At 36.3% G+C, this 50,307-nt stretch carries 53 protein-coding genes; 17 read left to right on the plus strand and 36 right to left on the minus strand.

Annotated features, from left to right (window positions below):
* Nucleotides 1-621: 621 nt before the first annotated feature.
* From LUA91_RS19155 to LUA91_RS19165, 3 genes are read right to left on the minus strand one after another with little or no spacing between them, the layout of a single operon-like run.
* On the minus strand, nucleotides 622-981 hold the full coding sequence (locus LUA91_RS19155; protein WP_231427721.1) for a CoA-binding protein: 360 nt from the start codon (nucleotides 979-981) through the stop codon (nucleotides 622-624).
* Nucleotides 982-1,007: 26 nt separating this feature from the next.
* Nucleotides 1,008-1,478, minus strand: coding sequence for a DinB family protein (locus LUA91_RS19160; protein WP_231427722.1), 471 nt, complete (start codon nucleotides 1,476-1,478; stop codon nucleotides 1,008-1,010).
* 32 nt (nucleotides 1,479-1,510) lie between these two features.
* On the minus strand, nucleotides 1,511-3,052 hold the full coding sequence (locus LUA91_RS19165) for an NAD(P)/FAD-dependent oxidoreductase (RefSeq protein ID WP_231427723.1): 1,542 nt from the start codon (nucleotides 3,050-3,052) through the stop codon (nucleotides 1,511-1,513).
* A 202-nt stretch (nucleotides 3,053-3,254) separates the two neighbouring features.
* Here LUA91_RS19165 and LUA91_RS19170 point away from each other — a divergent pair, with 202 nt between their 5' ends.
* From LUA91_RS19170 to LUA91_RS19190, 5 genes are all read left to right on the plus strand, one after another.
* Entirely contained in the window at nucleotides 3,255-3,836 is a 582-nt protein-coding gene (locus LUA91_RS19170; RefSeq protein ID WP_231427724.1) for a LemA family protein, read from the plus strand.
* An 83-nt stretch (nucleotides 3,837-3,919) separates the two neighbouring features.
* Nucleotides 3,920-4,363 (plus strand): TPM domain-containing protein, encoded by a 444-nt coding sequence (locus LUA91_RS19175; RefSeq protein WP_231427725.1) that lies wholly within the window; start codon nucleotides 3,920-3,922, stop codon nucleotides 4,361-4,363.
* Nucleotides 4,364-4,366: 3 nt separating this feature from the next.
* A complete protein-coding gene (locus LUA91_RS19180; protein WP_231427726.1) occupies nucleotides 4,367-5,161 on the plus strand; it encodes a YgcG family protein in 795 nt (264 codons plus the stop codon).
* Between the two features lie 80 nt (nucleotides 5,162-5,241).
* Entirely contained in the window at nucleotides 5,242-5,493 is a 252-nt protein-coding gene (locus tag LUA91_RS19185; RefSeq protein ID WP_231427727.1) for a hypothetical protein, read from the plus strand.
* Between the two features lie 168 nt (nucleotides 5,494-5,661).
* Nucleotides 5,662-6,222: an NUDIX hydrolase gene (locus LUA91_RS19190; RefSeq protein ID WP_231427728.1), complete on the plus strand. Its 561-nt coding sequence runs from the start codon at nucleotides 5,662-5,664 to the stop codon at nucleotides 6,220-6,222.
* A gap of 337 nt (nucleotides 6,223-6,559) precedes the next feature.
* Here the strand turns inward: LUA91_RS19190 and dnaA are convergent, their stop codons facing one another.
* The 3 genes from dnaA to LUA91_RS19205 form a co-directional block, all read right to left on the minus strand.
* The gene (dnaA, locus tag LUA91_RS19195; protein WP_231427729.1) at nucleotides 6,560-7,990 is read right to left on the minus strand and encodes a chromosomal replication initiator protein DnaA; all 1,431 of its coding nucleotides are present in this window, start codon (nucleotides 7,988-7,990) and stop codon (nucleotides 6,560-6,562) included.
* 505 nt (nucleotides 7,991-8,495) lie between these two features.
* Entirely contained in the window at nucleotides 8,496-10,043 is a 1,548-nt protein-coding gene (locus LUA91_RS19200) for a methylmalonyl-CoA mutase (RefSeq protein ID WP_231427730.1), read from the minus strand.
* 137 nt (nucleotides 10,044-10,180) lie between these two features.
* Nucleotides 10,181-10,711 carry a hypothetical protein gene (locus LUA91_RS19205; protein ID WP_231427731.1) on the minus strand — a complete coding sequence of 177 codons (531 nt, stop codon included), beginning with the start codon at nucleotides 10,709-10,711 and terminating at the stop codon, nucleotides 10,181-10,183.
* A 190-nt stretch (nucleotides 10,712-10,901) separates the two neighbouring features.
* Between LUA91_RS19205 and LUA91_RS19210 the strand changes: the two genes are divergently transcribed.
* Nucleotides 10,902-11,255 (plus strand): iron-sulfur cluster assembly accessory protein, encoded by a 354-nt coding sequence (locus tag LUA91_RS19210; RefSeq protein WP_231427732.1) that lies wholly within the window; start codon nucleotides 10,902-10,904, stop codon nucleotides 11,253-11,255.
* Nucleotides 11,256-11,357: 102 nt separating this feature from the next.
* Complete coding sequence (locus LUA91_RS19215) at nucleotides 11,358-12,587, plus strand: ABC transporter permease (RefSeq protein WP_231427733.1); 1,230 nt, start codon at nucleotides 11,358-11,360, stop codon at nucleotides 12,585-12,587.
* Nucleotides 12,588-12,658: 71 nt separating this feature from the next.
* Here LUA91_RS19215 and LUA91_RS19220 read toward each other — a convergent pair whose 3' ends face one another.
* Genes LUA91_RS19220 through LUA91_RS19240 form a run of 5 tightly spaced genes read right to left on the minus strand, consistent with a single transcriptional unit; the run spans nucleotide 12,659 to nucleotide 17,296 of the window.
* Complete coding sequence (locus LUA91_RS19220; RefSeq protein WP_231427734.1) at nucleotides 12,659-13,396, minus strand: tyrosine-protein phosphatase; 738 nt, start codon at nucleotides 13,394-13,396, stop codon at nucleotides 12,659-12,661.
* Between the two features lie 16 nt (nucleotides 13,397-13,412).
* Nucleotides 13,413-13,970, minus strand: coding sequence for a hypothetical protein (locus tag LUA91_RS19225; protein WP_231427735.1), 558 nt, complete (start codon nucleotides 13,968-13,970; stop codon nucleotides 13,413-13,415).
* Nucleotides 13,971-14,993 (minus strand): UDP-glucose 4-epimerase GalE, encoded by a 1,023-nt coding sequence (gene galE, locus LUA91_RS19230; protein ID WP_231427736.1) that lies wholly within the window; start codon nucleotides 14,991-14,993, stop codon nucleotides 13,971-13,973. It lies immediately after the preceding gene.
* 1 nt (nucleotide 14,994) lies between these two features.
* Nucleotides 14,995-15,984: a UDP-glucuronic acid decarboxylase family protein gene (locus LUA91_RS19235; RefSeq protein WP_231427737.1), complete on the minus strand. Its 990-nt coding sequence runs from the start codon at nucleotides 15,982-15,984 to the stop codon at nucleotides 14,995-14,997.
* A 1-nt stretch (nucleotide 15,985) separates the two neighbouring features.
* Nucleotides 15,986-17,296: a UDP-glucose/GDP-mannose dehydrogenase family protein gene (locus tag LUA91_RS19240; protein ID WP_231427738.1), complete on the minus strand. Its 1,311-nt coding sequence runs from the start codon at nucleotides 17,294-17,296 to the stop codon at nucleotides 15,986-15,988.
* Nucleotides 17,297-17,475: 179 nt separating this feature from the next.
* On the opposite strand from LUA91_RS19240, the gene LUA91_RS19245 reads away from it, so the two are divergent.
* Nucleotides 17,476-18,585: a 3-deoxy-D-manno-octulosonic acid transferase gene (locus tag LUA91_RS19245; protein WP_370633679.1), complete on the plus strand. Its 1,110-nt coding sequence runs from the start codon at nucleotides 17,476-17,478 to the stop codon at nucleotides 18,583-18,585.
* Here LUA91_RS19245 and LUA91_RS19250 read toward each other — a convergent pair.
* From LUA91_RS19250 to LUA91_RS19285, 8 genes are all read right to left on the minus strand, one after another.
* Entirely contained in the window at nucleotides 18,563-19,069 is a 507-nt protein-coding gene (locus LUA91_RS19250) for a gluconokinase (protein WP_231427740.1), read from the minus strand. The two genes, LUA91_RS19245 and LUA91_RS19250, sit on opposite strands and share 23 nt — an antisense overlap.
* A gap of 9 nt (nucleotides 19,070-19,078) precedes the next feature.
* On the minus strand, nucleotides 19,079-20,089 hold the full coding sequence (hemH, locus tag LUA91_RS19255; protein ID WP_231427741.1) for a ferrochelatase: 1,011 nt from the start codon (nucleotides 20,087-20,089) through the stop codon (nucleotides 19,079-19,081).
* Nucleotides 20,090-20,180: 91 nt separating this feature from the next.
* Nucleotides 20,181-20,852, minus strand: coding sequence for a fatty acid desaturase (locus tag LUA91_RS19260; protein ID WP_255717834.1), 672 nt, complete (start codon nucleotides 20,850-20,852; stop codon nucleotides 20,181-20,183).
* 70 nt (nucleotides 20,853-20,922) lie between these two features.
* Nucleotides 20,923-21,771, minus strand: a complete 849-nt coding sequence (locus LUA91_RS19265; RefSeq protein ID WP_231427743.1) for a 4-hydroxy-3-methylbut-2-enyl diphosphate reductase — start codon at nucleotides 21,769-21,771, stop codon at nucleotides 20,923-20,925.
* Between the two features lie 12 nt (nucleotides 21,772-21,783).
* Nucleotides 21,784-22,458 (minus strand): carotenoid biosynthesis protein, encoded by a 675-nt coding sequence (locus tag LUA91_RS19270; RefSeq protein WP_231427744.1) that lies wholly within the window; start codon nucleotides 22,456-22,458, stop codon nucleotides 21,784-21,786.
* Nucleotides 22,428-23,525 (minus strand): glycosyltransferase family 2 protein, encoded by a 1,098-nt coding sequence (locus tag LUA91_RS19275; protein ID WP_231427745.1) that lies wholly within the window; start codon nucleotides 23,523-23,525, stop codon nucleotides 22,428-22,430. Before LUA91_RS19275 ends, LUA91_RS19270 begins: the two co-directional genes overlap by 31 nt.
* Nucleotides 23,522-24,145 (minus strand): lysophospholipid acyltransferase family protein, encoded by a 624-nt coding sequence (locus LUA91_RS19280; protein WP_231427746.1) that lies wholly within the window; start codon nucleotides 24,143-24,145, stop codon nucleotides 23,522-23,524. The genes LUA91_RS19275 and LUA91_RS19280 overlap by 4 nt, the downstream gene beginning before the upstream one ends.
* A gap of 98 nt (nucleotides 24,146-24,243) precedes the next feature.
* Nucleotides 24,244-24,750 (minus strand): phosphoribosyltransferase family protein, encoded by a 507-nt coding sequence (locus LUA91_RS19285; protein WP_231427747.1) that lies wholly within the window; start codon nucleotides 24,748-24,750, stop codon nucleotides 24,244-24,246.
* 128 nt (nucleotides 24,751-24,878) lie between these two features.
* Between LUA91_RS19285 and LUA91_RS19290 the strand changes: the two genes are divergently transcribed.
* A complete protein-coding gene (locus LUA91_RS19290) occupies nucleotides 24,879-25,583 on the plus strand; it encodes a head GIN domain-containing protein (RefSeq protein ID WP_231427748.1) in 705 nt (234 codons plus the stop codon).
* Between the two features lie 138 nt (nucleotides 25,584-25,721).
* On the opposite strand, the gene LUA91_RS19295 is transcribed toward LUA91_RS19290, so the two are convergent.
* From LUA91_RS19295 to LUA91_RS19305, 3 genes are all read right to left on the minus strand, one after another.
* Nucleotides 25,722-26,129, minus strand: coding sequence for a hypothetical protein (locus LUA91_RS19295; RefSeq protein WP_231427749.1), 408 nt, complete (start codon nucleotides 26,127-26,129; stop codon nucleotides 25,722-25,724).
* Nucleotides 26,130-26,222: 93 nt separating this feature from the next.
* Complete coding sequence (gene rlmD, locus LUA91_RS19300) at nucleotides 26,223-27,632, minus strand: 23S rRNA (uracil(1939)-C(5))-methyltransferase RlmD (protein ID WP_231427750.1); 1,410 nt, start codon at nucleotides 27,630-27,632, stop codon at nucleotides 26,223-26,225.
* A 177-nt stretch (nucleotides 27,633-27,809) separates the two neighbouring features.
* Nucleotides 27,810-27,920, minus strand: coding sequence for a phenylalanyl-tRNA synthetase subunit alpha (locus LUA91_RS19305; protein WP_231427751.1), 111 nt, complete (start codon nucleotides 27,918-27,920; stop codon nucleotides 27,810-27,812).
* 490 nt (nucleotides 27,921-28,410) lie between these two features.
* Between LUA91_RS19305 and LUA91_RS19310 the strand changes: the two genes are divergently transcribed.
* Together LUA91_RS19310 and crtD are read left to right on the plus strand one after the other, a co-directional pair.
* Nucleotides 28,411-30,114 carry a M28 family peptidase gene (locus tag LUA91_RS19310; RefSeq protein ID WP_231427752.1) on the plus strand — a complete coding sequence of 568 codons (1,704 nt, stop codon included), beginning with the start codon at nucleotides 28,411-28,413 and terminating at the stop codon, nucleotides 30,112-30,114.
* A 1-nt stretch (nucleotide 30,115) separates the two neighbouring features.
* Nucleotides 30,116-31,597 (plus strand): 1-hydroxycarotenoid 3,4-desaturase CrtD, encoded by a 1,482-nt coding sequence (crtD, locus tag LUA91_RS19315; protein WP_231427753.1) that lies wholly within the window; start codon nucleotides 30,116-30,118, stop codon nucleotides 31,595-31,597.
* 20 nt (nucleotides 31,598-31,617) lie between these two features.
* Here crtD and LUA91_RS19320 read toward each other — a convergent pair whose 3' ends face one another.
* The 4 genes from LUA91_RS19320 to LUA91_RS19335 form a co-directional block, all read right to left on the minus strand.
* On the minus strand, nucleotides 31,618-32,163 hold the full coding sequence (locus LUA91_RS19320) for a shikimate kinase (RefSeq protein WP_231427754.1): 546 nt from the start codon (nucleotides 32,161-32,163) through the stop codon (nucleotides 31,618-31,620).
* A gap of 67 nt (nucleotides 32,164-32,230) precedes the next feature.
* Nucleotides 32,231-33,286, minus strand: coding sequence for an ABC transporter permease (locus tag LUA91_RS19325; RefSeq protein WP_231427755.1), 1,056 nt, complete (start codon nucleotides 33,284-33,286; stop codon nucleotides 32,231-32,233).
* A complete protein-coding gene (locus LUA91_RS19330; protein ID WP_231427756.1) occupies nucleotides 33,286-34,437 on the minus strand; it encodes a BT_3928 family protein in 1,152 nt (383 codons plus the stop codon). Before LUA91_RS19330 ends, LUA91_RS19325 begins: the two co-directional genes overlap by 1 nt.
* A 3-nt stretch (nucleotides 34,438-34,440) precedes the next feature.
* Nucleotides 34,441-34,986 carry a DUF1599 domain-containing protein gene (locus LUA91_RS19335; RefSeq protein ID WP_231427757.1) on the minus strand — a complete coding sequence of 182 codons (546 nt, stop codon included), beginning with the start codon at nucleotides 34,984-34,986 and terminating at the stop codon, nucleotides 34,441-34,443.
* Between the two features lie 98 nt (nucleotides 34,987-35,084).
* Between LUA91_RS19335 and folP the strand changes: the two genes are divergently transcribed.
* The 3 genes from folP to cdaA all read left to right on the plus strand — a co-directional run bounded on the left by folP (nucleotide 35,085) and on the right by cdaA (nucleotide 37,322).
* Nucleotides 35,085-35,942: a dihydropteroate synthase gene (folP, locus tag LUA91_RS19340; RefSeq protein WP_231427758.1), complete on the plus strand. Its 858-nt coding sequence runs from the start codon at nucleotides 35,085-35,087 to the stop codon at nucleotides 35,940-35,942.
* Nucleotides 35,943-36,060: 118 nt separating this feature from the next.
* Complete coding sequence (locus LUA91_RS19345) at nucleotides 36,061-36,447, plus strand: four helix bundle protein (RefSeq protein ID WP_231427759.1); 387 nt, start codon at nucleotides 36,061-36,063, stop codon at nucleotides 36,445-36,447.
* A gap of 83 nt (nucleotides 36,448-36,530) precedes the next feature.
* Nucleotides 36,531-37,322, plus strand: coding sequence for a diadenylate cyclase CdaA (gene cdaA, locus LUA91_RS19350; RefSeq protein WP_010602775.1), 792 nt, complete (start codon nucleotides 36,531-36,533; stop codon nucleotides 37,320-37,322).
* Nucleotides 37,323-37,399: 77 nt separating this feature from the next.
* On the opposite strand, the gene LUA91_RS19355 is transcribed toward cdaA, so the two are convergent.
* The 8 genes from LUA91_RS19355 to recJ all read right to left on the minus strand — a co-directional run bounded on the left by LUA91_RS19355 (nucleotide 37,400) and on the right by recJ (nucleotide 43,709).
* Nucleotides 37,400-37,810: a BrxA/BrxB family bacilliredoxin gene (locus LUA91_RS19355; protein WP_010602776.1), complete on the minus strand. Its 411-nt coding sequence runs from the start codon at nucleotides 37,808-37,810 to the stop codon at nucleotides 37,400-37,402.
* A 96-nt stretch (nucleotides 37,811-37,906) separates the two neighbouring features.
* Entirely contained in the window at nucleotides 37,907-38,374 is a 468-nt protein-coding gene (locus tag LUA91_RS19360; protein WP_231427760.1) for a CCC motif membrane protein, read from the minus strand.
* 2 nt (nucleotides 38,375-38,376) lie between these two features.
* The gene (locus LUA91_RS19365) at nucleotides 38,377-38,700 is read right to left on the minus strand and encodes a DUF2752 domain-containing protein (protein ID WP_231427761.1); all 324 of its coding nucleotides are present in this window, start codon (nucleotides 38,698-38,700) and stop codon (nucleotides 38,377-38,379) included.
* Nucleotides 38,681-39,115 (minus strand): YkvA family protein, encoded by a 435-nt coding sequence (locus tag LUA91_RS19370; protein WP_231427762.1) that lies wholly within the window; start codon nucleotides 39,113-39,115, stop codon nucleotides 38,681-38,683. Before LUA91_RS19370 ends, LUA91_RS19365 begins: the two co-directional genes overlap by 20 nt.
* A 75-nt stretch (nucleotides 39,116-39,190) precedes the next feature.
* Nucleotides 39,191-39,604, minus strand: a complete 414-nt coding sequence (locus tag LUA91_RS19375) for a hypothetical protein (protein ID WP_231427763.1) — start codon at nucleotides 39,602-39,604, stop codon at nucleotides 39,191-39,193.
* A gap of 9 nt (nucleotides 39,605-39,613) precedes the next feature.
* Nucleotides 39,614-41,137: a GH3 auxin-responsive promoter family protein gene (locus LUA91_RS19380; protein WP_231427764.1), complete on the minus strand. Its 1,524-nt coding sequence runs from the start codon at nucleotides 41,135-41,137 to the stop codon at nucleotides 39,614-39,616.
* 25 nt (nucleotides 41,138-41,162) lie between these two features.
* Entirely contained in the window at nucleotides 41,163-41,903 is a 741-nt protein-coding gene (gene lptB / locus LUA91_RS19385) for an LPS export ABC transporter ATP-binding protein (RefSeq protein ID WP_231427765.1), read from the minus strand.
* Nucleotides 41,904-41,999: 96 nt separating this feature from the next.
* Nucleotides 42,000-43,709, minus strand: a complete 1,710-nt coding sequence (gene recJ / locus LUA91_RS19390; protein WP_231427766.1) for a single-stranded-DNA-specific exonuclease RecJ — start codon at nucleotides 43,707-43,709, stop codon at nucleotides 42,000-42,002.
* A 52-nt stretch (nucleotides 43,710-43,761) separates the two neighbouring features.
* Here recJ and LUA91_RS19395 point away from each other — a divergent pair, with 52 nt between their 5' ends.
* On the plus strand, nucleotides 43,762-44,526 hold the full coding sequence (locus LUA91_RS19395) for an MBL fold metallo-hydrolase (protein ID WP_231427767.1): 765 nt from the start codon (nucleotides 43,762-43,764) through the stop codon (nucleotides 44,524-44,526).
* A 437-nt stretch (nucleotides 44,527-44,963) separates the two neighbouring features.
* Here the strand turns inward: LUA91_RS19395 and LUA91_RS19400 are convergent, their stop codons facing one another.
* Entirely contained in the window at nucleotides 44,964-45,548 is a 585-nt protein-coding gene (locus LUA91_RS19400) for a YceI family protein (protein ID WP_231427768.1), read from the minus strand.
* A gap of 416 nt (nucleotides 45,549-45,964) precedes the next feature.
* On the opposite strand from LUA91_RS19400, the gene LUA91_RS19405 reads away from it, so the two are divergent.
* Both LUA91_RS19405 and LUA91_RS19410 read left to right on the plus strand, forming a co-directional pair.
* Nucleotides 45,965-46,327: a glyoxalase gene (locus tag LUA91_RS19405; RefSeq protein ID WP_231427769.1), complete on the plus strand. Its 363-nt coding sequence runs from the start codon at nucleotides 45,965-45,967 to the stop codon at nucleotides 46,325-46,327.
* A 56-nt stretch (nucleotides 46,328-46,383) separates the two neighbouring features.
* A complete protein-coding gene (locus LUA91_RS19410; RefSeq protein ID WP_231427770.1) occupies nucleotides 46,384-46,839 on the plus strand; it encodes a DUF3887 domain-containing protein in 456 nt (151 codons plus the stop codon).
* Nucleotides 46,840-47,002: 163 nt separating this feature from the next.
* Here LUA91_RS19410 and gcvP read toward each other — a convergent pair whose 3' ends face one another.
* On the minus strand, nucleotides 47,003-49,879 hold the full coding sequence (gcvP, locus tag LUA91_RS19415) for an aminomethyl-transferring glycine dehydrogenase (RefSeq protein WP_231427771.1): 2,877 nt from the start codon (nucleotides 49,877-49,879) through the stop codon (nucleotides 47,003-47,005).
* Nucleotides 49,880-50,307: the final 428 nt, after the last annotated feature.

Here is a 50,307-nt window from a genome sequence, read left to right on the forward strand (position 1 = left end):
TCTTTTTCTCAACCGCAAATTTATTTTGAAATAAATTTTTGGCCTTTTATCCTTCCCACATCCCCCAGATCCATCTTTTCATTCACAACCGTTTCCTCCGAAGCGGGATGCAAAAGTAGAAAAAAAAAGGCGGCATCCAAACAGTTTACCGCTTTTCTCCCCGTGTTTTCCCTAAGGCGCTGTTTATCAAAGGAAAAAAATCGTTGGCCTCAAGAACATTTTGGACGCGTGAACTGTTATAAGGGGTCTCGCCAAGGTTTACGGGACAGCGGAAAATGTGTCTGCTGGTTTGTGCCGGGTTTAATATTCTATAGGTTGTATAGGTAGAGGAATGGCCATTCAGCGGGAAATTGAGCTAAAGGTCGCAACAATAAGGTTGTTATGGGTTTTTTGAACCATATAGATATAGGACATATAGACTGGCGGGAAAACCTTTTGGCCACAGGTATATACAGGGACACTTGATTACTTTATTTCAGTGATTGCTAAAATAAAGAGATTGGAAAAATCCATAACGGGTTAACGTGTGGATCTGGCTACTTGCGGTAAGCAGGGAACAGAGGGAGAAGCCATGCTTACCATATAATTATATAATGGTAGAGACAGTGCTTTCCAAATAAATTAGTATTGTCCTGTACTTAACAATACCAAAGTACATGCTCTTACTGGTTCGATATTATGCTGATCTAAGAGCTTTTCAAGCTCATAATTTTCGGTACCTGGGTTGAAGATAACTCTTTTGGGTTTTGTATCTATAATATAATCATGATATTGTGGTTGTAAGGCTGGGCCAATATATAAAGTAATGGTATCAATATCGTGGTGTATTTCACCTGGCTTTTCGATTTCTACGTCTGCAACTGCCCCTTTTTTGATTCCTATGTTAACAATATCATGATTGAAGCGCTTTAACATATGTGCGGCTTTGTATGAATATCTAGATGGATCGGGTGAGGCTCCAATAATTAAGGTCTTTTTCATTTTGATTGTTTTTAGTACTCAATATATTACTCGAACTTCGAAAGTAGTGCAATTTGGCCACAATGATATGCATGATGCTGCACCAAGCCGTTTAATAACTCTTCATTAGAAATTCCAGCTTCCAGTGCTGGATTTAGTTTATCTATCAACTCATTATCGAATTGATTATTCTTTAACTCGCCGCAGCACCTGATTAATTCTTCATTCGCCACCTTGAAATCAAAAATAATCTTCTCCCAGGCTTGGGCCGTTTTGCTTTCTGGAATTGGCCAATCTCCCAATGCGGGTTCGGATGCTACATTCCCCATCAACCTTGAAGTTACTTCTTCAGTCCAGGAGATTAAATGAAGTGCAATTTCTGCTATAGAATGTGCATTGGGTATAAAATATTCAAATGCAATTTCTGCTTTAACGTTATTTAATGTTTGCATCGCATGGTTTCCATGCCAAGCATCGCCATTAAAGGCTTTCTGGATTTCATTTGTGACATTGAGCATAAATAAGTAACAGCCCGAAGTTTATAAAGTTTTTATGATGCATTAATGATCGCATTGGCACAATTGATTCCATCGATTGCTGCTGAAACTATTCCACCTGCATATCCAGCCCCTTCAGCACAAGGATACAATCCCTTTATTTGTGGATGCTGAAATGTTTCCTTATCGCGTGGGATACGAACTGGCGAGGATGTTCTACTTTCTACACCAACTAATATTGCCTCATTTGTATAATAGCCTTTAATTTTTTTTCCAAATAATGGTAATGCCGCCTTTAAACTATTCGATACAAATTCTGGTAGAATGTTATCTAACATAACACTTTTTGTACCTGGAAGATAGGAATTCTTAGGCAAATCGATAGAGAGCTTATTGTTTACAAAATCAATCATCCGCTGTGCGGGAGCAACTAAATTACCGCCACCTGCCTCAAAAGCTAATTTTTCTATTTCCGATTGAAAATTTAGCATCCTCAATGGGTCGTAGCCCAGAACATCATCTAATGTAACCTGCACAACTGTTCCTGAATTTGCGAAAGGGTTATTTCTTTTAGAGGGCGACCAACCATTCACTACTATTTCATTTTCACCTGTAGCACAAGGAGCAATGATTCCACCTGGACACATGCAAAACGAGAATACCCCACGAGCACCCACCTGTTCTACCAAACTATAATACGCTGGTGGTAAAAATTCTGATCTTGTACCGCAATGATATTGTGCAGAATCAATTATTTCTTGTGGATGTTCTATTCTAACACCTAAAGCGAAAGGTTTAGCTTCGATTAAAATGTTTTTTTTGTGAAGAAGTTCATATACATCTCTGGCAGAATGACCCGTTGCCAAAATTATATGATCCGCTAAAATTTTATCCTCGAAATTAATTTCGATACCCTTCACTTTGCCAAACTCGGTGATAATATCTGTCATCTGGCTATCAAACATTACCTCGCCACCGGCATTTAAAATCGTATCTTTAATCGAGGTGATGATGTGCGGTAACTTATTTGTACCAATATGAGGACGAGCATCTATAAGAATATCCTTTTCGGCCCCATGATCAACAAAAACCTGTAGCACCTTATTAATGTCGCCACGTTTATTGGATCGGGTATATAATTTCCCATCCGAATAGGTTCCTGCCCCACCTTCGCCATAACAATAATTGGACTCAGTATTAACCAAACCCTGTTTATTTATGGCTGCTAAATCGCGGCGGCGTTGTTTTACATCTTTACCACGTTCGATGATAATCGGCTTTAAACCATTTTCAATGCATTGCAAAGCAGCAAATAATCCGGCAGGGCCAGCACCGATAATTAAAACGGGTTTTGCCTCACTTACATTTGGATAGTTAACGGCTTGAATTTCAACATTAGGCTCTTCATCAATAAAAGCCCTCACCTGAAGACGGAAAATAACCTTTCGAGAACGGGCATCGATAGAGCGCTTTAAAATTTCAAAGCCATTAATACTTGATTCTGGAAGTTTTAAGCCTTCTGCTATTTTGGTGTTAATAACATCTGCTTGATCAACTTGATGAGGGAGCAGCGTAATTTCGAGATCTTTTTGCATATATTTTGTCAGGTTTTTATCCTGAATGAATACAAAGATACAATGAATTGAGATAAATAAACAATATCACATTTGCCAAGCAAATTATAGTTACGCACAATCTGTCAGTAATTTTATAGAAATGTAACAAAGGCATACAATTTGATATCTAATTTGTAAATTGGATAAAATTCAGTTACAACAATAGACAAAAACCATAAAAATGAAAAGATTAGTATTTGGAATTTTAGCTGCTGTGATTGCAGTTAGCACTTTAAGTTCATGCGGATACAACAGCATGGTTAAACTTGATGAGAATGTAAAATCGAAATGGGGAACAGTTCAAACCCAATATCAAAGACGTGCAGATTTAATACCAAACTTGGTGGCAACAGTAAAGGGTGCTGCTAAATTTGAACAAGGTACATTAACAGCTGTAACTGAAGCCCGTGCTAAAGCAACGCAAATGACGGTAAACGCAGATGACTTAACACCAGAAAATATTCAAAAATATCAGGCTGCTCAAGGACAATTAAGTCAGGCGTTGGGTAAATTACTATCCATCACAGAAAATTATCCTGAATTAAGAGCAACACAACAATTTAGCGATTTATCGGCGCAATTGGAGAGTACAGAAAATAGAATAACTGTTGCCCGTAAGGATTTTAATGATGCGGTGCAACAATATAATAGTAAAATTAGGTCGTTCCCTACTAATATGACTGCTGGAATGTTTGGCTTTAAAGCGAAAGGATATTTCGAGGCTGATGCAACTGCTAAAGATGCGCCAAAAGTAGAATTCTAATTAGTTGATTATAACATTTAAGGGTAATGCTTGTTTAATTAATTGAACAAACATTACCCTTTTTACTTCTTAATAATAAAGACATGTCGTTATTTTCAGATTTAGAACAAGATAAAATTGCAAAGGCAATTGCGGATGCCGAAAAAGCCACATCAGGAGAAATTAGAATTGCAATAGACAAAAATTGTGCAATTGATCCCTTTGAACGTGCTACTGAATATTTCGCAGAATTGAATATGGATAAAACATCACAGAGAAACGGTGTTTTGATCTATTTAGCCCACGTTGATCACAAATTTGCCATCATCGGTGATGTAGGAATAAACCGTGTAGTACCTGAAAATTTTTGGGAAACCACCAAAATTGCGATGACTGCCCATTTTGCCAAGGGCGATTTAGCTGATGGAATTATTGCTGGAGTTGCTTTAGCAGGAGAGAAATTGGCATTATATTTCCCTCCAAATAAGGGCGATATAAATGAACTCCCTAATGATATTGTGTATATGGATAATAAACAAAATAAATAAGCGATGAGAAAATTATTCCTGTTATCCTTATTTACCTTCTTATTTGCTTTTGGATTTGCTCAAGATTTCCCTGAAAAACCATCAACCATTGTTAATGATTATTCTGGCGTTTTATCTATTGAACAAAGAGCAATGCTCGAAAAAAAGCTGACTGCTTTTGATGATTCTTCCTCCACTCAAATTGCAATTGCAATATTGAAATCGGTTGGTGATTATGATATAAATGAGTATGCTGTAGAATTGGGTAGAAAATGGGGCGTTGGCCAGAGTGGCAAAAACAATGGAATTATGATTGTTGTTGCCGTTGGCGACAGAAAAATTTCTATTCAAACCGGTTACGGTGTTGAAGGCGCTTTACCTGATGTTTACGCAAAACGCATCATAGATGAAGATATTAAGCCAAATTTTAGAAATGGCGATTACTATACCGGCCTAGACCAAGCGACTACGGAAATTATAAAATATACCAAAGGTGAGTACAAGAACGATAAACCCCGAACTTCTGCATCTGGTAAAAAAGGCGGCATCGGCAGTGTTGCTGTAATTATAATCATTGTGATTATCATCATCATTATCATGCGAAAAGGCGGCGGAGGTGGTGGCAGCGAAATTATTGGCGGACGTGGTGCTTCAAATGCATTGTTTTGGGCCATGCTTTTTGGCAGCGGAAGCGGAAGTCGTGGTGGAAGCAGTTGGGGAAGCGGTGGTTTCGGAGGAGGTTCTTCTGGAGGTGGCGGTGGATTTGGCGGCTTTGGCGGCGGAAGTTTCGGAGGCGGTGGCTCTAGCGGCAGCTGGTAGTTTAGATTTACGACTTTAGATTGAAGATTTACGAAATCTGCCCTGATAAATAAAATGCTAACCTTAACCTCAAATTAAAAATGTACAGAAAAGATTTAATCACAGCGGAGATTCAGAAACTTGCCGAGGTTTTAGCCCGAATAATGGGCTTAAAACTGGAAGGCAAATTAAAAGATGCTCAAGTGATGTTTGATGAAACGATGGAGAAAAGTTTTATTCTGCCAGTTGATATTTTGGAAAGCAGCAACTTATCAGATTTTGAAAATTGGCTGGAATCAGCAAATCTTCCTCCAGAGAAATTAGATTCGTTGAGCGAATTCTTATATTATTAATTAGGAGTTACCGAAGAAAGAAATAAGCTGGTTGCCCCGAAGTTGAATTTAATTTATCAATATCTTTCAGATAAGCATAAGATTGTACATTTGGTTAATTTACATCGGCAGAAAAACATACAGCAATATATTTAATTTAAGATTTTTGATTTACAACTGACGATATTTATGACCAAAATAGAAAAGTGGCAAAAACTTGCCTCTAAATATTTAGTGAGAGAGAAATGGGCGGTTTTAAGGGTAGATGAAGTTAAACTGCCAAACGGAAGCATAAAAGACGATTACTTTGTTTTGGAATATCCAGATTGGGCATCAGCCGTTGCACTAACGGAAGAAGGTAAAATTATCATGGTGAGGCAATATCGTCATGCTGCAGATATTATTTCATTAGAGGTGCCAGGAGGTGTAATTGATGGAGATGAAGGCCCTGAAACTGGTATTAAGAGAGAATTGTTAGAAGAAACTGGTTATACGTTTAAAACCTGTAAACTTATTGCAGAACTTTACCCCAATCCGGCGACATCAACCAATAAAACTTTTACTTATTTATTAACTGGGGGAGTAAAAACCCACGAGCAGCACTTAGATGAGCACGAAATTCTTAATGTTGAAGAATACACGGTCGATGAAGTAAAACAATTACTCAAAGAAAATAAGATTGCTCAATGCATCCACGTAGCAGCTTTACACTATGGCTTGCTGGCACTAGAGCATGTAAATGAGAACTAATCTCAACTATTACAAGAAAACAATAACTCGCTTAAACAAAAAAGTCCTGATTTGAATCTTCGAGGGCACTGAAAAACTACCAGTTGAAAAAGGGCTTATGAATTTTTTATTCCATAAGCCCTTTTCTTTGTGATATTCGCAGTCGCTTGAGTTTTATTTTGCAATTAGACGATTCTAAGAGTCCTTATCTGCCGTTTTTTCTCGATATTTAATAAGACATTTTAGACAAGGACTTTTTCAGTGCCCTCGAAGATTCAAATCAGGACTTTTTTATTTTTATGAATCAATAAGAAGATAGATTTTTTCTCAAAATCATACCCCCTATTTTAAAATTTAATTAGCTCATTTTTAATTTCTTTTGAATATCATGAACGTAAGCCTTGAATTTTTTATCTGTATCAATTAAATCTTCAACGGTTTGGCAAGCGTAAATCACAGTACTGTGATCGCGACCGCCAAAGAAAGCACCAATTGTTTTCAAAGATGATTTAGTATGGCTTTTTGAAAGGTACATTGAAATTTGACGGGCCTGCACAATTTCACGTTTACGTGTTTGCGATTTAACCATATCAACCGGAACCTCAAAATATTCGCAAACCAGTTTTTGGATATACTCCATCGAAATTTCTTTCGAAGTATTTTTTATAAAGTTCTTTAACATTTGTTTAGCTAACGCTAAATCGATCTCTTTCTTGTTCAATGTAGCTTGAGCCAATAAAGAAACCATCGCCCCTTCTAATTCACGAACATTATTGTCGATATTATGGGCAACATATTCTACCACTTCACCAGGTAATTCAATACCATCAGCGTACATTTTCTTTCTTAAAATCGCAATACGCGTTTCCAAGTCAGGAATCTGTAAATCTGCTGATAAGCCCCATTTGAAACGACTCAACAACCGCTCTTCCAAACCTGCTAAATCTTTTGGTGCTTTATCAGATGTTAAGATAACCTGTTTGCCTGATTGATGTAGATGGTTGAAAATATGGAAGAAAATATCTTGTGTTTTTTCTTTACCTGCAAAGTTATGTACATCATCCATAATGATTACGTCCATTGCCTGGTAAAAATTAACGAAATCGTTAATGGTATTGTTCTTTAATGAATCTACAAACTGTTGGCAGAATTTTTCGCAGCTTACATAAATAACCAGCTTATCTGGCATGCTCCGTTTAATTTCGTTACCAATTGCTTGTGCCAAGTGCGTTTTACCTAAACCAACGCCGCCATAAATCATTAACGGATTAAAAGAAGTACCTCCTGGTTTGGCAGCAACAGCATAACCTGCAGAGCGAGCTAAACGATTACAATCTCCCTCGATATAATTTTCGAAAGTATAATTGGCATTTAATTGTGGATCAACATTTAATTTTTTTAATCCAGGGATAATAAAAGGGTTTTTGATATCCTTGTTGATCGAAACAGGAATTGGCATAGATTGTACTTTTGCCTCTGCCCCATTTCCGTTTGATGGCATATTGGTGGTATACGGGCTACCACTGTTTGATGATTTATCAACAACGATATTATATTCCAACCTGCCATCCTCTCCAAGTTGCTTTTTCACAGTCTTGCGTAGCAAGCCTACGTAATGTTCTTCAAGCCATTCGTAAAAGAACAAACTTGGCACTTGTATGGTTAAAACCTTACCTTCCAATTTAAGGGCTGTTATAGGCTCGAACCAGGTTTTGAAACTTTGGTTCGGGATGTTATCCTTAATAATTTGAAGACAGTTCTTCCATACTTCGGTACAAGTTTTTTCCATTGCGATTTCTTTAATTTATTGGTTTACAGTGCCGATTCGAAATAATAGGATGGTCCGTTTCGGGACTACGAATATTGAGAAAATTATCAACATTTTAAACAAAAATTTCAAATAAATCGTAACGTACTGATAAGGAATAGGGTAGCCTAGTTAACCTCAATTTTTTGTGTTGATAACTATTTATTAACACCAGTTTTCCACATTCTACCTATCTAACGCTCATATTGAGGCATAATTTCGAATCCTATTTAGAAAAGCAAAATCTAAGCCATTACAGAAGCAAGCCGGGCTGTATGCTATAGTTTTTATTTGTAAACTACCAAAAAGCTGATTATCAAAGCCATTATTTTAATACAAATAAAAAGCTGCCGCTTCCATCCCGTTTAATTGGCAAAAACTGTGGTAATATTTTCCGTTTTCGTTCATAACGCATACAGAAGATTTACTATTGAAATGTCGAAGCTTCATTTAAAACCTGATCTACTTTAAAAAATAGTTTCAATCACTAATATTCTCCAAAAACTTTACGCAATACATCGGCTATTTCGCCAAGTGTGGCGTATTTTTCAACAGCATCAATAATGAAAGGCATTAGGTTTTCGCTCCCGGTTGCAGCTTTTTCCAATGCATTTAAGGCATTTAGCACTTCTTCATTATTTCGTTCTGCTTTTAAATGATTTAATTTTTCTGTCTGCAGTACACGTATGGAGTCGTCGATATTAAAAACCTCTGTTAACCCTTCCTCTGCTTGTGTAAATTTATTTACCCCAACTGAAATGCGCTCAACAGTTTCAATTTCCTTTTGATATTGATAGGATGCGCTTGCAATTTCATTCTGCATATAATCGCTTTCAATGGCATTTACCGATCCGCCCATCGCATCAATTTTATCGATGTACGCCCAGGCCGCAGCCTCTACCTCATCAGTTAAATTCTCTACAAAGAAAGAACCTGCCAAAGGATCGACCGTATCGGTTACTCCACTTTCAAAGGCAATAATTTGTTGTGTACGTAAAGCAATTTTGGCAGCAGCTTCCGTTGGCAGTGAAAGCGCCTCATCGTAACCATTGGTATGTAGTGATTGCGTTCCGCCAAGTACTGCAGCCATAGCCTGGTTAGTTACCCTTATCACATTATTTAATGGTTGCTGGGCGGTTAATGTTGAGCCACCTGTTTGCGTATGAAAACGCAACATTTGTGCTTTTTCATCTGTAGCTCCTAAATCTTTGGTAATTTTTGCCCACATTCTTCGAGCTGCCCTAAATTTTGCAATTTCTTCAAAGAAATTATTGTGACAGTTAAAAAAGAATGATAATCGTTTTGCGAAAATATTAATATCCAAGCCTTTCTGGAGTGCCGCTTTTAAATAGGTTTTCCCATTAGCTAAAGTAAAGGCCAATTCTTGCACGGCAGAAGATCCTGCTTCTCGAATGTGATAACCAGATATGGAAATCGTATTCCATTTTGGCACTTCCTGACTGCAGAATTCGAAAATATCGGTTATTAACCGCATAGATGGCTTTGGCGGATAGATATAGGTTCCCCTTGCGGCATATTCTTTTAAAATATCATTCTGTATGGTTCCTGAAATTTGCTTTAAATCTGCCCCTTGCTTTTTAGCCAAGGCAATATACATGGCCAATAGAATAGATGCTGTGGCATTGATGGTCATTGAAGTAGTAATGTTTTTCAGCTCAATTCCATCAAACAGGATCTCTATATCTTTTAGCGAATCAATCGCTACCCCAACTTTTCCTACTTCTCCATCAGCCATTTCATGATCAGAATCGTAACCGATTTGCGTAGGCAGATCAAAAGCTACAGATAAGCCAGTTGTTCCCTGGGCCAATAAATAATGATAACGCTTATTTGATTCTTCGGCAGTTGAAAAACCTGCATACTGACGCATGGTCCATAATTTTCCGCGATACATATCTTTCTGAATCCCTCGTGTAAAAGGAAATTCACCCGCTTTTTCTTCCATTGGCTGGGTAGAGGTATAAATCTCTTTTATCTCAATGCCAGAAGTGGTAGTATGTTTTTTATCGCTCATAATGGTTGTTCTGGTTGATTAGTTTTTTCGTTATTTGGTTATCGCGGCTTTTTTAAATTATTAAATATATAAGATTAACAACACCTAAACACCTCCATCAAACCAACCAAAAAACCAAATATCTAAACAACTAGCCATTAAAACATTTTTTGAATATCTTTTTTGATTAATTCTATTGTCAAATCGTATGGATTTTCATCGATGCTGGCCATGTGCTGCAATATTGCTTTACTCAATTCAATTCCATTTGCATCAGCAGGCAGACCTTGTACAGCATTGTTTATCATGGCAATGGTATCATCTTTAAGTTTTCGAACAACAGTCCAAGTCACACTATCCACATATAGTTGTTGGGTAATATTGTGTTGATATTCCGAACGTACTTCATTTAAAATGCCGGCCTGCAAAGTTCCAATGCCAATTCCTTGCTGATGCAAGCGAACCAGCAAATTTGCAGGATTGATTCTATCGGTAAAAATGATTAATCGCTCATGCGCCTGCAAACGTAAAGGCAATAAATGCGCTCTACTTTCTTTGTTCAGTTCAATATTTTTTAGGTTAAAAAACCGTTGTATATCGTTCTTCAATATATAGTAAAGCGCCATTAAGGCTAAAAAGATACCTGCAAATAAGATTACTATATCAGTTAAAACTTGTTGAATATTCATGCTATTGTTTAAATACGGTAATATTAACCATCCGTTAAAAGCAAAAATGTGCATTATTATTTATATTTCCTCTAAGAATACATATTCTCAATGGTAAAGGAGAGAACGATAAATTGCTTTTTTATGATGTTAATTATTATTTATATAAAAGCAATTTATCTAAGTTTGTAACAGATAAAATTTAAATAACATGAGCACAACAGTTGATACATCATTTGCACCAGTTACTTTTTCAGAAGGTGCAGCAAAAGAGTTATATAAATTAAAAGATCAGCAGGAAATTAGCGAAGATTATGGTTTACGCGTTGGCGTTGAGGGTGGTGGCTGTGCTGGAATGAATTATATTTTAGGTTTTGATCAAAAGAAAGATGGCGATCAGGAATTTTTTATCGATGGCATTAAAGTTTTCATGAACAAAGCACACCAAATGTATTTGATGGGTATGATGATTGATTGGCAAGATGGCTTAAACTCACGTGGTTTTACATTTGTTAATCCAAATGCAACGAGTACCTGTGGTTGCGGAACAAGCTTCTCGGCATAAATAAAATAATATTGTAACATATAGTGCAGTCCCTTTGTCTAAACATCGGGACTTTTTTTATTTTTACAGGCTTTGTCCGCCAAACGCTTAGCGCAATACTAAATGAACTACAGAGAAAACATCAGACTGGCATTAGAATCTATTAAGGGCAATCGTTTACGTACCATGCTTACTGCCCTAATTATTGCAATAGGTTTAATGGCCTTGGTTGGTATTTTAACTACACTTGATGCTGTAAAGAAAAGTATGACAGATGCTTTTAGTAGCATGGGCGCTAACTCATTCACCATTAGAAACCGTGGTACAGGAATTAGGATTGGAAATGGAAAAAGACCAAAACCATTTAAATCTATCCGCTATGAGGATGCAACTAAATTTAAAGAAGGCTTAGTTGCACCAGCTACTGTTGCGGTAAGTGTTTTTGCAAGTGGTGGTTCTACGGTTAAATATGGTACGCTAAAAACCAACCCCAACATTAATGTACAAGGTATTGATGAAAATGGTTTGGCTTCACAGGGCTTAAGTTTATCTGAAGGCCGAAATTTTGGACTATCGGAAGTTGCCATGGGAAGCAATGTATGCATTGTTGGTGGTGAGGTGGTAGAAAGACTCTTTAAAGATTCTGATCCGATGGATAAATTGATAAACGTTGGGAATAATCGATTTAAAATTATAGGGGTTTTGGCAAAAAAAGGTTCGAGTATGGGTTTTAGTGGCGATAGGGCTGTTTACGTTCCCTTGCTTAAAGCCAAACAGATTAATGCCAACGCCAATCCTTCTTATACCATTACAGTGATGGTTGGCGATAATAACGACCAGGAAAATGTAATTGGAGAATCAACTGCTTTATTTAGAAATATTCGCAAGGTAAAAATTGGTGAAGGGAATAATTTTGAAATCACTAAAAGTGATGCGATTGCTCAAACCTTATTTGAAAACCTTGCTTTCGTAGCCATTGGAGGAGTTGCCATCGGTATTATTACATTATTGGGCGCATCAATCGGATTAATGAATATCATGTTGGTAAGTGTTACTGAACGAACAAGAGAAATAGGAATTAGAAAAGCTATTGGTGCTAATCCGCAGGTTATTCGTCGTCAATTTTTAATTGAAGCTGTGGTAATTTGTTTAATGGGAGGTGTGCTGGGAATATTTCTGGGGATAGTTTTAGGAAACGTGATATCGCTTGCCATGGGTGGAGCTTTCATTATTCCATGGTTTTTTATTATCGGAGGTTTCGCACTTTGTGTTTTGGTCGGAATTGTTTCAGGCTATTATCCTGCAAAAAAAGCATCGAAATTAGATCCAGTGGAGGCATTGAGGTATGAATAGTAGGTTAACTGCTAATCGTTATAATTGATGATTAGCAAATCTATTGTTGTAGCCTGATAAATGTTTAACTCTTAGATTAATACATTATTTAATTGATGCTGACTTAAAAGACGTTGCATCAATGGCGTTGTTAGGCTATCTTCGAGCGCTGCTGCGTGTTTAAGGTGGTGCATATCGCTGCCGATAAAATCAACCAAATGATTCTCCACCATTTCTTCGGCTACCTTTTTAGCGCCCGAGCCATAATATCCTGTTAATGCGATCGAATTCATTTGCAACATGCAACCTGTTTCTTTTATCTGCTGATAACTTTCGAACGACCCATAATAGTAAGGGTATCTTTCGGGATGGGCAAGAACAGGTTTGTAGCCTCCATCTTGCATCATTTTAATGATATCAAAAAGGTTTTGTGGTGCGTTGATGTAAGACAATTCAAAAAGCAAGTAATTACTTCCGAAAGTGAGTACTTCTTTTTGCTTGATTTTCTTTTCTAAAGTTTCATCAAGGTAATATTCTGCGGCTGCATCAACCTCCAGATCCAACTGAATTTCCTGCAAACCTTTTCTTAAAATATCTAAACCTCTATGAATAGTATCTGGTGTGTTCCGAAAATAATCGGCCATGATATGCGGAGTTGCAATGAGTTTTTTAAAACCTAAGGCCTTGAACTTTTTAGCAATTAAAAGCGAATCATTTATGGTTTGAGCGCCATCATCTATCCCTGGAATAATATGTGAATGCATATCGGTTCCAATATTTGAAAAATTAAATTCGGGTACTATTTTCTTCTTTTTAAATAATCCGAACATAATTGGGACTCGTGGCTTAATTAATTTCCCTTGGCAAACTGGATGCCTCGGCTGATGCCGCTAATTTAGAAGAATAGATTTTATCGAGCAAATTATTTAGGTTTTCACTTAAATCAAACTGCAAATCTTCGTGTAGTTTTCTGTATTTATTGATGGTTACCGCAACAGTTTTAATGTAGAATGAAGAAAACAAAATCATATAATCGCGATAGCCTAAAATAGATCTGCGGTAATCGAATGGAACATTATTTAAAATGAATATTTTCAGCTCCACCTCTCCTATCGGATCTTTGGTTACCTTATAAAAATGATTAACCGATGTGATCATTTTCCTAACTTTTACTAAAGCTTCTTTGGCGTTAAGCTTTTTAAGTTCAGGAATTTGTTCGCTCACATCGGCTTTAATTTTTTCCTTACGGTCTTCCAGATCAATTTCGCTTTCCAAAAGTTTGTAGTGAAGGTGTTCTGTGAGCACTTTATCTTTAGCTATTAAGCGCAACAAAAGTCTGTCTTTTTCTTTAACAGGCAAATCTGTAATGGCGCTCTTTAGATTTTTGTGCTCTGATAATTTCATTTAAAAAGGATTAGCCTTGATGTATTTTTCCCACTCCCAAGCCGAACGCATCATCTCATTAATATCCAGATTCGCTTTCCAGCCCAATTCGTTGTTTGATTTTTGAACATCGCCATAAATCTGAACAATATCGCCTGCTCTTCGTGGACCAATCTTATAATCAAGTTTTTCTCCAGTTACGTTTTCGAAAGCTGAAATAATTTCCAAAACTGAAGAACCTTTTCCAGTTCCGATATTAAAAACTTCATAGTTGGATTCTGCTTTACTTTCTTCCAAACGTTTAATAGCGGCAACGTGAGCTTTTGCTAAATCAACTACATGAATATAATCGCGAATGGCAGAACCATCTGGTGTTTCATAATCATCGCCATGAACCGTAATCGGACCACGTTTTCCAATGGCTGATTGTGTAATAAAAGGAACAAGATTTGCCGGAACACCATTTGGTAATTCTCCAATTAACGCCGTTTCGTGTGCACCAACCGGATTGAAGTAACGCAATGCAATAACATTTAAATCTGGTGTAACCGAAGCAGTTTCGGCTAAAATTTCTTCAGCAATCTGTTTGGTATTTCCGTATGGAGATTCTGCTTTTTTAACATCTGCAGCTTCTGTAACTGGCAAACTATCTGGCTGACCATAAACTGTACATGATGATGAAAACACAAAATCAATCTTTTTATTAAATGATACAAGTAGATTGATCAGTCCGTAGAAATTGTTTTTATAATATTTTAAAGGTTTTTCTACTGATTCGCCAACAGCTTTGTATGCTGCAAAATGGATAATACCGGTGATGTCCGTATTGTTTTCGGCAAAATTTTGAACCGCCTTATCATCCTGAAGATCAATTTCTACAAACTCAAACCACTTACCGGTAATGGCATGCAATTGGGTTATGATTTTGATATTGGAGTTAGAAAGATTATCTACAATAATCACTTCATACCCTGCATTGTGTAATTCAACTACGGTGTGCGAACCAATGTATCCTGTTCCGCCGGTAACTAATATTTTTGACATCTTAACGGTTAAATGTGGTGAAATCTTTATGATCTATTTTTGCCAAAGCCTCTGGGGGCAGTGATTTAAAATACTCGTATGTAATTTTTAGTCCTTCTGCACGGCCAACTTTTGGCTCCCAACCTAAAATTTCTCTCGCTTTTGTAATATCAGGTCTTCTTTGTTTCGGATCATCTTGTGGAAGTTCTTTATAAACAATTCTTTGCGAAGTGCCAGTGAGTTTAATAATCTCTTCACAAAATTGTTTAATGGTGATCTCATCAGGATTTCCAATATTTACTGGCTGTGCATAATCGCTCATCAATAAACGATAAATTCCTTCAATTAAATCATCTACATAACAGAAAGATCGTGTTTGGCTGCCATCACCGAAAACTGTTAAGTCTTCTCCGCGTAAAGCCTGGCCTATAAAAGCAGGTAAAACACGGCCATCATTCAATCGCATTCTTGGTCCGTAAGTATTAAATATTCTCACTATTCTGGTTTCTACACCATGAAAAGTATGGTAGGCCATGGTAATGGCCTCTTGAAAACGTTTGGCTTCATCATAAACACCACGAGGACCAACCGGATTTACATTCCCCCAGTATTCTTCTGGTTGTGGGTTAACATTTGGATCTCCGTAAACTTCTGAAGTAGAAGCAATCAGCATTCTCGCATTTTTATTTCTGGCCAAACCTAATAAATTATGCGTTCCTAAAGAACCTACTTTTAATGTTTGAATAGGAATTTTAAGGTAATCGATTGGGCTTGCAGGCGAGGCAAAATGAAGAATATAATCCAGATTGCCTGGAATATGCACAAATTTAGAAACGTCATGATTGTAGAATTCAAAATTCTCCAACTTAAAGAGATGCTCAATATTGGCCATATCTCCAGTGATCAGATTATCCATTCCGATAACATGAAAACCTTCTTTTACGAAACGATCACATAAATGCGAACCTAAAAACCCAGCCGCACCTGTAATTAAAATTCTCTTTTTTCCCATCTTAATCTATCAGTTTTCTTCCTATGCTATTGTAATAATAGCCAAGATCGATCATTTTTTGTAAATCATACAAATTACGACCATCAAAAACCACTTTATTTTTTAATGCTAATTCCATCTTATCAAAATCCGGGTTTCTAAAAACCGACCATTCTGTAGCTATTAGCAGTGCATCAGCATTTTCCAAAGCTTGGTATTGGTTTTTGGCATAGCTAACTTTATCGCCAATAATATTTTTAACATTGTCCATCGCTTCGGGATCGAAAACAGTAACTGTAGCACCGTTCTCAACCAAGGCATCAATTATATATAATGCTGGTGCTTCACGAATATCGTCAGTTTCTGGTTTAAAGGCCAGGCCCCAAAGTGCAAAATGTTTGCCCTTAATATCGTTTTTGTAATATTTTAAAACCTTATCAACTAAAATGGTTTTCTGGCGCTCATTTACTTCCATCACAGATTTTAAAATCTGGAAATCATAGGCGTAATCATCAGATGACCGAACTAAAGCCTGAACATCTTTAGGAAAACACGAACCACCATAACCTACACCAGGAAACAAAAAGCGCTTGCCGATACGGTCATCAGAACCAATGCCCTTTCTCACCGCATCAACATCGGCACCAACCAACTCACAAAGATTGGCGATTTCGTTCATGAACGTGATTTTGGTTGCCAGAAAGGAATTTGCAGCATATTTCGTCAGTTCAGAAGAACGCTCATCCATAAATAGAATTGGGTTTCCCTGGCGAACATAGGGTCCGTAAAGTTCGGACATTAATTTTTTGGCTTTCTCGCTTTTTGTACCCAAAACCACACGATCGGGCTTCATGAAATCATCAACGGCAACACCCTCTCTTAAAAACTCTGGGTTTGATACAACATCAACTTCAATGTTGGTATTTGCGGTAAAAACAGCTTTAACTTTATCTGCCGTTCCAACTGGCACTGTAGATTTGTTCACAATCACTTTGTATTCAGTGATAAGTTTGGAAATATCTTTTGCAGCACCTAAAATGTATGATAAATCGGCAGCTCCATCTCCACCTGGAGGCGTTGGTAAAGCCATAAAAATGATTTGCGCATCTTTAATCGCATCAGCCAAATTGGTGGTAAACGTTAATCTGCCCTGCTCTATATTTCTGTGAAACAATATATCTAATCCTGGTTCATAAATTGGCACCTCACCATTCTGCATTTTTTGCACTTTACGCTCATCAATGTCAACGCATATTACATCGTTTCCTGTTTCTGCTAAACATGTTCCGGTAACCAAACCTACATATCCGGTACCAATAACGGCTATCTTCATATATTTTTAACTTTTTAAATATATTCGTTTTATCTTGGGCACGAAGATAGGAATTTACAACAATGCTTTTGCTTTACATATTAGGAATTAGGGTTTACAATTTAATTATTTTGATTTTTTCGCTGTTTAATAGCAAAGCGAAATTATTTGTTAATGGCCGGAAAAACCTTTTTAACCGCATGGAGCAGACCATCGATTCACAGCAAAAACACGTCTGGTTTCACTTTGCATCGCTGGGCGAATTTGAACAAGGCAGACCAGTCCTGGAGAAATTAAAAGCGCTTCATCCTTCAAAAAAAATCGTGGTTACTTTCTTTTCTCCTTCGGGATATGAAATCAGAAAAAATTATGCTTTGGCAGATGTTTTCTATCTTCCTATTGATACGTTGAGCAATGCAAAGCGATTTATCGACCTCATCAACCCCGAAATGGCCATTTTTACAAAATATGAATTCTGGCATTTCTACTTCAAGGAATTGAAAAGTCGCGATATTCCATTATATATAATTTCAGGTATTTTTAGACCGAGCCAGGCTTTTTTTAAATGGTATGGTAGTTTTTACAGGAATATTCTAAAATCAGTTACGTACTTTTTTGTACAAAATGAGGAAAGCAAAGCTTTACTGAATTCGATTAATTTGACAAATGCTACAATTAGCGGCGACACCAGATTTGATCGTGTTTACGAAAATGCACAAAAGCCAAAACAGTTATTGGACATTGAGCAATTTTTAGGCGATTCGCCAACTTTGGTTTGTGGAAGTACCTGGCCTGAAGATGAGAAATTACTTTCTAATTTACCAGAGCAATATCCTAATTGGAAATTTATAATTGTCCCACATGAGATTCATGAAAGCCATATAGAAAGTATCGAAAAACAGTTCTCAACTGGCAGTTTACGATTTTCTATGTTGGATTCACAAACGCAATCTGCCACATACCAAACGCTTATCATTGATAATATTGGTATGCTGTCTTCTTTGTATCAATATGGCAAGGTTGCTTACATTGGTGGAGGATTTGGTGCCGGAATACACAATACTTTAGAAGCTGCAGCTTTTGGTTTACCTGTAATTTTTGGTGTGAAATATGATAAATTCCAGGAAGCAAAAGACTTGATTGCCATTGGTGCTGCGAAATGCATTTCTAATACTATCGAATTACTTGCTGCTTTTGAAGATTTCTCTACAAACGAAAATGCATCAATCAGAGCTAAAAAATATGTGGAGGAGAAAAAGGGAGCAACAGATCAGATTCTTTCTATGATTACAAAACCAACCCAGCCTTAACCACATCTTCTACTATTGCAGAAATTTCCTGATCTATAGAAACTTCAAAAATGTCTTGTTCGTCTTCTTGAGGTTCTTCCAGCGTATTGAATTGACTTTCTAACAAACTAGATGGCATGTATTGATGCGATCTTTTCGAAATTCTATTGAATATCAAATCGTAGCTTCCCTTCAGGTAAATAAATTTCATCGAGGGGTTATCTTTCCTAAGTAGATCACGATATTTTCTTTTCAAGGCAGAACAAGCAATAATGCAAGTTGTTCCATGCGCTGCGTGATCGTGCCCTACTTTGGCAATTAAATTTAGCCAATCAAAACGATCTTCATCAGTAAGTGGAATACCAGCAGCCATTTTATCTACGTTTCGCTGTGAATGTAGGTTATCACCATCAATAAATTCAGCATTTAATTTTGGCGCAAGTGCTTTTCCAATAACGGTTTTACCACTTCCAGAAACGCCCATTAAAATGATAAAACTTCCCATATCTACATGCTAATTTACCATTCCAGCTAATGCTTCGATAAACACCGGACTATCGTTTAAACTCTCTACCAATTGAACATGTTCGCCACCCAATGTTTTAAACTCTTCATGATATTCTACTGTAATTTCGTAAAGTGTTTCTAAACAATCGGCTACAAAAGCAGGACTAAAAACCAGCAAACGTTTTTTTCCTTCGGCTGCTAATTTTTTTAAAACATCTGTAGTGTAAGGCTGTACCCACGGTTCTTTACCTAAACGCGATTGAAAACAAACGGTGTAATTATCTTTTGGAAGATTTAACTCGTTAGCAATTAATCTAGCTGTATCGTGTCCCTGAGCAGAATAACAATATTTATTTGTGTCGTTTAGTGTTTGACAACAATCAGTAGTTTTTAAGCAATAACTTCCTGTATGATCACATTTTAATAACTGGCGTTCAGGCAATCCATGGAAACTGAACAATACATGGTCATAGCTTTCTACATCATGTTTGCGGGCATTTTCAGCAAATACTTTGATCATTAATTCATTATCGTGAAACGAATTAACAAAAGATATTGGTGGTACCGTTTGCCACTTGCTTACCAATTCCATCACCAATTGCATTACCGAACCAGAACTTGCTGATGCATATTGAGGAAACATTGGAATTACCTGAATGCTTTCTACCAAACCCGCTTTTAAGTTTGCCAGAGCCGATGCAACTGATGGGCTTTGATAACGCATGGCCAATTCAACATGGTAATCATCGCCTAGTCTTTCTTGCAGCATTTTAGCTTGCAAACGACTATAGTATAACAATGGAGAACCATTCTCATTCCATATTTCTTTATATAATTTAGCGGTTTTCGGGCTTCGGAAAGGAACGATAATTCCCTTTACTAATAAGGTTCGGTTAAACTTAGGTATATCAATTACCCTTTCATCCATTAAAAATTGATCTAAATATTTTTTAACGTCTGGAGTTTGCGGACTATCGGGTGTTCCTAAATTAACCAGTAAAATTCCCTTCTTGCTCATGTACTATTAAGAATATGTTTTGTGGCGCAAATATCGCCTTTTTAGTATCAAGTATTAAGTATTTACTATCAAGATTTGGTAAAAAGCGATTTTATTTCGTTTTATACAATTGCCACCAAGGCATACCAGGTTTTTGGTGATGCTCTAAATGATATCCAAAAAAATAACAGGTAATAAAAGCTACAAAATGGTTTTTATTTAAGGTTGATGCATGATATTCGTTATCGTGTTCGCCTTTGTGTGGCAAGTACGTTCCAAAATAAAACAATTGAAAAGTACTGAGCAGAGATGGCAAAACCCAAAAAAACAGGAGATTTTGTTCATTAACCCAAATATTAAGTACGTTATAAGCAATAGCCATAATTACCAACTGTATGATGGTAACATAATTCATCATAAAACGTAAATACCATTTCCAAAAGCCATGCGGTGCAAAATCAGGATCTGCATCAGTATGCACATGGCTATGATGCTTGTGGTGCTTACTATATAATCGGTTATAAAAAAAACCGGCATAGAGGAAAACAGATAGATAGCCGAAAAAATTATTAATGGTTCTGTTAGATGAAATGGTACCATGCATGGCATCATGAGCCGTGATGAACAAACCTGTGTAAAGATGCATTTGTACAAACACCATGAGGTAAACTAATGGATTACTCCACTCAAAATTCCATCTCAATAAAAAAAAAAGGGAGATGAACCAGCAAGTGATTACAGCTAATGCAACTAAAACTCCAGAATATGGGTTGACATTTTTCAATTTACTATTAATCTGTTATGAGGTATTCGATTAAACAGCCTGAAACGAAAATTGATTTAGAAAGTTGCGATTAATATCGTTCTAGTTCTGCTTTTACTTTTTCCATTAACCACATCGGTGTTGATGTTGCACCACAGATGCCAACTTTATCATTTGGAGCGAACCAATTTTGATCCAGTTCTTCAACATTGGAAATAAAATAACTGTTATCGTTATATTTTTTGCAAACATCGTAAAGCACTTTCCCGTTTGAAGATTTTTTACCCGATACGAATACAATTTTATCGTAATGGTTTACAAAATTTTCCAATTCTTCGTAACGATTAGAAACTTGTCTGCAAATGGTATCGTTCGCTTTAACATCATAACCTCGGCTCAATAACTCATCTTTAATATGATAAAATTTATCGGTGCTTTTTGTGGTTTGACTATATAAAGTGAATTTAGAAGGCAATTCAATATGATCAAGCTCAGCTAAATCCTGAAAAACAATTGCCTTTCCATCGGTTTGCCCTTGTAAGCCAATTACTTCGGCATGGCCATGTTTCCCGAAAATTAAAACCTGTTCTTCATCATCATGAGAATTTTTAATCCGGTTTTGAAGTTTTAATACCACCGGACAAGATGCATCAATAAGGGTTAGGTTATTTTCTAAAGCCAATTGATAAGTAGATGGTGCTTCGCCATGCGCTCTGATTAACACTTTTTCGTTTTTCAGATCTTTCAAAAAATCATGATCGATGATTTTTAAACCGCGGTTGGTTAATCTCTCAACTTCCTCATCATTGTGAACAATATCGCCAAGACAATATAAATATCCTTCGCTATCTAAAATATCTTCTGCCATTTCGATAGCATAAACTACGCCGAAGCAAAAGCCTGAAGATTTATCGATGTTGACTTGTAAGTTAAAACCCATTGCAGTGCAAAATTAAGCAAAAATATTTGTTCCGGTTGTCATGTACAAGACAACAAAAAAGATAAGTTGTGAAGTAAACATCGTAATGCCAATATACTTCTGTTGTTTTAAGCCCAATGCATAATAAAACTTTAGCAATATAACCGAAACAATAAACCATGCTACAAAATTTTGGCCAGGTATTTCATGCCAATCCCATTGCCAGTAATCAAATTTCATGGCCACTGGCTCTAAAAAATAATCGAAAATAATTAACACAACTGCTCCAATTAACGATGCCAAAATGCTGTTTCTGATTTTAAAGCTCTTCATCATTTGGCCAACACTAAATATAAGGATTACCCAATTTACGCCCATTAAAAGTGGAACAGCCGCAATTTTATAACCTAAAGTATCGCCATAATAATAGCTGCCAAATATTTTCCCGGTATGAACGCCTAAAACCTCTACCAGATAGCCACAAAGAAAAACCCCAGAAACAAATAGCAATAAGCGCTTAATGTTTGCATTGTAAGAGAAAATAATCACAGCAAACATTAACAATAAATGAAAAGGAACCATCTTCATAAAATATGGCTGTGCTACCGGAATTAAAAAACCAACCAGACCTACCAAATGAAAAATGATGATTACAGCAACTGCAATTTTCTTAATTTTTAAATCGCTTTGATCGATCTGCCCTTCCATGTACCTTTTTTAAATATGTGTTTTTGTATTGATATAAATGCAATAATCAAGAAGAATAACATCTGTAAGGGATGTAAAACCAAATTAATCAAAACATTCTGCCCTGATAAATACGAGATCATCATTCGGCTTAAAACTATTAATGTAATTGGTAATACAAGTAAACCGACATTAAAGTTTAAGATTAAAATTACTGGCCCAATAATTACCAAAAGCAGGTAAAATAGCAATATTAAAATGTTATTACCAAAGCCTGCCAACAAGTTTTTACTAAAACCGTTTAAACTTTCTTCTAAGTTGTTGTACATCCTGCAATGAATCAGGTTATTGCCCAACAATGCCTCGGCAGCATATTCTTTCTGTTTCACTAATTTAATAATTTCTACATCTTCTACCACCTGATTTTTTACCTGTTCATGCCATTGGTTATCCCTATACTTTCTGGCGTTAAAAAACATGCACTGTCCGCTGGCTGCAGAAAAAGCAGGATTGGCAGAAAACTTAACCAATCGCAAGGGCAATAAATTTAACAGGATAAAATGCATTAAAGGAACGGTTAATTTCTCTCCGATGGTTTTCATCACCTGATTAGTAAAAACACTTAGCAAGGCCAGGTTCCCTTTTTCCATACGTGAGATTAAACTGTTAATTAATCCTCTCTCAATAGATTCGTCGGCATCTATAAAAAGTAAATATTTTCCGGTGGCTAATGCTGCCAACTGATAGCAGGCATAATTTTTTCCCAACCAGCCTAGGGCTAGATCTTTCCCGCTAACAATTTTAAAATTTGAGTTCTTTTCGCAAAAAGTTTCAACCAATTGATAAGTATTATCACTGCTATCATCATCAAGAACGATAACTTCATAATTTGAATAATCCTGAGCCTTTATTGATTCGAGTAAATAAATAATATTATCGGCTTCATTACGAGCTGGAATAAGGATAGAAACCTCATCATGATAATGCTTTAATACACGAGGCAATTTGGGGTTGGAAAGAAAATTAAACACAGTTACCGAAAACCTGATCACCATGAAAATCAGTACGGCATAAATAAAAATTGTCATTCAGTAATTTGTGTTTGTTTAACAAGCGATTGATCGTAATGTTTATTGTATTCGCTTTTTAACAGCTGCAAACTTACATATTCCTCATTTTCCCAATTTTGAAGATAGGTGTAGGCTGAAGGTTTTCTTTCTGAGAAATAATCGATGAAAATAGCTGCGAAAATAATGTTTAGTTTTTTCTGGCTGGAATTGATTACTTGCATTACTCCCTTTTCGAACTTAATATTCTTTTCATGATTGGAGTGCAATTTTCCCTGGGGAAAAATTAATACTAAATTTTGAGGATCATCTAACAATTTACCAGCATAAGCTAAAGTCTCTAATACATCTTTACCTTTATTTTCAGGCGCAAATGCACCCAAATATTTTAAAAAGCCAACTTTGCGGTAATTTTCGGCATTAACCAAAACATGAAACTGCTTTTTGAAAACTTTTTTGTTGAGATAAAAGATTAAAAAACCATCCCACCAGCTAAAATGATTGCATAAAACTAAAATGGAAGCATCTGAATTGATGACCGCATCATCATGATTGAATTTTGAGAAATCTTTTTTGATGATGAATTGAATGTACCAAGAGAAAAAGTTATAAATGAAAGAATTTTTCTTGGGATAATACATGGCTGAAAGTTGCAAAAAAATGGGGTTAATTGCAAATTAATCGTACTAAACCGAAATTGTCAAGATTTATCCTGCCTCATTCCATCCTACAACTTAAGCTAGCTCAAATAAACCCGATCTTCTTCTCCCTCCACATCCATCACAACATCTACATGTTCTTTTAGTATGGTTGCCAATTCAAGTCCAACAAAATCAGTAGCGATTGGAAAAATTTTATGACTTCTATCTACCAGAACGACTGTACGAATCTTTTTATGTGGTGTATTCAGGAAAACACCTAAACCATAAGCTAAAGTTTTACCGCTGTTTAATACATCATCAACAATGATAACCACTTTATTTTTCCAATGGCTTTCGTCTAAATCTGTTTTGGCAACAAGCTTACTGCTTTCCTTTTGAAGATCGATGCGTAACAGGGTCAATTTAAAATCAGATATTTTTTTCAGCACCTTCTCCAAACGTACTGCCAATTTATATCCACGATCCCAAATTCCAGCCAATACAATTTCTTTTTCATTTAAATTATCTTCCAGAATTTGATAAGCAATACGATCTATTTTCTGCTGAATTTGTTTCTTGTTAAGAATAAGAAGTTGCGATGCCATTGTATATAAAGGTTGAATACAAAAAGAACGATTTTAAGGGTGAAATTCAAACTATTTGAAAAATAATTTCGATTGCTTGCAACGTTTCGGATTACAATGCGTCTAATCAATAACCAAAAACGAAAACCATGAAATTATTCATCAAATCATCCGCCATGTTATTCATCATTGTGAGTAGCTATATGGCGAACGCCCAAGAATCTAAAAATTATCCCGTAAAAAACTTTAATAGTGTTGGTATAAGCAGTGGAATCGATTTGTATTTAACCCAAGGCGGTAGCGAAGCTGTAACTATAAAATCTGACAGTGAAACACTAAAAGATATTGTTGTAGAACAGAACGGAACCAACATTAACATTAAATTTAAAGATGGCATCAATTGGAGCGGCATGTTTAAAAACCGCATTATTAAAGCCTATGTAAATTATAAAACCCTGAATGCAATAGCGGCTTCTGGCGGTTCGGATGTATTTACACAAAATCAATTAAAAACCGACAAATTTGCTATTCGTTCTTCAGGAGGATCAGATTTAAAGTTGAATGTTATATGCAATGATATTACTATCCAATCGAGCGGTGGAAGTGACATTGATTTAAAAGGCAAAGCAGAAAACATGACAATCCAATCGAGCGGTGGAAGTGATATTGATGCTTATGAGTTTGTTACTGAATATGCGAAAGTGCAGGCTTCAGGCGGATCTGATGTGAGCATTTATGTAAATAAAGGCTTGGAAGCTGCGGCAAGTGGTGGTGGTGATGTGAGTTATAAAGGAAATGCCTCACTTAAAAAAACATCAAGTTCAAAAAGTGGCGATGTGCACCACGTAAATTAGAAAGAATTTAGTTTAGTTAATGATAAATCAGCTGCTTTGTGGATGCAAAGCAGCTTTTTTTTTGAAAATGATTACACTGATTTTATGATTATACTTATTATCAACTTTAAAGAAATCAATGGCAAAATCTTAAACCATCTACCTTTTTTTATAGGGATAATAAATGAAGTTAGCTCCTTCTGGAACAACGACAAATACGCACATAAAATCTTCAGGCTTTTTATAAACCTTTAAAAATGGCTCTTTCTTCTCTTTATTGATGATTCCCTTTTCTACAAACTCTTCCAGCGTAGAAGCTTGGATAGTCCAATCGGTATTTAATTCTTCTTTGTTCAAAATTAATTCACCGATATTAACTTCATGTTGATGAGCAATAAAAATAGGATGGGTTGAAATTCCCTCCACCATTATTTCAACAGCTACCTCTTTAATGGCATCGGCATAAAATTCTAAATCCTTTTCTAAACTTACCAAAGGGCTTTCCTGTTTCTTTTGCGGTTGTCCGCTATCTTCGGGCGTTGCGCCTAATAATTCTTCTCTATCCATATTATTGAATTATTGAATTTTGAATGATTGAATGAATGTTTACAGGCGCTTGCCACATTCTATCATTCACTCAATTAAAATTCAATCATTGTATTATTTCAATCTTAACAAAACAACATTCTCTACATGTTGCGTATGCGGAAACATGTCAACAGGTTTAATGCGGGCAACGTCATACTTGGCACTTAAAATTTCCAAATCCCTGGCCTGCGTAGCGGCATTGCAACTTACATAAACAATTTTTTCTGCTTCCATTTCCAATAAACGTTGTACAACATCGGCGTGCATGCCCGCCCTTGGAGGATCAGTTATTACAACATCTGGTTTGCCATGTGCTAATATAAATTCAGCAGTTAGAATATCTTTCATATCGCCAGCATAAAAAATGGTATTGTCAATTCCGTTTAACTGCGAATTAAACTTTGCATCTTCAATAGCCGTTGGTACATATTCTACACCCACCACCTGCTTAACATTTTTGGCTACGAAATTTGCAATTGTTCCGGCACCGGTATATAAATCGTAAACCAGTTCATCACCTTTAAATTCAGCAAAATCGCGTGTGATTTTATATAATTCGAATGCTTGATCGGAGTTGGTTTGATAAAAAGATTTCACACCAATTTTAAAACGAATGCCATCCATTTCTTCGAAAATATGATCGCGACCAGCAAACAACACTACATCCTGATCAAAAATGGTATCATTTTTCTTTTGGTTTACAATATACAATAGCGAAGTAATTTGAGGGAATTCAATTTTTATGAAATTCATTAAGCCATCAATTTGTTCTGGCTCCGGATATGCAAATACCACAGCTACCATTACTTCGCCAGTACTTGAGGTACGAATAATCAAATTACGCAAAACACCTTCGTGATTACGTAAATCGTAAAACGACAAAGCATTTTCCAAGGCATATTTACGAACCGAGTTTCTAATAGCGTTTGAAGGTTCATCTTGCAGATAGCAATGCTCAATATCCAAAATTTTATCAAAGCGCAAAGGAACGTGAAAACCTAGGGCATTCATATCAAAATCTTCATCGCGTTCTACATCAGTTTTTTCCAACCAACGTTTATTTGAAAAAGTAAATTCCAATTTGTTGCGGTAATATCTATTTTTTACCGACCCTAAAATTGGTTCGGCATTCGAAGTATCAACTTTACCAAGACGTTGCAATGCTGCCTCAACATTTTTCTGTTTAAACTTCAATTGAGCATCATAACCCATGTGCTGCCATTTGCAACCACCACAAGTACCAAAATGTTCGCAAAAAGGATCAGTACGCAAAGCTGATTTTTCATGCAACTGATCAATAATCGCTTCAGCAAAATTCTTTTTCTTTTTTGTTAGGCGAACATCAACAACATCGCCAGGAACTGCTTTATCAACAAATATGACCAATTCATCAGCCTTGCCAACTCCCTTTCCTTCTTCAGCAATATCAATTATATGTACGTTTGGAACTATGGTTACCGTACCTGGTTTTCTTCTACTCATTATTTTGCAAAGATAAGCGGAAAAGCTGAAAGACTAAAGCGGAAAGCTAATATCAGAATGAATAGCAATTAAGGAAGAAATAATGAGTGCAGAAAGGTAAGGCAGAAAAGCGAAAATATTGATCACAAAGAATTAATCGAACAAAAATTGTTCGGGCAGAAGAATCGGTATCAAAAATTATTTTCCAAAAAATTTAAATGCTGTTCCCCAAAAACCATCCAGCCAATTAAATTTTAAGTCAAATTTCTCATCTACTTGTACAGAAAACTCTAATATTTCTTTGCTCATGATAAATAAACCTATCTTATTTCACAATAATACAAAATTCATACCGAAAACCGAAACGGTACAAATTAAATTTATGTTAATTTTACATCAATAGGTTAAATCATTAAATCCAATAATATACTGATCGCATCATATTGATTTTTAATGTTTTATTTAATTTATAGAATAAAATTTATAAGCGTTAGTATTCATTGGTTACATTAGCATACTCTGTGGGTGGTATTTCAATTATTTAGGTCTTGTAACATGTTGTGTTGCGGTTAACCAAATTCCAATTTTGCCTTTTACTGTTTTTTCATTAATAACAAACTTGGATTTTCGGCACCTATTCAGAATTGTATTTGTCGGTTTTGGTGCTTTTCTTACTTATTATGTTTTGGGTAGTTGGTTCTTGTTCGCTTTTCGTTGATGAAGATTTGAAACATAAAATGGTAAGCAATACACTTAGTTGGGTCTGAATATTCTTAGTATCTTTCGCTTTTAATTCATAATGAAAATAAAGATTCTTTTTCCAATGCTTCTTGCGGGATTATCTAGTTACGCACAAAACACCACTGATCAATATTTCAAATTGACCAGAAACGGTTTTAATGAAAAAAACGCTTATGAAACTACCGCATTTGTAGAAAAATTTTTCCGCGTACCTGGAAATACAGGTTTTAACGCAAGTATTCATCATGTAGAGAATATTTTGAAGAAAGCTGGTTTTGTTGAGCAAAAACTAAACGAACTGGAAGCTCCACTTACCTATCGGATAGAAAAGCGCCCAATGAAAAACAATACCTGGGAGCCTATTGATGCTAATATTGATATTGTTGGAGAAACTCAACCGCTAATTTCCTTTAAAACGAATCGTAATATGATCCCCATTAATTGTGGGTCGACACCTACAGATGGCGTTACTGCTGAAGTAGTTTTTTTACCTCAAACCACACCAGCTGAATTAGAAAAGTTAGACCTGAAAGGAAAAATACTTTTTTCAGAAAACCATCCATCCAGATTATTAGCGATAGCATCAAAAGCTGGCGCAATTGGTGTTTTGGGTTATGCTATGCCAAAATACACGCAACCAGAAGTTCATCAAACCTCTATTCAGTTTGGCAGCATGAAAGCCAACAGTGAAGTTTGGACTTTACTGTTATCGTATGGGGCTAAGGAAAAACTTAAATCGGCTTGTTTAAAAGGTGCTACAAAGTTGAAAATAAATATTCAAACCAAAATTTATCCGTCAGAAGAATTAACAATTGTTGCCAATGTTAAAGGAAATGTGAAAGCTGATGAACGCTTTGTTTTCAGTGCACATGTGCAGGAACCTGGGGCAAACGATAATGCAAGCGGTGTTGGAACTTTAGCCGAAATGGCAAGATTAACTGCTGAACTTTATCGATCAAAAAAGATTACACCTCAACGAACGCTGACTTTTTTATTGGGAGATGAAATCGTATCGACTCGGAGATATATTACAGAAGATACCGCACGAGCAAAAGGCATTATGTGGGGTATGAGTTTGGATATGGTCGGCGAAGATACCAAAAAAACTGGCGGATCATTCTTAATCGAAAAAATGCCAGACCCATCTGCAATCTGGACAAGAGGAACAGATAAGCATACAGAATGGGGTGCTGGAGATGTGAAAGAAAAGGATCTTTTTCCCCATTATTTCAACGATTTTATTTTCGATATCTGCAAAGCACAAGGCAAATTCGCCAATTGGACGGTAAATTATAATCCTTTTGAAGGCGGAAGTGACCATACGCCATTTCTTCAAAATAAAATCCCAGGCTTATTAATGTGGCATTTTACCGATGTGTTTTATCACACCGATAATGATCGGATAGATAAAGTTTCTGCTATAGAAATGAAAAACGTGGGCATTAGTGGTTTAACAGCTGCGTACACATTAATTTCTGCTGATGAAAATACGGCAACTAAAACAGTATCACAAGTAAAATTAGACGGATTAACTCGTTTAAAAACTGAATTTGAATTAAGTAAAAAAGCAATTTCAGCGGGCAAATCAGCAGCTGAAGAAAAACACATTTTGGAAGTTTGGAGTAAATGGTATATCGATGCATTGGCAACCATTAACAAAATGCCAGTTAAAGCAGAAACTACCCGAGTGGGCTCGGCAATAAAGTTTGCTACGAATGAGATTGAGAAACAAACAAAATTGTATTTGGAGGAGTTGAAATAACATGCCTAAGCCAAAAGCAATTGTTATCGGAGCTGGAATTGCAGGAATTGCTTCTGCAATAAGATTGGCGATAAAAGGTTTTGAAGTGGAAATTTTTGAATCCAATGCTTATGCAGGTGGCAAACTTGCTGAAATAAACCTTCAGGGTTTTAGGTTCGATGCCGGACCGAGTTTGTTTACCATGCCGCAATATGTTGATGAGCTTTTCAAACTGGCTAATAAAAATCCAAAAGATTATTTTGAATATGAGCCACTTGATGAAGTTTGCAGATACTTTTATGAAGATGGGCTGCAACTAACTGCCAATGCCGATATTAATAAGTTTGCTCTTGAGATTGAAAGGAAAACAGAATCTAGTGCAAAAGAAGTTCATCAATTCCTCAAAAAAAGTGAAACCATTTATGAGGTAACCAACAAGGTTTTTTTAGAAAGGTCGCTCCATAAAATAAAAAGTTATTTACATTGGGATACACTTAAATCTGTATTCCGCTTTGGTCAAATCGATGCTTTTAGAACGCAGGCCAAAGCCAACCAAAGCTTTTTTAAAGATAAAAGGATTGTTCAGCTTTTTAACCGATATGCCACTTACAATGGTTCAAATCCATATCAGGCACCAGCAACATTAAACGTAATTCCTCATTTTGAATATCATTTTGGCGCTTTTTTGCCGAAAAAAGGAATGTACAATATCATCACTTCCCTACAAAAATTGGCAGAAGATTTAGGTGTTAAATTTCACTTCAATGCTAAAGTAGAAGAAATTATTTACAAGGCAGATGGTAGAAAGAACAAAGTTGAAGGCATTAAATTTAAAAGTTTAGTTCAAGAGGCAGAGGTTGTTATATGTAATTTGGATGTTTGGTTCACCTACAAAAATTTACTTCCAAAGTTCGATGCTCCACAAAAATTACTTACACAGGAACGAAGTAGCTCTGCACTGATTTTTTATTTGGGAATAAAAGGCACTTATCCGGAATTAGGCCTTCACAACATCTTATTTGCTGAAGATTACCAAGCTGAATTTGATGCAATTTGGAAGGATGCTACAATTTATCATGATCCAACAATCTACATCAACATAACTTCAAAACACATTCTAAATGATGCCCCTGATGGTTGTGAGAATTGGTTTGTAATGATTAATGTTCCTGCAAATAATGGACAAGATTGGGATGAATTGATCCAGGAAGCAAAGAAAAATATTATTAAAAAAATAAATAGAATTTTAAAGAAGGAGATTACTGAACGCATCATTTGTGAGGAAATTTTAGACCCTCGGAGCATAGAATCAAGAACAGGTTCTTATCAAGGTTCACTATATGGAAACAGCTCAAATAATCAGTTTGCTGCATTCTTAAGGCATCCAAACTTCTCCTCAAAAATTAATGGCCTTTATTTTTGTGGTGGAAGCGTACATCCAGGAGGCGGAATCCCTTTGGCATTGTTATCGGCTAAAATAATAGGTCAGGATTTAGTGAATTAACTAATTAAGAATTGAGCCAATTAGCTATTTTTTCTGCTTAATACTTCTTCTAACTTTTCAGCGTCTAAATCAAAGGCATCAACTATTATTTTGGCTTTGGTATAAAATGGTGCTCTCTCCTGAAGTTTAACATTAATAAAATCTAAAAGTTGCTCATCGTTCAAATCCTTTATTAACGGTCGTTTTTGACGGTTATGCAATCTAGAAACCAATGCGGCAGGTTCCATTTGAAGGTAAACTGTTACTCCATTGGCATTCATCCAATCCATATTATCAAAAAAACATGGTAAGCCGCCACCTGTTGCCACTACGCAGGTTGGTGGATAATTGTAGGATTTAAGCATTTCACTTTCATAACTTCTAAAGCCATCTTCACCATAAGCATCGAAAAATTCTGCAATGGTTTTGCCCGATTTGTTTACAATTTCAGTGTCTAAATCAACAACAGGGCATTCTAACCGATGCGCCAATTGTTTGGCCTTCGTACTTTTACCGCAGCCCATGTATCCGATAAGGAAGATTAATCTTTCCGCTCCTAATGGGGAACCTGAATTTTCACTGCTCATATATACTGTATAATTCTTATTCTATTTTCTACTGCCTACATTTTGCTTCTCGTTAAAAAAGTGGAGCTTAAGCCAACTTCACTCGTGGGTCAACGTAAGCATAAAGGATATCAACCAAAATATTAATCACTACAAAAACGAAAGCTATAAATAAAATGGAACCCATTACTACCGGGAAGTCTGACATTTCCAGTGCTGAAACAGTCGTTCTGCCTAAACCATTGTACCCAAAAATGTACTCAACAAAAAAAGATCCCGCCAGTAAGGAAGCAAACCAACCAGAAATTGCTGTAATTACCGGATTCATCGCGTTTTTTAAAGCATGTTTATAAATGATTGTATTCCTACTCAATCCTTTTGCCCTGGCGGTACGAATATAATCTTGCGCCAATACATCAAGCATTGCACTTCTGGTAAGTTGTACAATGATGGCGAGTGGCCTTAAACCTAGTGTAATCATTGGTAACCATAAGTTTCTTAATGTTAAAATTTCTCCACTAAAAGGATCGTAAGAATATAAACTCCCACTCATCTTCAAGCCTGTATAATCGCTTAAAACAAAACCGAAAAGCCAGGCGATGATAATTCCCGCGAAAAAAGATGGTGCCGAAATGCCCAAAATTGCAAAAGCATTGGCTGCTTTATCAATCCAGGAATCTTTATAAACAGCAGACAATACTCCCAGAAAAACACCAATAATAGTCGCAAAAATCATTGCGGTTAAAGCCAAGATAAAAGTATTTGGAACCGTTTCTGAAAGTATAGCCGTTACATCGCGTTTGGTTTGATATGAGCTACGAAGATAAGGCCATTTTAACACAAGTGCCTGTTTATCAAAACTAATCACTTTTACATAATGATATTTAGCTTGCGTTGTGCTGTCATTATTTAAAACACTAATTGGAGAAAGATCGTTAACGTACAATACAAATTGCATCGGTTTCGATCGATCCAAACCGAACTCTTTACGTACAGCTTCTAAAGACTGAACGTCGGCTCTTTGTCCCATTGTCATACGGGCAGGATCGCCAGGCAAAATATTGAATAGCACAAAAACAACGAGTACTACGCCAGCCATCACCAGCATTCCGTACATCAGTTTTTTTATCGCGTATCCAAGCATTATTTATCGAAATATTTTCTACTTAATTGATCAAATGTGGGCACATTATGATAATGCCATTTGTTAACCACCACACCATTTTTTAAAAGAATAACCCCTGGGTTAGCCCTTACCATACTTTTTAACGGAACGGCATCTGCAAAGAAAACTTCAGAAAAAAGATTATTTTTTTTGATAAATGACTCCGCATCCTGTGCCGAATTTGCTGTTAATAATACTGTACGGATATTAAATTGTTTGGTAGCATTTATGGCCAATGCATTTAGCTTACCAATTGCAGGTTGGTTGGTATTATTTAAATCGTAGGCTACGAATACCAAACTGTAATATGGATTTTCAATCAGCTCTTTAGTATAATCTGTACCAGAAGCATCAGTAATTTTTAAATCTTTTATTTTCGGTTCATAACCTTTTTTAACCAAACGCTGTATGGGATCTCCAACAATCTCCCAATTATTATCTTTCCAAATTTCGGTTTTTAGATAAGCCTTATCGCTCATATCTTTTTCCTCTTTGGTTTTTTTATTCACCAAGTGATACATAATCTCATACTCATCAGGCTTTTCTCCTGGCGGAATAACCATTTGTGAAGGTATATGTACACCAACTTTGTAAGGAAGGAAATCGATAATGGGAAGAACATTGTAGGTAAATATTCCAAAACCCAAAGAAATTAAGGTTACGGCAATCGCAATATTTCTTTGTGTAACCTCTTTTTTGAAGAGTGGCTGAATATGCTCTTTGTAATAGAAAATGATAAGAATTAGAACCAGCAAGATCAAATCTTTACTGAACGATTGCCAGGGTGTTAGCGGGATGGCATCGCCGAAACAGCCGCAACTTGTTACTACCTTAAATACTGCTGAAACAAAGGTTAAAAGCGTAAAGAAAATAATCAAAAGCAATAATCCCCAGGCTACCTTTTTACTCCAAAAACCAAGAAGTAAAAGGGCACCAAGTACAATTTCGAGTGTGCATAGCAAAATTGCAATTCCAGTTGCCGCTCCACTTAAAAAATTCATATGGAAAACTTCAAAATATTCTTGCAGTTTATAGCCAAACCCGAGTGGATCATTGGCCTTTATCAAACCTGAAAATATAAAAAGTATGCCGACAAAAAATCTAGAGAAACCTAAGATTATATTTTTCATTATTTATTTTACTCCTAACTTAATTAACGCAAAAACAGAATAATTTAACATATCCTGATAATTTGCCTTCACACCTTCTGATGCTAACGTTTGTCCCTCGTTATCTTCAATCTGCTTCACGCGGAATATTTTCATTAAAATCAAATCGGTTAAAGAACTGATGCGCATATCTCTCCAAGCCTCGCCATAATCGTGGTTTTTAGCAAACATTAAATCTTTGGTTTCCTTAACCTTTTCTTCGAAAGAAGTTTCTACTTGATCGTAAGGCAATTCGTTTGAATCGGCTTCCGTCAATTCCAATTGCATCATCGCAATTACGCAATAGTTTACAATCCCAATGTATTCAGAAGTAATATTCTCCCCTACCAGGCTTACCTTTTTTTCTTCCAAAGTGCGTATGCGTTGGGCTTTGATAAAAATTTGATCAGTAATGGAACTTGGTCTTAATATGCGCCAGGCAGTTCCATAGTCTCTTGTTTTTTTAAGAAATAGTGATCTGCATACGGCGATCACTTCATCAAATTCTATAGCGGTATTTGTTTGTGCCAATTGAAGGAATTATTTAGTTTTAATGTATTTTTGTCCTTAAAGAACAAAAGCTAAAGATACATTTTTAAAGCGAAACCCAAATCCCGGAAGGGTTTATTATGGCAGAAAAAAACTTTTTCGAACCGAAAAAAACCATCAATGTTAAAGGTAAATTAATTGATTTAAGCACTCCTAAAGTAATGGGAATCTTGAATATTACGCCCGATTCGTTTTACAGCGACAGCAGAACTAAATCAATTTATGAAGCACTTTCAAAAGCAGAAAAATTTTTAGAGCAGGGAGCAACCTTTATTGATATTGGTGGATATTCATCGCGACCGGGCGCTGCAGATATTACCGTAGCGGAAGAATTATACAGGATGGTTCCGGTGGTTGAGGCAATTGCGACTACGCTTCCTGAAGCCATTATTTCAATTGATACATTCAGAGCGCAAGTAGCTGAGGAAACCATTTACGCAGGCGCTCATATTATTAACGATATTTCGGCTGGCGATATGGATGAGGAAATGTTTGACATGGTAGCAAAACTGCAAGTACCTTACATCATTATGCACATGCAGGGAACGCCACAAAATATGCAGCAAAATCCAGTGTATCAGAATGTAACTTTAGAAGTGGTGGATACTCTTGCCAGTAAAGTTGCTAAACTCCGTTCATTAAAAATCCACGATGTAATTATCGATCCAGGTTTTGGCTTCGGAAAAACGCTAGAGCACAACTATCAACTGTTAAACGACTTGGAAGCCTTCAAAATCTTTCAGCTTCCTATTTTAGTAGGATTTTCCAGAAAAGGAATGATTTATAAAGTTTTGGGCAATACCGCTAATGAAGCCTTAAACGGAACGACCGTTTTAAATACCATTGCATTACAAAAAGGTGCTGGAATTTTGCGTGTGCATGATGTTAAAGAAGCCGTTGAATGCGTGAAATTAGTGGAAAGGCTAAGTTTTGGTTAAATTGTTTAATTGTTTTAATTGTTTAACTGATAAATAATCAGATTAAATAATATTAACTCGATTAATCGTTTAACGGTTTAATCGAAAGTACAAATTTTCCTATTGTTAGATTGCATTGATGATTGAATTTAAAGCAATTATTATGCATATATATTCATTTGAAAAATTAGAAACTTGGCAGAAAGCAAGATTATTTAGAAAAGAAATTTATCTATTAGTAAAGAAATTTACAAGAGAAGAAATATTTGGCTTAACAAGTCAAATTAAAAGATCTGCGAGCAGTATAGGTGATTGCCTAGCTGAAGGCTCTGGTAGGATTACTGCTAAAGATAAGGCGCATTTTGTATCAATGTCATACTCGAGTGCACTAGAAACTATAAATCATATTATAGGCGCTCATGATTTGGGGTATATAAATGACGAAGAATATAAATTTTTCAGATTAAATCTTGATGAATTAACTAATAAACTCAATGCATTAAGAAAATCAATTTTAAAGAACTAAAAATGGATTGTACAATTAACAGTTCTACAATTAACCAATTACTACATTTAAACAATTAACCAAAAAAAACTATCTTGTGGCTGATGAAAGGTTTTGATTTTGATTTCCTTAAGGTATCGCCAACTGATGTAGTTGATATTGTACTCGTTGCAATACTGATTTACTACGTTTACACCCTCATTCGCAATACTTTAGCTGTAAACTTATTGGTTGGAATGTTTATTATCACAGTATTTTACTGGATAGTAAAAGCACTTCACATGGAATTACTAACCACCATCATAGAGAAATTTATGAGTGTTGGTATCATTGCTTTGATTGTAATTTTTCACCCCGAAATTAGGCGTTTCCTTTTACTCATTGGTAAAAATGCATTTTTGCAAAAAAATAAGGCCTGGTGGGGTTATTTATTTGGTAGAAAAGAAATTGAGCGCAACAACCTAACCCGAATAAAACCCATTATTGATGCCTGCAAAACTATGAAGAAAACCCGTACAGGTGCTTTAATCGTTTTTGTAAAATTTTATGATGAACAGTTTTTTGCCAACAGTTGCGAAGTTGTTGATGCAAAAATATCAAAACGTTTATTAGAAAGTATATTCCAGAAGAATAGCCCATTGCATGATGGTGCTGTAGTAATTTCCGAAAACAAAATCAAAAGTGCCAGTTGTATTCTTCCTCTAACAGATAATGATCAATTGCCATCTCAATTTGGATTGAGGCATAGAGCAGGCATTGGAGTGTCGGAAACCACCGATGCTGTGGCTGTAATTATTTCAGAAGAAACTGGAGAAATATCTTACGCCAAACAAGGGCGTGTAAGAATGAACGTATCGTTCGGAGAATTGGAGAAATTGCTCAACAAAGATTTTTAATTTTTTTAGATGTTTGGCTATTGGTTGGTTAGTATCCTTAAAAAACCAAAAAACTAACCAACCAAAATCCAAAAAAACTAGCAATACTGCTCAAAAGCACCAATAAGGTTATCGGCAATCATTGCTGCTGGTCTGCCTTCAATCTGGTGACGCTCAATCATATGCACTAATTTACCATCTTTAAATAAAGCCATTGCTGGAGAAGATGGAGGAAAAGGCATCATGTAGTTTCTAGCTTGATCTACAGCTTCTCTTTCCATACCAGCAAAAACAGTTACCAATTTATCTGGATGTTTTTCGTGGGCAGCTGCTGCTCGTGCTGCCGGGCGAGCATTTGCTGCTGCACAACCACAAACAGAATTTACCACAACCAATACAGTTCCCTCGCCTTTAATGGCTTGATCAACTTCTTCGGCGTTTTTTAATTCTTGAAAACCTACGTTGGTTAATTCCTTACGCATTGGTTCTACTAAATATTCTGGATACATTATCGTTAGTTTTTATTTACAATCTGAATGGTACAAAAATAAGAAAATCGGATGGTATGCACCATCCGATTTATATTTTTAAGGTAAAATTAGTGCTTAGTTAAATCCTTTAAAAAATCGATCATAAGCTTCTGGGTGTGTAATTGCTCCAGCAATTATTAAAACGAAGAAAATAATAAAAAGTAAGCTTAATATTGTGGCAATCATTCCACATATTTTACCCGCTTTGGCATTTTTATACGATGATTCGGTATACATTGTTGGATTTAGTTGATATTTTTTTATATCACTGCCGCCAAGTGCCCAGGCAATAATTCCAAAAATTAAACCAAAAATGCCATAAAAACAACATGCAGGAAGGGCTAATATCCCCAACACTAAAGCTACTGTGGCATTTGGCAAATTTTGCTGACCACCCATACCACCAAACTGACCAAATGGAGGTGGCTGTTGAAAAGGTGGCGGAGTTGTTGGTCCGAAACCAGAACGAGGACCAACTGGCTGTTCTGGTTTATTTAAATCTATAGGATTATTTCGTGGTGGATTTTGTTGTTCGTCTGACATAGTTAAGCGGTAAGTTGGTGGTTGTATATTTTGTAAATGTAGCTGATTAACACAATTACTGCAATACCTAAAAATGCAAATTTTATTGCAGAAGCACCAAATTTAAAATCGAATTTTAAATGAAGCCCAGTAAAAATAATGAGCAAAATTAAAGGAATAGTTGCTGGATAATATTTGAAAGAAACGATTAAATCACCTTTCATAAGCGAAATTATGGATCTTTGTAAACCACAACCGGGGCAATCAAAACCGAAGTAAGTTTTAAAAGGGCAGGCCAAAAGATTGCGGCCTAGCCAATCGAAAAAACTAGGTTGTTGCAGGATCATCTATATTACCAATAAATTTTATTTGAGCATCCTTCCACACCTTATATTTTTCCAAATCCTTCAATACTTGTTTATAAACTAAATTAAGCACAAAAATATCATCCATAAAACCCAACAATGGAACAAAATCCGGAACAATATCCAGAGGGGAAAGAAAATATATAATTCCTCCTAAAATGGCAATGATAGATCGTTTTGGGATTTCCGTATAGTCGCCGTTTACATAATCTTTTGCCACACCAAAAAGCAAAACCATTTTAGCCCAAACACCATCCAACTCCCCTTTATTATTTATGGCCTTACCTAAAGCATCTTTGATCGTGCTGTTTGCTTTAGATTTATCATTTAAAATCAGGGTGGCTCTATTTTCCGATTTCTTAAAAAAATCCAATACTTTCCTTCTACTAAATCTCATAAATAATGCTTTACAAATTAACGTCCAAAAAGATTAAACATATATGCCAAATTCTATTATTTAATCAAAGTACAATTATTTTTTATCGAACAATATGAGCAACTTTTTATCAAACGAGATCGGAATCATTCTATCATTTACGGTATCCTGTTCAAATAATTGCCTTTTAATAGGATCAAACACAAACCTGGCAATAATGGGCATGCGATCGGAATAGCTTTCATGGAGGTTAAAATCATATGTTTTTGAATAGCTTTGCGATGGATCCGTTTTTGGATTAGGACTCGATTCAAGCATAATACCATACGAAGTGCCTTCATTTGCGACTACTCTTTCGTACAATCCTTTTGTAAGCTGTTTACATCGCGGCGAAGTTTCGACAATTTTGTAGGCGATTTTTGCTTTGTTACTTTCCTTAATTTGGGCAGATATTTCAAAACTTAAACAAGTTAAGATAACCAATGACAGAACAGTTGTTTTAAACCACATACATTTTTGTTAAGCGGCCGAAGCACTCATCATTTCCAAAATATCATCAATGTATTTTCTTTCATTAGCCAAACGGGGCACTTTATGCTGGCCTCCTAATTTATCCTTAGCTTTTAGCCAATTATAGAAAGTATTTACCGGGGCATTATGAACGGTTGGACGACATAAGGCCATATCTTTAAATCTTTTCGCATCATAATCAGAGTTTACCTCACGCAAGGTATTGTCCATTACATCAATAAACTTCTCAAAATCGTTAGGTTGTTTATCAAACTCAATAATCCATTCATGCCCACCCGCTTTCTCGCCCTCAAAATAAATCGGACCAGCGGTATAATCTTTAATTTCTGCCCCGGTTTCCAGACAAGCTCTCGTTAAGGCCTGTTCGGCATTATCAATAATTACCTCTTCGCCAAATGCATTGATAAAATGTTTTGTACGGCCAGTAATTTTAATTCGATAAGGTGAAAGAGAAGTAAATTGAACGGTATCGCCAATCATGTATCGCCACAAACCACCATTAGTTGAAATCACAATGGCGTAATTTTTATGCAGTTCAACTTCGCCCAATAAAAGTGCTTTAGGGTTTTCTTCGCCAATGTTTTCCATCGGAATAAACTCATAGAAAATGCCATAATCCAACATCAACAACATCTCATCCGAATCATCTTGATCCTGAATTCCGAAAAATCCTTCAGATGCATTATAAGTTTCCAAATAATACATATCATTCGATGGAATGAGCTGCTTGAATTGCTCTCGATAGGGAGCGAAATTTACTGCTCCATGAATGTAAACTTCGAGGTTAGGCCAAACTTCCAGCAAATTGCTTTTGCCTGTAAGCTCTAAAACTTTTTTGGCCAGAACGATTGTCCAGGTAGGAACGCCAGAAATACTGGTTACATTTTCATGGATCGTGGCTTCCGCCATACGGTCCATTTTAATTTCATAATTGTCCATTAAAGCAATAGACATATCAGGCGTACGGTAAAACTCGGCCCAAATGGGTAAGTTTTTAATCAGCACAGCTGATAAATCACCATAAAAACAATCTTCGTTTAATTGATTTACCTGGTGGCTTCCGCCTAAAACCAAACCTTTCCCGGTGAACATTTGGTTATCTGGCCGGTTGTTGCAATAAATGGAAAGCATATCTTTACCTCCTTTGAAATGGCATTCTTCTAAACTTTCTTGAGAAACTGGGATAAATTTACTTCGATCGCTGGTAGTTCCGGAAGATTTTGCAAACCACTTAATATCCGATGGCCAAAGTATATTTTGTTCGCCGGCCAACATCCTTTCAATATATGGTTTTAATGTATCGTAGTTTTGAATTGGAACACGTTCTTGATACTGTTGGGGAGTTAAAAGGGATTTATAATCATACAATTTACCCCACTCTGTATTTTCTGCACTATCAATTAAAGTATGAAACCATTCCTGTTGAACATCGTATGGATATTTCATAAAAAGCTCGATCTGATGGATCCGCTTTTTCATTAACCAGGTAAAAATTGAATTTACAATTGCCATAATTATTTTTTACAACAAATCATATTTAAACATCAAATTTCTTACGCTTCAATACGAAGTTAGCTCCTAAATATACTTTTCTTACCATCTCATTTTCTGCCAAAACCTCTGGTACACCTTGTTCAAGAATCTTCCCTTCAAAAAGCAAATAGGCTCTATCAGTAATGGAAAGTGTTTCCTGTACATTGTGATCGGTTATTAGTATACCAATATTTTTATGTTTTAGTTTTGCTACAATACTCTGAATCTCTTCAACAGCAATCGGATCGACACCCGCAAAAGGCTCATCTAAAAGGATGAAATTTGGATTTGCCGCCAAAGCACGGGCAATTTCTGTTCTTCTTCTTTCCCCTCCTGATAAAAGGTCGCCCCGATTTTTACGAACCTTGTGCAAACTAAATTCGTTAATCAGTTCCTCCAATTTATCTTTCTGCTCTTCTTTGGTCATGTTGCTCATTTCCAAAATAGCAAGGATATTATCTTCTACAGTAAGCTTCCTAAAAACAGATGCCTCTTGCGCCAAATATCCAATACCTTTTTGCGCCCTGCGATACATGGCATCTTCTGTAATGTCTTCATCTTCTAAAAAAATGCGACCTTCATTTGGTTTGATCAAACCTACAATCATGTAAAAAGATGTGGTTTTGCCAGCACCATTAGGACCAAGCAAACCCACTATTTCTCCCTGACTTACATTAAAAGAAACATCATTTACAACAGTACGTTGCTTATATTTTTTAACCAGATTTTCGGCTCTTAATATCATTCTATATATTTTATAGATTAAGGAATAATGAACAAGGATAAAAGATTAGATTTCCATTTTTTCGGTTTTCCACTTTACGCTTTTTTCTTTGTTCTTTTATCCTTGCTCCTTTATCTTTATTCCTTTTATATTCAGTTGCAAACGCTTCTTATCTCTCCAAACATTTTCTTCAATTGTATAACAAACAGAAAATGGAACTTTTGGTTGTAAAAGATTTTGAAATTCGGCTAAACCAAATGCAATGCATTCAAAAATAGGCGAATTTTGTTGCTTTATATTAATTTTAAGATGATTTGCGCCAACAGCCATTGCAGCCCGATCTAAATAAACACCATGTGTTACAAAAATTGGTGCCATATTCTCTGGTCCGAAAGGCCCCATTTGTGCTAAAACCCGATGAAATTTACCGTCGATTTGAGCAAGATCTATCTCTGCATCAATTTTAATCATCGGGGTTAAAAGTTCTTCGGTAATAGAATCAGAAACAATCTGCTCAAATTTATCGGCAAAAGCAAGCACATTCTGCTCCTGCATAGTTAATCCAGCTGCAAATTTATGCCCCCCGTATTGATCCAAAAGATCTGCACAACCGCTTAAAGCTTCATACAAATCGAACCCAACAACGGAGCGGCAAGAACCCGCCACATGACCGTTGCTTTTGGTTAAAACGATTGTTGGGCGATAATATTTTTCGGTTAAACGAGAAGCAACAATTCCAATTACACCCTTATGCCAATTCTCATTAAAAACCACCGTTGTTTTTCTATTGATCAATACTTCACTATCGCCAATTAATGCCAATGCTTCACGGGTGATATCCTGATCGTAGGTTTTACGTTCCGTGTTTTTTAGGTTTATTAACTCGCTTTGCTCTGAAGAATTTCCATCCGCCTGGCAAAGCAACATTGCTACGGCATGTTTGGCATGATCAATTCTTCCGGCAGCATTAATCCGAGGGCCTAATGTAAACACCACATCGGTAATGGTGTAATTTTCGGTCTTGCCTGACACCTCCATTAGCGCCCGTAAACCTTCACATGGATTAGTGTTTAATTTTCTTAAGCCATAGTAAGCCAAAATCCTGTTTTCGCCAACAACAGGAACAATATCTGCAGCAATACTTACCATTACCAAATCGAGATACTGTAAATAGGTTTCTTTAGGTAAATGATGCTTCTGCGCATAAGCCTGCGCCAGTTTGAAACCAATCCCACAACCTGCCAATTCTTTAAACGGATATTCGCAATCTGATCGTTTTGGATCTAAAACGGCAACCGCTTTAGGCAATTCATCGCCTGGTAAATGGTGATCGCAAATAATAAAATCAATACCCAAGCTATTGGCGTATTCGATTTTATCGATGGATTTAATTCCGCAGTCTAGGGCAATAATTAAGGAAAAACCGTTATTGCAGGCATAATCAATACCAGCAGTAGAAATTCCATAACCTTCTAAATAGCGATCTGGAATGTAGTATTCTATATTTTCGGTGAGTTGAGAGAAAAAGCTAAAAGCAAGCGCTACAGAAGTTGTACCATCAACATCATAATCTCCATAAATCAGAATTTTTTCGTGAGTAGTTAGGGCTTTTTCGATTCTTTCTATAGCCAAATCCATATCCTTCATTAAAAACGGATTATGCAAGTGGTCCAATTCTGGTCTGAAAAAATACTTGGCCTGATCAAAATCACAAACGTTGCGTTGTACCAAAATTTGTGAAAGTGATTGATCTATATTGAGTTGTTCTGCTAATTTCTTTACCGTGTCATCATTACAATTTGATGTCAGCACCCATCTTTTTTCCATTATATTTGTTTCCGAACAGTAAATATACTTTTTTAATTTAAATCTCTACATTTTGCAAGTTCATACCTTATTCGAAGGCACCTATTCAGTAGATGCCTCAAAAAAATTTATTCCTTTTGATTCGACCATTCATAGTTTTAAAGATCGCCCCGCATCTTTATTTATCAATGTTCAGCCATTTCTGGTAGAGCTTAAAAATGATCTGGTTCTTTTTGATACTGGCTTAGGTTTCAGTGATGATCATGGTGAGCTGATTTTACATAAAAACATCCGCAATGCTGGTTTCGATCCAACTGATGTAACCAAGGTTTTGATGTCGCATTTACATTACGACCATTCTGGCGGAATGATCCACAAACTTGGAGACAAGGCAGAATTGAGTTTTCCCGATGCAGAGTATGTGATTAATCGAGGGGAATGGGAAACAGCTTTCAGCAGCACTTCATCTTCTTACCACACCGATATTTTTGAAGTAGTGCAACGCAACGCCCAACTAACATTTGTAGAAGGTGATGGCAGTTTGGATGATACCATTGCTTTCGAATTTACAGGCGCACACTGCCCCAATCACCAGGTTTTTCTTTTAACCGAAGGTAACCAGAAAGTATTTTTTGGAGGTGATGTTTTACCAGAACCTGGCGAACTGATTAAAAACTTTATTGCGAAATATGATTTCGACGGCCGCAGGGCGATGGAATTGCGTAAAGAATTTGGGAAAAGAGCCGCCGCCGAAAACTGGGAATGTTTGTTTTACCACAGTAAAGAACAAGCCACAGGCTTTGTTGATGAAGTGGATGGTGGGTTTAAGATTAGGTAGTGAAAGTTTAAAGTGAAAAGTTTAAAGTGAAAGGCTAAAAGCCGAAAGCAAAAGATTAAAGCAAAACCCAAAGGGTTTTAGCCGATTTGGCAACTTGCAACCTTTGTTTCTTGAAGTTCTGGTAGTTTCTAAACCCGACAGCATCGAAAATACTTTTTGCAAACCTCGCAGGTTTTTAAACGGCGAAACCCTCAATGAGGCAATTAAAACAATAACTACTCGAATTAAACCTGCGAGGTTTAAACAAAAAGATTGTAGCGAATGGCGGGAACAGACCTTAAAAACTGTACTGTAATTGCTTTCCAAAATCTTAAAATTATATCACGTAAGTAAGATTGCATCGTGCCTCGCAATGACGTTTTACAAAAAAAGTCCCGATTTGCATCGAGACCTTTTACCTTTATAACCTAGCCTTTCAGTGGAGGTTTGGGAGGGATTTATTTTTTTGCTACTAATTTCACGCCGATTTCAAAGTTATCATCAATTGCTTTGTCGCCAATGCTATCGAAGAAAGATTTTGAACCATAACGGATATCATACTTTGTTCTATCTACTAAAATTTTACCAGCTAAAGCTGAAACTGTACCATCTGCATTAACAGTTAAAGTTGCCGGAAAGCTTAATGGTTTAGTGATACCTTTTATAGTTAAATCTCCCATAACAGTAACATTAGCACCCGAACCTGTAACTTTAGTAATTACGAATTGAGCAGCAGGAAATTTTGCTACACCGAAAAAATCATCAGCCTTTAAGTGACCTTCTAATTTAGCGCTTCCATCAGCATCTTTAATTGAGTTCATATCAATAATAAAACCGCCATCTACTAATTTTTTACCATCAAAAATTAATGTTCCTGATTTTAAAGAAATTGTTCCGTTGTGAGAACCTGTTACTTTTTTACCAATCCAGGTGATGGTTGATTTTGCTGCATCTACAGTGTAAGTAACTGGTTTAATAGTTGTAAAAGCTGATAATGACACAACTGCAACTAATAAAAAGATTGAAGAGATTTTTAATTTCATTTTCTGGTTTTTAAATTATGAGACAAATATATGTTTTAGATTGATCGATTTTTATTGATGTATGGTAAGTTTTTCAAAAATAATCGGTCTAATTTAAATCTGTCTATTGACTAGAAAATTTCGATGAGGTTTAATTTAAATCTAACATTTATGTGAAAAGCAGTTTCAGTAAATAAATTTACGTTAGTCGGGCTTTCCATTAAATCTTTTTAAAACAAGATTTGTCATGCTGAGGCGAAGTAACTTTTTCATCGGTTGGAGATGCTCCGTGGCTCAGCATGAAAGCCGTATTGAATGCCTACACTATTTAAAAAGGATATCATTTCAATCCCGTTTATACAAAAGGTTGTTGCTACTATTTTGGGTTGCAAAATGTCTAACCTTTATTTTTATATTAGTTTTCTCAAAACAAGGAAATGAATCACAACGCAAAATCAATCCGCCCGTTTATTGGCGCTAAAGATTTCGATACATCAAGAAGGTTTTACCAGGATTTAGGTTTCGAAGAAACTATTTTAGGTAACCAAATGTCGGTTTTTAAAAGTGGCGAAATGTCATTCTACCTGCAAAATGCTTATGTTAAAGATTGGGTAGACAACACCATGATTTTTATGGAAGTGGGTGATGTAGATCGTTTTTACGATGAACTTCTGGAACTGGATTTACCTGGCAAATATGAAAATGTGAGAGTAACGCCCATTAGAATTGAAAACTGGGGAAAAGAATGCTTCCTTCATGACCCATCTGGGATACTGTGGCACTTTGGAGAGTTTAACTAAAAAATTTTTCCCCCTTTAAGAAATTATAATATTAGATTAAAAAAAATTAATCACTCATGAAAAACAAATTGTTCTCAGTTTTATTTGCATTTTGCCTATTACTTACTTTAATCAGCTGTAATTTTAGCGGCACATACATCAATCGCGAAGAAGACAAGAAAGATGCGGAAAAAGTAGCTGATGAATTCTATACGCTGCTTCAAAATAATGAGTTTCAAAAAGTAAACTCTTTATTAAGTACGCAGTTTAAAGCCGCAACCAGCGCTGAAAAATTAAATAACTATTTAAGTGGAGCGCTGAACAAGTTAGGAGAAATTAAGAGCAAAAAGCTTGATCATTGGGAATCGAAAGTGGTAAAGGGAACTCAATCATCAGCAACCTATGTTTTTCACTACCTGGTTGAGCGAACCAAATTTCAATCCAAAGAGACAGTTACCTTAACTGCAGAAAATGATAAGATTAAAATTCAGTGTTACAATATTAATTCTGATGGCTTGCTATTAGCAAAATAATCTTCCACACTAAAAAAAATCTGCAAGCTTCATGAACGAATTCATAAAACTTGCAGATGATTTTATCTATAGAGATTGCCACGTCGGCTGAAAAAGCCTCCTCGCAATGACGGACTTGGCTTTGTAGGGAAAACCTTAGACCCTAAGCCCTTTACCCTGAACCTTAAGGAACTATTTCTTCCAGATAACTTTCTACCGGTGGACAAGCACAAATTAATGATCTATCGCCATGACTATCGTTTACACGACCAACTGATGGCCAGAATTTACGTTCTAATACATAAGGTAATGGGAAAGCAGCTGTTTGACGGCTGTAAGCATGCTCCCATTCGTTTGCAGTAATTACCGAAACGGTATGAGGTGCATTTTTTAATGGATTATCAACTTTATCAAAAGTTAAATTTTCTACCTGATCTATTTCTTTTTTAATAGCGATTAAGGCATCACAGAAACGGTCTAACTCATGTTTAGGCTCAGATTCCGTTGGCTCAACCATTAAAGTACCCGCAACCGGGAAAGAAACCGTTGGTGCGTGGAAACCATAATCCATTAAACGTTTTGCAATATCCGTTACTTCAATTCCGAAAGCTTTGAAAGAACGGCAATCTAAAATCATCTCGTGTGCACAACGACCCTGAGCGCCTGAATAAAGCACTGGATAGTGTTGCTCTAAGCGAGCTTTCATGTAGTTTGCGTTTAAAATCGCATATTTTGTCGCATTGGTTAATCCCTCAGCACCCATCATAGCGATGTAAGCATGAGAGATAATCAAGATTGAAGCTGAGCCCCAAGGCGCAGATGAAACCGCAGAAATTGATTTTCCTTTATCAATATCAACCACAGCGTGACCTGGAAGATAAGGAACCAAATGTTTCGCCACACCGATTGGGCCCATACCAGGACCACCACCACCGTGAGGAATACAGAAAGTTTTGTGCAAGTTTAAGTGGCAAACATCAGCACCAATATTCGCGGGGCTTGTTAAACCAACCTGTGCGTTCATATTTGCACCATCCATGTAAACTTGTCCGCCATTAGCATGGATCGTTTCACAAATTTCGATAATGCTTTCTTCGAATACACCGTGAGTTGATGGATAAGTAACCATCAAGCATGATAAATTATCTTTATGTAATTCTGCTTTTGCTTTTAAATCTTCAACATCGATGTTACCGTTTTCCAACGATTTTACCACAACGATTTTCATATCGGCCATTGCTGCAGAGGCAGGGTTTGTACCGTGAGCCGAAGCAGGAATTAAAGCCACGTTACGGTGGAAATCGCCTCTATCCTGATGATAAGCACGAATAACCATTAAACCTGCATATTCGCCTTGCGCACCAGCGTTTGGCTGTAAACTCATTGCGGCAAAGCCAGTAATTTCACTTAACCATTTATCCAGTTCGTTAAAAACCGAATAGTAACCTAAAACCTGGTCTGCTGGTGCAAACGGGTGTACGCGACCGAAGTGAGACCAAGTAACTGGAATCATTTCTGCTGTTGCGTTTAATTTCATGGTACAGCTTCCCAAAGCAATCATCGAGTGGCAAAGCGATAAATCTTTTGCTTCTAACGATTTGATATAACGCAACATTTCATGCTCTGAATGGTGCGAGTTGAAAATCGGGTGTGTTAAATAATCAGAAGTACGTTGTAAAGCCGATGGAATAACGGTTTCCACATTTTCTACCACTTCAACCTGGTCGGCTGCTACTGCTTTAACCTTTGCAAAGATTCTTGCGATTAAAGCAATGTCTTCAAAAGTTGTTGTTTCATCAATTGAGATTGTTGCAACGTTACCAGAGTAGTTTAAGTTGATTTCGTTATCTAAACAACCAGAGTGAATGCCGCCTTTTAAATCGCCTAAATCGAAACGAATGGTATCAAAATAAGCTGAGTTTAATTGTTCGTAGCCTAAACTTTTTAATGTTGCGGCTAAACTTACTGCCAAACCATGTGTACGTTCTGCTATTGCTTTCAAGCCTTTCGGACCGTGATAAGCTGCGTAAAAACCAGCCATAATAGCTAATAATGCTTGTGCTGTACAAATGTTTGAAGTCGCTTTATCTCTACGGATGTGTTGCTCCCGGGTTTGCAAAGCCATACGTAAAGCGTAATCGCCATGGCTATCAATGGTTACACCGATAATACGACCTGGGATTGAACGCTTATATTCATCTTTAGTGGCGAAAAATGCGGCGTGTGGTCCACCAAAACCCATCGGAATACCAAAGCGTTGTGTTGTACCAACCACAATATCAGCACCCCATTCGCCTGGAGGCGTTAATAAGGTTAAGCTTAAAATATCAGCCGCAACCGTTAATTTAATATTTTGATTGTGTAATTCCGTAGCAAAGTTTTTATAATCGAAAACCTCGCCATTACCGGCAGGATATTGAACTATCGCACCGAAAAAATCTTCAGTAGCAACGAAATCTAAATGACTTCCAATCACCAACTCAATACCGTAAGGATTAGCACGGGTTTTTAAAATATCTATCGTCTGTGCAAAAACCAATTCCGATACGAAGTATTTTTTCGCAGCCTGATTTTTACGCGTACTGTATTGCATAAACATCGCCTCAGCCGCAGCCGTACCTTCATCTAAAAGTGAAGCATTGGCAATTTCCATCCCAGTTAAATCGATAACCATCGTTTGGAAATTCAATAAAGCCTGCAAACGACCTTGCGCAATCTCCGCCTGGTATGGCGTATATTGCGTGTACCATCCTGGGTTTTCGAAAACGTTACGTAAAATTACACCTGGCGTAATGGTATCATAATAACCCTGACCGATAAAGCTTTTGAAAACTTTATTTAACAATGAAGTTTGTTTTAAAGCACCAAGATATTCAGTTTCTGATTTCGCTGCAGGCAAATTTAAAGGCTGTTTTAACCTGATTGCCGTTGGAACAGTTTGTTCAATCAGCTCATCAATAGAATTTACGCCAACAGCTTGCAACATTTCAGCGGTATCTGCCTCATTTGGTGCAATATGACGATTTTGAAAATCTTCCTTGTAATGGATATTTAAGCTCATGCGGGTATGAATAATAAATTTGCTGCAAAGGTAAGAAAAACAGCGCTGGAATTTGCTACCTACAAGTGTAAAAAAGGTGTCTTATTTATGTTTAAAAGCGACTAAAATAGTAGATTTTTGGTCTACCGTTTCAGATGAATGTTTGATACAGTATAGCAGCTAAATTCTCAAATTTGGAAAGCAATTCTTCAGTTAAAATTAAAGTTTGTTCCCGCCATTCGCTGCAATCTTTTTGTTCTAAACCTCGCAGGTTTAATTCGAGTAGTTTATTGTTTTAATTGCCTCATTGAGGGCTTCGCCATTTAAAAACCTGCGAGGTTTGCAAAAAGTATCCATGTATTAATAAGAGCCTTAGTTCGAGAAGTAGTCAAACTTGCTACAATAAAAAGATAATTTTATACTCAAAACTAAGGCTTATGTCAAATATA

This window comes from Pedobacter sp. Leaf250, from assembly GCF_920984735.1.
Taxonomy (GTDB): domain Bacteria; phylum Bacteroidota; class Bacteroidia; order Sphingobacteriales; family Sphingobacteriaceae; genus Pedobacter.

Bases quoted from the DNA above. Each gene is read 5' to 3' on its own strand.
- LUA91_RS19275 (WP_231427745.1), bottom strand. From the start codon at position 23,525: ATGACAATTTTTATTTATGCCGTACTGATTTTCATGGTGATCAGGTTT.
- LUA91_RS19305 (WP_231427751.1), bottom strand. From the start codon at position 27,920: ATGAGCAAAGAAATATTAGAGTTTTCTGTACAAGTAGATGAGAAATTT.
- LUA91_RS19270 (WP_231427744.1), bottom strand. From the start codon at position 22,458: ATGGAAGGGCAGATCGATCAAAGCGATTTAAAAATTAAGAAAATTGCA.
- LUA91_RS19165 (WP_231427723.1), bottom strand. From the start codon at position 3,052: ATGCAAAAAGATCTCGAAATTACGCTGCTCCCTCATCAAGTTGATCAA.
- LUA91_RS19205 (WP_231427731.1), bottom strand. From the start codon at position 10,711: ATGAATATTCAACAAGTTTTAACTGATATAGTAATCTTATTTGCAGGT.
- LUA91_RS19250 (WP_231427740.1), bottom strand. From the start codon at position 19,069: ATGGGAAGTTTTATCATTTTAATGGGCGTTTCTGGAAGTGGTAAAACC.
- LUA91_RS19285 (WP_231427747.1), bottom strand. From the start codon at position 24,750: ATGGCATCGCAACTTCTTATTCTTAACAAGAAACAAATTCAGCAGAAA.
- recJ (WP_231427766.1), bottom strand. From the start codon at position 43,709: ATGGAAAAAAGATGGGTGCTGACATCAAATTGTAATGATGACACGGTA.
- LUA91_RS19235 (WP_231427737.1), bottom strand. From the start codon at position 15,984: ATGGGAAAAAAGAGAATTTTAATTACAGGTGCGGCTGGGTTTTTAGGT.
- cdaA (WP_010602775.1), top strand. From the start codon at position 36,531: ATGAAAGGTTTTGATTTTGATTTCCTTAAGGTATCGCCAACTGATGTA.
- LUA91_RS19355 (WP_010602776.1), bottom strand. From the start codon at position 37,810: ATGTATCCAGAATATTTAGTAGAACCAATGCGTAAGGAATTAACCAAC.
- LUA91_RS19170 (WP_231427724.1), top strand. From the start codon at position 3,255: ATGAAAAGATTAGTATTTGGAATTTTAGCTGCTGTGATTGCAGTTAGC.
- LUA91_RS19410 (WP_231427770.1), top strand. From the start codon at position 46,384: ATGAAAAACAAATTGTTCTCAGTTTTATTTGCATTTTGCCTATTACTT.
- LUA91_RS19290 (WP_231427748.1), top strand. From the start codon at position 24,879: ATGAAATTATTCATCAAATCATCCGCCATGTTATTCATCATTGTGAGT.
- LUA91_RS19375 (WP_231427763.1), bottom strand. From the start codon at position 39,604: ATGTGGTTTAAAACAACTGTTCTGTCATTGGTTATCTTAACTTGTTTA.
- LUA91_RS19405 (WP_231427769.1), top strand. From the start codon at position 45,965: ATGAATCACAACGCAAAATCAATCCGCCCGTTTATTGGCGCTAAAGAT.
- LUA91_RS19320 (WP_231427754.1), bottom strand. From the start codon at position 32,163: ATGAGCAGTGAAAATTCAGGTTCCCCATTAGGAGCGGAAAGATTAATC.
- LUA91_RS19155 (WP_231427721.1), bottom strand. From the start codon at position 981: ATGAAAAAGACCTTAATTATTGGAGCCTCACCCGATCCATCTAGATAT.
- LUA91_RS19280 (WP_231427746.1), bottom strand. From the start codon at position 24,145: ATGTATTATCCCAAGAAAAATTCTTTCATTTATAACTTTTTCTCTTGG.
- crtD (WP_231427753.1), top strand. From the start codon at position 30,116: ATGCCTAAGCCAAAAGCAATTGTTATCGGAGCTGGAATTGCAGGAATT.
- LUA91_RS19200 (WP_231427730.1), bottom strand. From the start codon at position 10,043: ATGAGCGATAAAAAACATACTACCACTTCTGGCATTGAGATAAAAGAG.
- LUA91_RS19175 (WP_231427725.1), top strand. From the start codon at position 3,920: ATGTCGTTATTTTCAGATTTAGAACAAGATAAAATTGCAAAGGCAATT.
- LUA91_RS19330 (WP_231427756.1), bottom strand. From the start codon at position 34,437: ATGAAAAATATAATCTTAGGTTTCTCTAGATTTTTTGTCGGCATACTT.
- LUA91_RS19220 (WP_231427734.1), bottom strand. From the start codon at position 13,396: ATGTTCGGATTATTTAAAAAGAAGAAAATAGTACCCGAATTTAATTTT.
- LUA91_RS19360 (WP_231427760.1), bottom strand. From the start codon at position 38,374: ATGTCAGACGAACAACAAAATCCACCACGAAATAATCCTATAGATTTA.
- LUA91_RS19310 (WP_231427752.1), top strand. From the start codon at position 28,411: ATGAAAATAAAGATTCTTTTTCCAATGCTTCTTGCGGGATTATCTAGT.
- LUA91_RS19265 (WP_231427743.1), bottom strand. From the start codon at position 21,771: ATGGGTTTTAACTTACAAGTCAACATCGATAAATCTTCAGGCTTTTGC.
- LUA91_RS19185 (WP_231427727.1), top strand. From the start codon at position 5,242: ATGTACAGAAAAGATTTAATCACAGCGGAGATTCAGAAACTTGCCGAG.
- LUA91_RS19295 (WP_231427749.1), bottom strand. From the start codon at position 26,129: ATGGATAGAGAAGAATTATTAGGCGCAACGCCCGAAGATAGCGGACAA.
- LUA91_RS19370 (WP_231427762.1), bottom strand. From the start codon at position 39,115: ATGAGATTTAGTAGAAGGAAAGTATTGGATTTTTTTAAGAAATCGGAA.
- LUA91_RS19225 (WP_231427735.1), bottom strand. From the start codon at position 13,970: ATGAAATTATCAGAGCACAAAAATCTAAAGAGCGCCATTACAGATTTG.
- lptB (WP_231427765.1), bottom strand. From the start codon at position 41,903: ATGATATTAAGAGCCGAAAATCTGGTTAAAAAATATAAGCAACGTACT.
- LUA91_RS19210 (WP_231427732.1), top strand. From the start codon at position 10,902: ATGAGCACAACAGTTGATACATCATTTGCACCAGTTACTTTTTCAGAA.
- rlmD (WP_231427750.1), bottom strand. From the start codon at position 27,632: ATGAGTAGAAGAAAACCAGGTACGGTAACCATAGTTCCAAACGTACAT.
- LUA91_RS19215 (WP_231427733.1), top strand. From the start codon at position 11,358: ATGAACTACAGAGAAAACATCAGACTGGCATTAGAATCTATTAAGGGC.
- LUA91_RS19160 (WP_231427722.1), bottom strand. From the start codon at position 1,478: ATGCTCAATGTCACAAATGAAATCCAGAAAGCCTTTAATGGCGATGCT.
- LUA91_RS19325 (WP_231427755.1), bottom strand. From the start codon at position 33,286: ATGCTTGGATACGCGATAAAAAAACTGATGTACGGAATGCTGGTGATG.
- galE (WP_231427736.1), bottom strand. From the start codon at position 14,993: ATGTCAAAAATATTAGTTACCGGCGGAACAGGATACATTGGTTCGCAC.
- dnaA (WP_231427729.1), bottom strand. From the start codon at position 7,990: ATGGAAAAAACTTGTACCGAAGTATGGAAGAACTGTCTTCAAATTATT.
- gcvP (WP_231427771.1), bottom strand. From the start codon at position 49,879: ATGAGCTTAAATATCCATTACAAGGAAGATTTTCAAAATCGTCATATT.
- hemH (WP_231427741.1), bottom strand. From the start codon at position 20,089: ATGAGCAAGAAGGGAATTTTACTGGTTAATTTAGGAACACCCGATAGT.
- LUA91_RS19400 (WP_231427768.1), bottom strand. From the start codon at position 45,548: ATGAAATTAAAAATCTCTTCAATCTTTTTATTAGTTGCAGTTGTGTCA.
- LUA91_RS19180 (WP_231427726.1), top strand. From the start codon at position 4,367: ATGAGAAAATTATTCCTGTTATCCTTATTTACCTTCTTATTTGCTTTT.
- LUA91_RS19245 (WP_370633679.1), top strand. From the start codon at position 17,476: ATGGAGCAGACCATCGATTCACAGCAAAAACACGTCTGGTTTCACTTT.
- folP (WP_231427758.1), top strand. From the start codon at position 35,085: ATGGCAGAAAAAAACTTTTTCGAACCGAAAAAAACCATCAATGTTAAA.
- LUA91_RS19240 (WP_231427738.1), bottom strand. From the start codon at position 17,296: ATGAAGATAGCCGTTATTGGTACCGGATATGTAGGTTTGGTTACCGGA.
- LUA91_RS19190 (WP_231427728.1), top strand. From the start codon at position 5,662: ATGACCAAAATAGAAAAGTGGCAAAAACTTGCCTCTAAATATTTAGTG.
- LUA91_RS19345 (WP_231427759.1), top strand. From the start codon at position 36,061: ATGATTGAATTTAAAGCAATTATTATGCATATATATTCATTTGAAAAA.
- LUA91_RS19365 (WP_231427761.1), bottom strand. From the start codon at position 38,700: ATGATCCTGCAACAACCTAGTTTTTTCGATTGGCTAGGCCGCAATCTT.
- LUA91_RS19380 (WP_231427764.1), bottom strand. From the start codon at position 41,137: ATGGCAATTGTAAATTCAATTTTTACCTGGTTAATGAAAAAGCGGATC.